Consider the following 57,671-nt stretch of genomic DNA (forward strand, 5'->3'; position numbering starts at 1 on the left):
ACCCGCACCACCGCACCCTCCTCGTGCAACGTGCTGGCCACATCCAACGCCGGCGCATCCCGGATATCGTCCGAGTTCGGCTTGAACGCCGCCCCCAACGCCGCCACCCGCACCCCCACCAGGTCACCACCGACCAGCTCACGGACCAGGTCGACGGTGCGGGCCCGGCGCCGCTTGTTGATCCCGTCCACCTCACGCAGAAACGACACCGCCTGCCCCACACCGAGCTCCTCGGCCCGGTGCATGAACGCCCGGATGTCCTTGGGCAGGCAACCACCACCGAAGCCCAGACCCGGCTTCAGAAACCGGCCACCGATCCGATCGTCATAGGCGAGCGCCGCCGCCAGATCGTGCACATCCGCGCCGGTCCCCTCACACACCTCCGCCATCGCGTTGATGTACGAAATCTTCGTCGCCAGGAACGAGTTCGCCGCGACCTTCACCAGCTCCGCCGTCGCCAGGTCGGTGACCACCACCGGGGTCCCCTGCGCCAGCACCGGCGCGAAGGCGGCCCGCAGCCGCTCCTCGGCCCACGGCGACGCCACGCCGAAGACCAGCCGGTCCGGCCTGAGGGTGTCGTCGACCGCGAAGCCCTCCCGCAGAAACTCCGGATTCCAGGCCAGCTCCACTTCCTCGCCGGCGGGCGCGAGCCGCCGCACCATGCCGGTCAGCCGGGCGGCGGTACCGATCGGCACGGTCGACTTGCCGACCACCAGGCTCTTGCTCCGCAGGTGCTGGGCGAGCTCGCTGACGGCCGCGTCGACGTACTGGATGTCGGCGGCGTACGAGCCGGGGCGCTGCGGCGTGCCGACGCAGACGAAGTGCACCTCGCCGAACTCACCCGCCTCGGCATACGACGTGGTGAACCGCAGCCGGCCCGACTCCAGGGCCTTGCTCAGCAGCTCGGGCAGGCCAGGCTCGAAGAACGGCACCTCGCCGGAGTTGAGGCGTTCGACCTTGACCGGATCGACGTCCACGCCCAGGACCTCGTAGCCGAGTACGGCCATGCAGATCGCGTGGGTGGCGCCGAGATAGCCGGTGCCGATGACGGTGAGCCTCGGAAGGGTGTGGTCCATGCCAGTCTGCTCCTCGGAAATCTTCACGGAAACGCGCACTCACGCGCAGTCGATGTTGGCGAGGCCCTTTGCCGCGCCGGTGGCCTTGTTGTCGCAGCCGAGGGTGTTGCCGTTCACCGGGGTGAAGTTGAAGCCGAACCCCGGCCCGTTCACCTCGGCGACGTTGGCTTTGAAGATGTTGTTGGCGCCCCAGCCGTCGACGACCTCGTGCGTCTGAAAGCCGTCCTCGCGCGAGTTGCGGCCGGTGTTTCCCTGGATCAGCCAACCGTTGCCCTTGACGTCCACCCAGGAGTCGTTGTGCGAGCCGCTGAGCCGGGCTCCGTCGAAGGTGTTGTCCAGCAGCTTGCCGCCGGTGGTGCCTTCCTTGATGTCGACCGCCTCCGCGGTGGTGTCGCTGATGGTGTTGCCGCGCACCACGTTGCGGTCGCTGTTGTCCGGCTTGCAGTTGCTGATCTCGCACCAGTTCGACTCGGCGGTGCCGACGTAGATGCCCTCGCCGAAGGTGTCCCGGCGGTGCCCGGTGTCCCGTACGGTGTTCGCCTGGACGAGGTTGTCGGTGCTGAAGTTGCGCAGGTGGATGCCCTCGTCGCCGATCTGCTCGACGGTGAGCTGCTGGATCACCGCACCCTGGACCTGGTCGGCCATCACGCCCTTCTGGGCGTTGCGCACCGTGAAGCCGACGAGCCGCCAGTGGCTGGCGCCCTTGAGGTGGAAGCCGTAGCCGCCCTTGACCCCGCCGGCGTCGATGACGGCGCCGCTGCCGCCACAGAGGAAGATCGGCTGGTCCGCCGTGCCCGGGGTGCTGGCGACGAACTTCTCCTCGTAGACGCCGTCGGCCAGGTGGATGCTGTCGCCCGGCTTGGCCTGCCCGAGCGCGGCGCCGAGCGACTGCGCGTCGGTCACCGTGACGGTCGCCGGCGGGCAGGTGACGAGCCCGTCGACCGGCGGCGCGACCGCCTGGGTGGGTGCGCTGGTCGCCGGTGCGCCGGTGGTCGGCGGTGCGGGCTCCACGGACGTCCACTCGCCGGCGGTGGGCTCGTCGGACCCGCCGGTGGCGGCGAGCGTCACGGTGACGGCCAGCGCCGCGCCGGCGACCGCGCCGGCCCCGACCAGGAGCGCGCGGCTGAGGGCGCTCATCGCGCCACCGCCGGTACGCGGGCCCGGCCCCGGGCGCCGGCGGCCGCGGCGCCGGGAGCCTCGTACATCACCACGGGCAGCGGGGCCTTGTCCGCGTACGGGTGCCGGATGCCCCGCGCGCGGCGACCGGCGCCCTTGACCGCCGAGAACACGATCAGCAGCAGGATGCCGGCCCACAGCATCGTCATCGGGCTGGCGTAGTGCCGGAACCTGATCCAGAAGCTGCTCGTGTCGTGCCAGGCGAACGTCTGGTTCTCCTTGATTTCCACCTTCCCATGAGAGCGCGGAGTGTCCAGTGCGCTCGGCCCGACCCCGGCGATCACGTTGTACGAGACCTGCGACTTGGCGACGTCGCCGACCAGCGAGATGCCGTGGTTGGTGGCGTCCTGGACCGTGTTGCCCCGCACCTCGGCGACGGAGTCGCGCAGGTAGATGCCGGTGTCCGCGCCGGTGATCACGTTGCCGGTGACCGTGGCCCCGCTGACGCTGTCCCGGATCGCGATGCCCTGCCGGCGCTGCCCGCTGAGCTGGTTGCCGGTGATCGCCACCTTGTCGGAGTCGAGCCGGGCCACGATGCCCATGTCGCTGCCTTCGACCCGGTTGTTCTGCACGCCGACGTCGAAGCCGCCGACGACCTCGATGCCGTACCGGCCGTTGTCGACGGCGACGCTGCTGGAGACCGAGTTGGAGCCGTAGTTGGCGGTGGACTGGCCGGAGGCGGACGGGCCGTCGGCGAGCGGCGCCCCGCTGAGCGTGAAACCGTTGCCGGCGTTGCCTTCCGCGGTCGAGCCGGTCACCCGTACCTGCTGGGTGGCGCGGGACATGATGAAGCCGTCGCCGCCGTTGCCCTTGGCGGTCACCCGTTCGACCGCGGCCGCGGTGACGAACCGGTGCAGGACGATGCCGTCCTCCAGGCTCCGTTCCACAGTGGTGTCGGCGATCGTGATGCCGTTGCCGCTGGAGATGAAGATGCCGAACGCGTTCCCGCGCACCACCGACTTTGTGATCTTTCCGGACGTGTACGAGGGATCCAGCCCGTCGAACCGACTGTCCGGTGTGGTCAGTGGGCCGCTCGGCTGCGCCGTGACGCCGCCGCTGCCGGGCGCCGGCGGCTTGGTCCCCTCGGGCACCTCGTCCGGCCCCTCGATCTGGCCGGTGTTGGGCCGGTCGGTGCCGGTGAGGCTGAGCCCGCCGGTCCGTCCACTCCAGAATCCCAGGTCCGACACCTCGGTGTTGGCCATCGCGAACTGCCCGCCGATCGCCCGCAGGTAGGCCCGGCCGTCGGTCACGTCGGTGTCCGCCTTGCCGGCCCGCTGGTCCCAGCTGGTGATCTTCACCGGGGCCTGCGCGGTCCCCTCCAGCATGAGCTGCCCGCCGAAGCTGACGATCGCCACGAACCCGTTGGTGCCGCTGGCCAGCCGTACAGTCAGGCCGCCCGGGTTGGCGAGCTTGAGCTTGGCGCCGAGGTTGACGTAGATGTTCTCGGTCAGCAGGTACGACCCGTCGCCCTGCCGCACGAACGTCTGCGGCGCGAGCTTGAGCAGGTCCGTGACCGTGTACGGCTCGCTGCGCTGGGTCAGCACGAGCGTGTAGCCGCTGCCGGTGTTCAGCCGGTACGGCGTGGTCCACTTCCCGGCCTCCAGGCGGGCCACGGCGGTGACCGCGCGTACCTGGTTGAGCCGGGAGTCCTCGGCCGCGACGAGGGCGGTCTGCCGCTCGGCCTGCTCCACGGTGAACTCCGGCTTGGGCTCGGGCTCGGCGGCGGCGGGGGTGAGCGGGACGAGGGCGGCGACCGCGCCCACGGCGATTCCCGCGCCGACCCGCAGCGGTCGGAAGGCGCGCTTCACTGGTGCCGCACCTCCCGTGGCAGCGTCAGCGTGGCGTCGCTGTCGTCGCTCCAGCCGTGCCCGGTGTACGGGCGGTCGCCGTACCGCGGGTTGTGCTGCTGCGGCGGCGCCGGGGGCCCGTGTGGCGGCTGCTGCGGGTGCGCGCCGCGGCCGTCGTCGTCGCGCCACCCCTGGTGCGGTGCGTGGTGCTGGTTCCCCGGCGGTGGCCCGTGGTGGTTCGCCTGACGCGGCACGTGGTGGGTCGCCTGGTGCACCGCCGGTGGGGGCGCTACCACGGCGCGGGCGGCGGCGACGGCGACCGGAGCCGGAGCCGGCTGGACCGGCCGCGCGGCGGGCGCGGCCACGGGAGTACGCCGCCGCTGGCGCCCGCCCGCGAGGGAGGCCGCGTTCTGCCCCTCACCGCCGATGCTGTCGCTGGTCCGGGTGATCCAGCCCTGCTTGTTCATCGTGATGAAGGCGTAGAGCTTGATCGGCAGCGAGATCATCACCACGACGAGGGCGAGCAGTGGCAGCAGCAGGATCTCCTGCGGGTGGCGGCGCAGGTGCGAGTAGCCGCGGATGCCGCGACCGGCGAGCAGCCAGATCGCCACGAGGATGGCCCCGCGCCCGGTGAGCTCCAGGCGGCTCAACAGCAGGTAGCCGAGCGCCATACCCATGGTGACCGGGGTCAGCAGGATCTGCAGGACTGTGATCTTGGTGACCAGCGGCACCTTCCACAGCCAGCCCTTCCAGAGGGCGGTCAGGTAGCAGCGGTACGAGTTGCGGCTCCACCGGACGCGCTGCTTCACGAACGCCGAGAACGAGGTCGGAAACATCGACAGCGCGCGGGCCGAGGACTGGTGCACGGTCTTGTATCCGGAGGCGAGCACGAGCCAGGTCAGCCGGCCGTCGTCACCGGCAACGCAGCGGCGGCCGAGGAAGAACTCGTTCTCCAGGTTTTCCAGCACCGGCAGGACGGCCGCCCGGCGGTAGGCGGCGGTGCGGCCGGACAGGCAGGCCACCGCGCCCTTGCGGCTCATGGCCGGCACGTAGTCGTAGTAACGGAGGTTGACCAGCCAGTCCGCGATCCGCCGCCAGACGCTGGTGCGGCGCAGGTAGACGTTCTGCTGGGTGCCGACGCCGCCCACGGTCGGGTCGACGAACGGCATCTGCACCGCGTCCAGCAGGCCGGGCTCCCACCGGGTGTCCGAGTCGACCAGGACGATCAGGTCGCTCGTGGCCGCCCGGATGCCGACGCCGAGCGCGGAGCGCTTGCCGCGGTGCTCGAAGACCAGCACCCGCACCCGCCGGTCCGTCACCCCCGCGAGCCGCTCCTGGACCTCGGTGTCCTCCACGTCCGGCACGATGATGACCTCGGTCGGGTTCTGCGCCAGCCAGGTCTCCAGACAGTCCATGAGGATGTCCGGGTCCTCGCGGTACGCCGGCACGACGACCGAGACGGTGGTGCGAAAGTCGTTGACGACCGGGCGAGCGAAGCGCGACAGAACCGCCCGGACTATCCACAGTAGCCAGACGAAGATGCCGGCGAGCCCGAGCGGCACGATCTCGCGCCACGACGTCTCCCCCGCGGCCTCGACGATCCATGACCACACGGCGTCGAAAATGTCCGACACGAACCCTTTCCCCCTGTTTCCACTGTCGGATGGGCAGGGTGCCTCCCCCGCACACTGCCCCTGAGTGGCATCTATGAAAAAGCCGACCCGATCGAGCGGCCACCCAAAAGACTTGCCTTTTTCGATGCGAAAGACTTGCCTTTATGAATGGCCATCGAACGGTCGGCCGCCCCCGCGACTTGCCCGCTCCCCCATCGCGAACGGCGTTGAATGTAGCAGTCGATCATGACCGCTTGCGAAGCGTGTGGTGTAAATCAACCGTAAAATTGCCATGTCGATATCGACTCGCTGTCCGATGCGCACCAAAGATCACCGAAAGCGGGCTTGACCTGGCCATCTGTTCGCCCGATGGCGCCACGACGACCGCGTCACACCGCCAGGCCGAGCGCCGATCCGCGCCGCCGAACGGACGATCTCGCAATCGCCGAATGGCGCCAGGAAAGTGACTTGACCAATTCCGCGAACGGAGCATCAGCGGGTTCCGCTAAAGCACCGATGATTTCCGGCGGATTGCCCACCGATGATAGCCGTCTCCCGGTTGTCTTTGGGAGCGCTTCCGTCGGGAATGAGCGTACCGGCGCGCCACCGGCGGCCCTGGGGCAGGCGTCCCCGGACGGCGGCGCCACAATGTACTCATGACGCGGCTCGACGTACCGTTCGGTCTCGGCTACGCCCTCCCTCAGGTCTTCCCGGACGGTCCGATCGACCCGGCGCTGGTCGGCCGGGTGGCCCGGGCCGCCGAGGAGGCGGGGTTCGAGAGCCTCTGGACCCAGCAGCAGCCGATCGGCACGGCGCAGTGCCTCGACGCGCTCACCCTCCTGGGCTACGTGGCCGCGTTGACCGAGCGCGCCCACCTCGGCGTCTCGGTCCTCCTGCTGCCCCTGCTCGATCCGCTGCAGCTGGCGAAAGCGACCGCCTCGCTCGACGCGCTCAGCGGCGGCCGGCTGCGGCTCGGGATCGGTCTCGGCGCGCCCCGCTACTACCCGCCGTCCGGGGCGGACGCCGGCACCCGGGTCGCCCGCCTGCTGGAGGCGCTGGCGGTGTTGAAGGCACTGTGGACAGACGACGTGGTGAGCCACAGCGGCAGGTTCTTCCGGTACGACGGGGTGTCCGTCCGCCCCCACCCGGTGCGGCGGCCGCACCCGCCGGTCTGGTTCGGCGGGCGGGTCCGGGCGGCGCTGCGGCGCGCGGCCGTGCACGGCGACGGCTGGATGGGCGCGGGCTCCTCGTCCGGCGCGGACTTCGTGACGCACGCCGCGGTGCTGCGCGAGGAGCTGGCGAGGGCCGGGCGCGACCCGTCGACGTTCCCGGTGTCGAAGCGGGTCTACCTGGCGGTGGACGACGACGCGGCGCGGGCCCGGGCGCGGCTGCGGGCCTGGTTCGCGCACGACTACGGCGACGCCGACCTGGCCGACCGGGTCGCCGTCTGGGGCCGCCGCGACGCGGTCGTCGAGCGGCTGGCCGAGCTGGTCGCCGCCGGCGCCAACCACCTGCTGCTCAACCCCGTCGTCGACATCGCCGAGCACGTCGAGATACTGCGCGACCTCGTCCCGCCGTCCACTGTGGACAGCGGCGGCGCGAGCGGGTGAGAAGGGAACCGACACCGATGGCAGTGAAGTGGATAGCGCCCGAGTACGGCGGCATCGAGGTCCTCACGCTGGTCGAGGCCGAGGTGCCGCCGCCGGCCGCCGGGCAGGTGACGATCGACGTGCGGGCCGCCGGCGTCAACCCGGCCGACTACAAGCACCTCGCCGCCGCCCGCGCCGCCGGCCGACCACTACCGCTGGGCATCGGGTACGAGGTGGCCGGTGTGGTCAGCGCGCTCGGACCGGACACCACGATCGCCTCCGGCGGCGGCGCGGTCGGCGACCCGGTCGTCGCGTTCCGGATCCAGGGCGGCTACGCCTCGCGGGTCACCGTGCCGGCCAAGGACGTCTTCGCCAAACCCGGTGCGCTCGACTTTCCCGCGGCCGCCAACCTGCTGCTCGCCGGGGCCACCGCCGCCGAGGCGCTGCACGTGACCAAGGTGACGCGGGACGACACGGTCCTCGTGCACGGCGCGTCCGGCGCGGTCGGGGTCAGCGTGCTGCAGCAGGCCCGGGTGATCGGGGCGACCGTGGTCGGCACCGCGAGCGAGCACAACTTCGACCTGCTGCGCCGCTTCGGCGCCAACCCGGTCGCGTACGGCCCGGGCCTCACCGGCCGGATCCGCGCGGCCGCATCGCGGGGCGTCACCGCCGTGGTCGACACCGCCGGCACCGACGACGCATTAGACTCCACAGTGGACCTGCTCGCCGACCGGAGCCGCGCCGTGACCATCGTCCCGTCGGACCGGTCGCGGCAGGCCGGCATCACCGCGATCGGCGGCACGCTCCCGGCGAGCGCGGCATTCCGCGACGCCGCCCGCGCCCGGCTCGTGACACTGGCCGCCGAGGGCCGGCTCCTGGTCCCGGTCGCCCGGACCTTCCCGCTCGACAAGGCGATCGAGGCCCTGGAACTGGTCCGCACCGGCCACCCCGGCGGAAAGGTCGCCCTGATCCCCTGACCGCCCCGTGGGTAGGGAAGCACCCCCGGGCGGACGTGTCGGCGGCGGGACCTACCCAAACCCATTCAATCTTGGGCTACCGCGACGCGCGCGGTGGTCCGGAGCGTTTTCTTGGGGTGCGTTCCCGCGGCCTCACCCCGCGCGTTCGGTCGCGCTGACCCCTTCGCCCCGCCGCGAGGCGGCAGCGGGCAGGACCCAATGGGCAATGTCCCCGACATCGCCCACTCAGCGCGCCGGCAGTGGGCAATGTCCCGGACATTGCCCACTGCCCCACCCGCCCGCGGGTCCGCGTGATGGACGGGTTACCGCAGAAAGCGCGGATCTTGAGACGCCCGGCGCCCCGCGCACCCGTGCCGGGCCCCTTGACCGCCGCTCGGCGCCGCGCGCGCTACGGTCGCGCCCGCCGGCCACCCGAGCGGCCGGCCGAGAGCGACCAGACATGCGGGCCCCGCAAGCGGCCGGGGGCGACCGGCGCGCCCCGCGAGCAGCCGGGGTTGCGGCGACCGGGCACCCGGGCCGCGCGAGCAGCCGGCCGAGGGCGACCAGGCACGCGGACCGCGCGAGCAGCCGGACGGGCCAGGCACGCGGGCCGCGCGAGCAGCCGGGGTTGCGGCGACCGGGCACCCGGGCCGCGCGAGCGGCCGGACGGGGGCGCGGGCCGACGGGCGCGCGCGGCGGCGCTTGCGCTCGGGCCCGCCAGCGTCAACTCCGTGATCGACGGCAGTGCCGCGGGCCAGCCTGGTGATCGTGGTTCGCCGGTGCCCCTGGAGGGGCACCAAAAGACCACGATCTACCAACCGCGGCGCCGATCTTGGGATCTGCGGGGCGGAGGGGCCATGATCGGTGGGTGGCGCGGCCGTGCGTGGTGAGTCGCTGCCCCCGGTGGGGCGGTTTTCGCCACGGACGCATCACGAATCCGCTTTCCCGCGTCGATCGAGGGAAGGGCGGCGGCCTTCGGGCCGAGGGGTGCGGGCGGGCGAGCGGGGACGGCCGCGGGTTGTGAAGCGCGGAGGGTGAGGCCGCGGGAGCAACGGTCCGGACCACCGCGGGCGTCGCGGTAGCTCGAAGTCTTTGGCTTCGAACGGGTCGGCGCGGTCAGGTGGGTGCCGGAGCGGTGGAGTCGCGGACCAGCAGGCGCGGGGTCAGGCGCACCGAGCGCTCCGTCGAGCCGCGGTCGTCCAGCGCCTCCACCAGGAGCGAGGCGGCCTGGCGGCCGAGGTCGAAGTAGGGGACGCGGACGGTGGTCAGCGGCGGGTCGACGCGGTGGGTCAGCGGCATGTCGTTGTAGCCGACGACGCTGACGTCGGCCGGGCAGCGCAGGCCGGCGGCGCGGATGGCGTCGTAGCAGCCGAGGGCCATCATGTCGTTGCCGGTCAGCACGGCGGTCGGCCGGTCGGGGCGGGCCAGCAGGGCGGCCAGGGCGGCCTCGCCGTCGCGCTCGGAGTAGCCGTCGCAGACCTGCGCGAACTCCGGCGGCAGGTCGAGTCCGCGGTCGCGGGTGATCTCGCGGAACGCGACCAGCCGCTCGTGGCCGGCGGAGGTCCACAGTGGCACGCCGAGGTACGCGATCCGGCGGTGACCGAGGCCGATCAGGTGGTCGAGCGCCTGGGCGATGCCGACCGACTCGTCGATCGTGGCCGACGGTACCGGTGTGGCGTCGAGCTTGCGGGACATGAGCACAACCGGTACGCCGGAGTTGACCAGTTCGGGGGCGAGCGGCTGGTCGCGGCGGGCGGTGGCCAGGATCAGGCCGGCGACCCGCCAGGACAGGAACATCGCCAGCCGCTGCGTCTCGGCCGCCTGGTCGTTGTCGGTGTCGGCGAAGAGCGTCGTGTATCCGTGCTGGGCGAGCACCTGCTCGGCCCCGCGCACCAGCGGCGGCATCACCGGGTTGGTCATGTCCGGGATCAGCACCCCGATCGCCGGCGTCCGGTGGGTGCGCAGGCTACGGGCCACCTGGTCGGGCACGTAGCCGAGCTTGGCCGCCGCCTGCCGGACCAGCGCGGCGGTGCGCGGGTTGACCGGCCGGGTCTTCGAGTCGCTCAGCGCGCGCGAGGCGGTGGCGAGGTGGACGCCGGCGGCGAGCGCCACGTCGCGGAGGGTGGGCTTGGCGCCCGCCGGGTCGGCCATCTCGGTGCTCATCACATCCCCCGATCCGCCGCGCCGAACCCGGGCCGGGCGACGAACCTGCCGCGGCCGGCGTCCAGGATCTCACGGCCGCGGGCCACCGGGCGGCCCCGCAGGTACGTGGCGACGAGCCGGCCGCGGAGCGTACGGCCGTGCAGCGGGCTCCAGCCGACCAGCGAGTGCATTGTGGACGCGTCCACCCGCCAGCTCCCGGCCGGGTCGAGCAGCACCAGGTCGGCGTAGCAGCCGGGCGCGAGCCGTCCCCGGTCGGGCAGGCCGAGGATCCGGGCCGGCGCGGTGGCGAGGGCGTCCGCGAAGCGGCGGGGCGGGAGGCGGCCGGCCAGCAGCGCGTCGTACGCCAGCGGCAGCGAGGTCTCCAGCGCCGGGTACCCGGCCGGGGCCGCCCAGGCGTCGTCGCGGCCGGCGTCCTTCTCGGCCCGGGTGTGCGGGGCGTGGTCGGTGGCGATCGCGTCGATTCCGCCGTCCGCGAGCGCGCCGAGGAACCGTTCGCGGGCGGCGGCGGAGAAGACGGTGGGTAGCACGTACGCGCCGAGGCGGGGCAGGTCCTCCTCCTCGCTGAGCGCGGGAAAGCAGGACTCCGCGGTCAGTCCGGGATGTCCGGCCCGCGCCTCGAGGAACGCGTCGAGCGCGGCGGTGCCGTACGCGCTGAGGTGCGCGAGGTGCACCCGCTGGCGCAGGTCGGTGGCGGCGGCGAGGACCGAGCGGAGGCCGGCGAGGTTGCCGGGACCCCGGGTCACCTCCAGCACCGCCGCCGGGTCGGTGCGGCCGGCGCGGACCAGCGAGTCCCGGTGCGCGTCGCTCGCCGCCTGGTCGCCGGCGTGCACGGAGACCGCCCAGCCCAGCTCGGCGGAGACCCGCAGCACCCGGCGCACGGCGTCGTCGTCCGGGGAGTACAGCTCCTCGAAGCCGGGCGAGGTGGCCATGTAGACCTTCACGCCAATCGCCCCGGCGGCGGCCATCGCGCGCAGCCGCTCCGGGTCGGTGCCGCCCGCCCAGAGCGCGAAGTCCACTGTGGAGCGGCCGGCCCAGGAGGCGCGCTTCTCCGCGTACCGCTCGGCGGTGGTCACCTGCGGCTGGGTGCTCGGCATGTCGCAGACCAGCGTGGTACCACCGGCCGCGGCGGCCGCGGTGCCGGTCTCCACCGTCTCCTTGTGGGTCTGGCCGGGGTCGCGCAGGTGCACGTGGAGGTCGATGGCGCCGGGCGCGACGTCCAGCCCGTCCGCGTCCAGCACCGGCCCGGCGTCGGCGGTACCGGCCGGCTCGACGGCGACCACCCGCTCCCCGCGCAGCACCAGGTCGACGACGGCGGGATCGGCGTCGGCGCGCAGCAGCCGGCCGCCCCGGACGACCCACGTCTCGTCCGGGTCCGGGTGCCGCTCCGGCCGCGCCCGGCCAGAGCCGCGGGCGCCGGGCGTGAACCGGTCCCCACCTGCGCTGATAGCCTCGTCAAATGATCTCATCGGGTGCTCCCTCCGCCCCCTCGGCGGTGCTGGTGACCGGCGCGGCGTCCGGCATCGGCCTGGCCTGCGCACTGCGCCTCGCGGCGGCGGGACACGGGGTGGCGATGGTGGACCGGGACGCCGACGGGCTCGCCGGGGCGGCCCGCCGCTGCGCCGAACGCGCGTCCACGGCCATGCGGATCAGCACGCACGCCGCCGACCTGACCGACCCGGCGGCGACCGCGGCCGCGGTGAACGCGGCGCTCACCGTCCACACCGGACTGTACGGCGTGGTGAACGCGGCCGGGGCGGTGCGCGGCGGTACCGCCGTCGACACCACCGACGCCGACTGGCGCTGGAACCTCGACACCAACGCCTCCAGCGCGTTCTACGTCTGCCGGGCCGCCCTCCCGCACCTGGTGGCTGCGGGCCGCGGCGCGATCGTGAACATCGCCTCGCTCACCGCGCTGCGGCCGATCCCGGACCGGGCCGGGTACGCCGCGGCGAAGGGCGCGGTCATCGCGTTCACCCGCCAGCTCGCGTACGAGTACGGGCCGCACGGCATCACCGCGAACACGGTCTGCCCCGGCGCGATCCGTACCCCGCTGCTGGCCGCCCGCTTCGACCGCGAGCCGGCGGCCGAGCGGGACCTGTCGGCCCGGATCCCGTTGCGCCGCATGGGCGAGCCGGACGAGCTGGCCGCCCTGGTCGTGCTGCTGGTGACCGGCGGCTGCGGCTACCTGACCGGTCAGACGATCACAGTGGACGGCGGCCTGAGCCTGGTCTGAGCGGGTCCGCCGCGCCGGCGGGAGACGGGCGGTCACCGGCCCGCCCAGGCGCGGTCGAGCAGGCCGGTGACGTCTTCGGCGGTCACCGGCGCGGGCAGCCAGGGGATGCCGGAGCTGCGCAGCGCGCGGGGCACCGCCCGCTCCAGCAGGCCCCGGTCGAAGCCGGCCTCGCGCAGGGTCTGCGGTACGCCCGCCCGGTCGCGCAGCTCCCGCAGCCGGTCGGCGACCGCGCCGGCCCGGGGCGGGACGCCGAGCCCGGCGGCCGGGGCGGCCCAGTCCACCCGGTCTCCCCAGAAGTCCACTGTGTACGGGGCGAGCAGCGCGTTGACCGTGTCGTGGGTACGGCCGGCGAGCGCGCCGAGCGGGGAGGCGACCGCGTGGGCCAGCCCCAGCCCGGCGGAGGCGAACGCCTCGGTGGCGAGGCCAGCGGCCGCCACGTCGCCGGCCGGGTCGTCCGCGGCCAGGGCGGCGAGGGCGGCGGCGGCCAGCGCCCGGCCCCACGGCCCGGCCCGGCGGCCGATCAGCACCTCGACGGCGTGCACCGCCGAGTCGGCCCGCTGCAGGTGCCGCACGGTCGCGGCCCGGCCGGCCAGCGCCCGCCCGTCGATCACGACCAGGCCGCCGCCGAGCGCGTCGTCGCGCCGGGAGACCCGCTCGCCGTCCGGCTCGTAGAGGCTGGTGAACGGCGCGAACGCCCGCCACGGCTCGGCGCCGAGCGGAGCCAGCACCAGTTCCGGCCGGGCCGGCCCGGGCAGCAGCGTCCAGGCGTGCTTGGCCACGTCGAGGGTGGCGCCGTCGCCGGCCGCGACCAGCCGCTCCGGCCGGGTACGGGCGACCCGCTCGGCGAGCGCCTCGGCGTCCCGGGTCCGGGGCGGATACCGCGCCTCGACGGTGCCGGTCGGGGCCGCCGCGTCCGCGAGGATCAGGTCGCTCGCCGTGTACGCCAGCGGCCCGGTGACGACGGTCCCGCGGAACGAGACCCGGTGCGGTCCGCTCACAGCTCGCGGATCCCGGTGTCCGATGTGGTCAGTGGCGTGCAGCCGGTCTCGGTGACGAGCACCGCGTCCTCGATCCGGGTGCCGCCGACGCCGGGCACGTACACGCCCGGCTCGATCATCACGACCATGCCGGCCCGGAGCACGGTATCGTCGTACGGCGACAGCAGCGGCGGCTCGTGCTGGTCGAGCCCGATGCCGTGGCCGAGCGAGTGGTTGAAGAAGCCGTCCAGCTCGTACCGGGCGAGCACCCCGCGGGCGACCGCGTCGACGGCGCTGGCCCGCACCCCGGCCCGGACCGCCGCCATCGCCTCGCCGTGCGCCTCGGTCACCGCTTGGTGCAGGCGGCGGTACTCCGGCGGAGCGGTGCCGAGGTAGAAGCTGCGGGTGATGTCGGCCCGGTACCCGCGGACCACCGGCGAGAGGTCGACCAGCACGGGTTCCCCCTCGCGCAGCGGCTTGTCGGAGGCGGCGCCGTGCGGCATGGTGGAGCGCTCGCCGGAGGAGACGAGGATCGTGGCGGCGCTGCGCTCGGCGCCAAGGTGCCGCTGGGCGTACTCGATCTCGCCGGCGATCTCGTTCTCCGCCCGCCCCGGGCGCAGCCAGCCGGGCAGCCGCCGGACCAGCTCCTCGGCGAGGTCGGCGGCGTCGGTGAGCGCGGCGATCTCGTCGGCGTCCTTGACCGCGCGCAGCCCTTCGACCAGGCCGGCGCAGTCGACCAGCCGCTCCGGGCCGAGCGCGACGGCGAGCGCCAGGTACTGCTCGGCGGTGAGGTTGCGCGGGTCCACGCCGACCCGGGTGCCCGGACGTGCGGCGAGCCGGTCGGTGGCGGTGGCCCAGAGCCGGGGCGGAGCGCAGTCGCCGTCCACCGGGATGTCCGGGACCTGCTGGCGGGCCTGCGCGCCGTACCGGAAGTCGACCACCAGCAGCGGTTCGGGGGCGAGCAGCAGCACGCCGGCCGTACCGGTGAAGCCGGTCAGGTACCGGATGTGGGTGAGCTTGGTGACCAGGAGGATGTCCGCGCCCGCGGCGGCGGCCAGCTCCAGTGCGGCCTCGCGCCGCTTCACGTGTTCCACGATGGACCTCCCGCGGTGTACCCGCCGTCGACGACGATCGTCGCGCCGGTGATGGTGGCCGCCCTGGGCGAGCAGACGAAGGCGATGGTCTCGGCGATCTCCGCCGGCTCGGAGAGGCGGCCGATGGGTTGCAGCGCGGCGTGCGCGCGTTCGGCGGCGGCCGGGTCGGCGGCCCGCCGGTAGCCCTGCTGGACCAGGTCGGTGCGGGTGGCGCCGGGGCAGACCGGGACCACCCGGATGCCGTCGGCGGCGCACTCCACGGCGAGCGTGCGGGCCAGCCCGAGCACGCCGGCCTTGCTCGCCGCGTACGCGGTGCGGCCGGGGAGCCCGACCAGCGCGGTCGTGGACGAGACCGGGACGATCGTGCCGCCGCCCCGGGCCCGCATCCGGGGTACCGCCTCGCGGCACCACCAGAACGTGCCGGTGAGGTTGGTGGCGAGCGTCTCCGCCCACACCTCGTCGCCGGTCTGCTCGATCGGGTCGATCTGGCCGATGCCGGCGCAGGTGACGAGCGTGTCGAAGCCGCCGAACCCACCGTCCACCTCGGACGCGGCGGCGGCCACAGTGGACGGTTCGCGTACGTCGGAGCCGACCGCGAGCACGGTGTGGCCGGCGGCGGCCAGCTCGGCGGCGAGCGCGTCCAGCGCCGGGCCGGGCCGGTCGACCAGCGCCAGCCGGTGGCCGTCGCGGGCGAGGCAGCGGCTGACCGCGGCGCCGATGCCGCCGGCCGCGCCGGTCACCACCGCCACGGGTGGACCGGTGTCCGTCATCGGGTGCGTCCTTTCCCGCCCTGCAGCCCCGCCGTCGCCGACGCGCCGGCCGTGGCCAGCACGACCGCGACGAGCGCGAACGTCGCTCCGATGAGGACGGTGGAGAGGGCGGCGAGCGTGGGGTCCTGGTACTTCTGGAGGTACTGGTACATGGAGACCGGCAGCGTCACCTGGTCCGGCGCGACGACGAAGACGGTGGCGTCCACCTCGTCAAAGCTGATCATGAAACAGAGCAGGTACGCGGCGAGCAGCGAGCGGCGCAGCTGGGGCAGGGTGGCGCTGGCGAACGCCCGTACCGGTCCGGCGCCCAGGTCGCGGGCGGCCTGCTCGTAGACCGGCGGGATGCGCACGAGGGCGCCGCCGACGATGTTCACCGCGAACGGCAGCAGCAGCACCAGGTGGAGCGCGACCAGGGCCCCGTCCCGGCCGTAGAAGCCGGCCTGCAGGAAGAGGATGAACGCGCCGAGCCCGATCGCCACCTTCGGCACGATCAGCGGGGCGAGCAGCAGCGACTCGATCAGCCGCCGCCCGGGGTACCGGAAGCGGGTGATCGAGACGGCGGCGGCGGTGCCGGCGAGCACCGCCCCGAGCGCGGCGAGCGCGGCGACGACCAGGCTCACCAGCGCCGCGGAGAGGAAGCCGTCCTGGTCGGCGAGGCGCTCGTACCAGCGCAGCGAGAAGCCCGGTGGGGGCCAGCCGCCGTAGCTGGAGTCGTTGAACGAGTTGACCACCACGAAGACCAGGGGCGCGACGAGGTACGCCAGCCCGAGCCCGAGCACCGCGATCGTCAACGGCCGGTTACGATCGCTCATGCCCGTCCTCGCTTCGCTGCGGGCGGCCATGAGGCTCCAGTCGCACTGAGCCTGATGATTCGCTCGCTCCGCTCGCTCATCGGCTGTGCCTCCCGGTGATCCGGAACGCGAGGTTGACCGCGCCGACGAGCAGGAGCGTGAGGACCAGCAGGGCGTACGACTGGACGGCCGCCATCGGCCAGTCGACCGCGCCGACGTTGGTGTAGACGAGGCCGCTGAGCACCTGCACCCGGCCGCCGCCGAGCAGGGCCGGCGTGGCGAACGCGCTGATCGTCAGCGCGAAGCAGAGCTGCCAGGTGAGCACCACGCCGTGCCGGGTGAGCGGAAACGTCACCCGCCAGAAGACCTGCCGCCGGCCGGCGCCGAGGTCGTACGCGGCCTCCAGGGCGGAGCGGGGCACCTGGGCGATGACGCCGAGCAGCGGGAAGATCGCGAACGGCAGCAGCACGTGCACCATCGCGATGACCACGGCCGGGAACTCGTACATGATCCGCAGCGGGGAGTCGATCAGCCCGATCTCGCGGAGCGTCTGGTTGATCACGCCGCCGTCGCCGAGCAGCACGTTCCAGCCGTACGCCCGCACCACCACGCTGGTCAGCAGCGGCGAGAAGATGAGGAAGAGGGCCAGCGCGCGCAGGGCGCCGCTGCGCAGCCGGTGCAGCGCCAGCGCCATCGGGTACGCGATCACCACCGTGACCAGCGCGCAGACCACGCCGAGCAGCACGGTGTCGCCGAGGACCCGCCAGGTGTACGGGTCCTCGGCGAACCGGCGCAGGTTGTCGGTGGTGACGCCGGTCCCGATCCGCCCGTCCCGGAACGGCCGCAGCCCCAGGTCGGCGAGCCGGACCAGGCTGCCGACGAAGACCAGGGCGAGCGGCACCAGCGCGGGCAGGACGAGCAGGTACCGGGGTGTGCCGGCGCGCAGCCGGGCGGTGGCGTCGGTCATGACGGTCAGATGTTGGCCTTGACGTCGGAGTCCCAGCGGGCCCGCCAGGCGGTGTTCTGCTTGGCCACCGTCGCCCAGTCGACCGAGATCAGCTTGGCCACGTTCTCCGCCCGGAAGCCGGGCAGCCCGGCCAGGTCGCCGGGGAGGCTGACGCTGGAGTTGGCCGGGGTCTGCACCGCGGTCTCCGCCCACATCTGGCACCACTTGGGGCTGAGCATCTCGTTGACGATGTCGACGCAGATCTCCTGCTGGTTGGGGGTGTTGCCCTGCACGGTCTGCAGGTAGACCGGTACGGCGATGGCGCCCTCGGCGGGTACCACGTAGTCGACCGGCGCGCCGTCCGCCTTGAATTGCAGGCCGGTGCCGTTCCAGCAGCTGGTGATGTCGGCGGTGCCGTTGCTGAGCACCTGCTGCCACTCCGGGTTGGCGGTGACGAGCGTACGGATGTTGCCCGCCTTCGCCTTCCAGATCTGCCAGCCGGGCTCCATGTTCTCCAGCGAGCCGCCGTTGAGCTTGGCGGCCATGAAGACCACCTGCCACCAGTAGTCGAAGAGGGTGACCTTGCCCTTGTGCGCGTCGCTCCAGAGGTCGGCCCAGGTGGTCGGCGCGGTGGTGATGTTCTTGGTGTTGTAGACGATGCCGATCTGGTCGGCGCCGATGCCGATGCCGTTGGAGTTCGGCCGGCGGAACGTGTCGCTCACGCTGGCCGCGTTGCTCAGCGCCGCGTAGTCCAGCGTGTTCCAGGTGCCGTCGAGGTCGCCCTGTGCGGAGATCTGCGAGTTGAAGAAGCCCATGTTGACCAGGGGCTTGTCGGGGGTGGTCTGCTTCGCGGCGAGGATCTTCGGGTACCCGACCGCGTTGCTGTCCTCGTAGATGTCGATCTGTACGTTCGGGTGGCGGGACATGTAGTCCTGGGCGAACGCCTTCGGCATGTCGGCGAGCCGGTTGCCGAGGAAGGCGAAGATGGTGATCTTCTCCTTGCCGCCCGAACCGCCGGACGGCGCGCCGGTCTCGGGCTGGGGGTCGATGTCCCCGCCGCAGGCGTTGAGCGCCGGGAGCGCCGCCGCCGCGGCCGCCGCGCCGAGCAACCGGCGGCGGCTTATCTGGTTTCTTCCCATCGGTGTCTCCTCTCACGGGCCGGGGTTGCCCGTCGGGTGCCGGCCGCGGGCTCGCGGCCGGGCGGATCGGGAGCGTTCAGCTCGGCAGGACCACGGCGTCGTCGGGGCGCCACCGCGCCGCGACCTCGGTGCCGACCGGCATCCGGGCGGCGCTGGCCGGCTGGACCGCGCGCACCGTGACGCCCGCGCCGGTCAGCTCGTACCGGATGGTGGCGCCGAGGTAGGTGGCGGCGGTGACCCGCGCGGCAAAGGCGTTGCCGTCCGCCTCCGCCACCGGGCCGAGCCGGACGTCTTCGGGGCGGATGGAGACGGCGACGCCGTCGCCGCCGGCGGCGACCTGGAGCTCGGCGTCGCCGATCCGGGCCCGCCCGCCGCGCACCTCGACGTCGAGCACGTTGGCGTCGCCGATGAACCGGGCGACGAACCGCGACGCGGGGCGCCGGTAGAGCGTCTCGGCGTCGCCGACCTGGCAGAGTTCGCCGTCGCGCATGACGCCGATCCGGTCGGAGAGCGTCATCGCCTCGGTCTGGTCGTGGGTGACGAACAGGAACGTGGTGCCCGAGGTGCGCTGCACCTCGCGGAGCACGTCCTGCATCTGCTGGCGCAGGTTGAGGTCGAGCGCGGCCAGGGGCTCGTCGAGCAGGAGCACGGCCGGGCGGTTGACCAGGGCGCGGGCGATCGCCACCCGCTGCTGCTGGCCGCCGGAGAGCTGGTCCGGGTACCGGCGCTGGAACCCCTGGAGGTGGACCAGGTCGAGGACCCGGTCGACCTCGGCCGCCCGGCGGTCCTTGGCGACCCGGCGCAGCCGCAGCCCGAAGTCGATGTTGCGGGCCACGTCGAGGTGCGGGAAGAGGCCGAGGTGCTGGAAGACCATGTTGGTCGGGCGGCGGTTGGCCGGCCGGTGCCCCATGTCCTCCCCCTTGATCCGTACCGTCCCGGCGGTCTGCTGCTCGAGGCCGGCCACGATGCGCAACGTTGTGCTCTTGCCGCACCCGCTCGGCCCCAGCAGCGAGAAGAACTCCCCCTCGCGGAGCTCCAGGTGGACGCCGCGGACGGCGGAGCGGTCCGTGCCGGGGTAGCTCTTGGAGATGTCGACAAGCTCGGCGACCGGAACCGGCGGGGTGTCCATCAGCCCTCCACGGCGCAACGTTTTGCCCTAGCGCCCTCACCCTGATCTAGGACGAGCGCCACCGTCAAGAGGTGGAATCGTCATTTCTTCCTGGTAAAGGCGGGGTTTCGGGGTTGAGGTGGGCTCGGCCAAACGTATTGCTCGCCGAGTTCCTGCCCGAGCCGCGGGCACAGGGGCGAGCCGCGGCTCGCCCGAGTCGCGGGCGCGGCGGCGGTCAGTCGGGGCGGGTGCCGGCGGCCAGGATCGCGTCGGTGAGCGCGGCCAGCAGGTCGCTCGGGGCGGCCTCGCGGTGCAACAGGATGAACTCCACCTCGCCGAGCGGGGGCAGCCGGTGCCCGGCCGGTGCGGGCACGAGGCCGGGCGGGATCAGCGCGGCCGAGTGGGCGAGCACGCCGATCCCGGCCTGCGCCGCCGCCACCAGGCCGCCGAGGCTGGTGCTGGTGCAGGTGATCTGCCAGGCCCGGCCGGCGGCGGCGAGGGTGCCCAGGGCCTGGCCGCGGGAGATGCTCGGCGGCGGGTACGTGACCAGCGGCACCGGCTCGTCCGGGGCGAGGCGGTGCCCGGGCGCGGCGAGCCAGACCAGCCGGTCGCGCCAGAGCGGCTCGCCCCGGGACTCGCCCGGCGGCCGCTTGGCGAAGACCATGTCGAGGTCGCGCGCGTCGAACCGGTCGTGCAGCGTGCCGCTCAGGTCGACCGTCACGGCCAGCTCGACCAGGGGATGCCGGTGCCGCAGGTCGCGCAGCACCGGGGGCAGGTGGGTGGCGACCAGGTCGTCGGAGACGCCGAGGCGCACCCGGCCGCGCACCGGGGCGGCGGCGAAGTGCCGGCGGGCCCGGTCGCCGGCGGCGAGGATGTCGCGGGCGAAGGTCACCATCGCCTCCCCGTCGACGGTGAGCGCGACGCTGTGCGTGTCCCGCGCGAACAGCGGCCGCCCGACCGCCGCCTCCAGCCGCCGCACGTGCTGGCTGACCGTCGACTGGCGCAGGTCGAGCCGGTCGGCGGCGCGGGTGAAGCTCAGCGCCTGGGCCACCGCCAGGAAGCTGCGCAGCTGCACGGGGTCGTACACCCGACCAGGTTATCGCGAAACATGATCGCAGTCAGCGCACTGATCGCCTTTCCCACTGATCGCCCGCCGCCCGAGAATGGGCTGGCCGCGTCGGCGGCGTACCCCTGGGAGCGGCGGTGCGCCGCCGGCCGGGAGAGGAGTGCGTGTGCGCTGGCCGCGCTGGCTGCCGGTCGATCCGTTCATCGCGGCCCTGCTCGGGACCGTCGTGCTGGCGACGCTGCTGCCGGCCCGGGGGTCGGCGGCGGACGTGGGGCGGGTCGCCGCGACGCTCGCGGTCGCGCTGCTCTTCTTCCTGCACGGCGCCCGGATCACGCCGCGGGCCGCCTTCGCCGGCGCCCGGCACTGGCGGCTGCACCTCGTGGTGCTGTTCGCCACGTACGCGCTCTTCCCGCTGATCGGGCTCGCCGCCGCGCCCTTGCGTCCGGACGTGCTCACCCCCGAGCTGTACCAGGGGCTGCTCTTCCTCTGCGCGGTGCCGTCGACGGTGCAGACCTCCATCGCGTTCACGGCGATCGCCGGCGGCAACGTACCGGCGGCGGTGTTCAGCGCCTCCTTCTCCAACCTCGCCGGCGTCGTGCTCACCCCCCTGCTGGCCACGGCGCTGCTGCACGACACCGGCGCGGCCCGGATGAGCGCCGGCGCGGTCGGCACGGTGGTGCTGCAGATCCTCGTGCCGTTCGCCCTCGGGCAGCTCTCCCGCCCGCTGACCGCCCGGTGGATCGAACGGCACCGCACGCTGACCAGCCGGGTGGACCGCGGCTCGATCCTGCTCGTGGTGTACACGGCGTTCAGCGCGGGTGTGGTCGCCGGGGTCTGGGACGAGGTCTCGCCGGCCCGGCTCGGCGTGCTGGTCGCGGTGGTCTGCGTCCTGCTGGCGCTGGTGCTCGGGCTGACCTACGCCGCCGGGCGCCTGCTCCGCTTCGACCGGGCCGACCGGGCCACGATCCTCTTCTGCGGGTCGAAGAAGAGCCTCGCCACCGGGCTGCCGATGGCCGCGGTGATGGTCAGCCCGCAACTGCTCGGCCTGCTCGTGCTGCCGCTCATGCTGTACCACCAGATCCAGCTCGTGGTCTGCGCCTGGCTGGCCCGCCGCTGGGGCGCCCGCCAGGCCTGACCCGCGCGCGAGGCGGTCAGGCCGCAGGCGGCTCGGACGGGGGCAGGCGGCGCGCAGGCTGACCCGCGCGCGAACCCGTCAGGCCCAGATGCCGCGGGTGTGGCCGATGTGCTGGCGCATCAGCGCCTCCGCCGCCGCGGCGTCGCCCGCCTCGACCAGGTCCAGCAGGTCGAGGTGCTCGGCGGCGGAGGCGGTCAGCCGCCCGCTCTCCGCGAGCCGGGTCAGCCCGTACAGCCGGGTCTGCGCCCGCAGGTCGCGCACGATCCCCACCAGCCGGCGGTTGCCCAGGAGGCCCAGCAGTCCAATGTGGAAGTCGAGGTCGGCCTGGAGGTACCCGATCAGGTCGCCGGCGCCGGCCGCGGCGACGATCGCCTCGGCGGCGGGGCGCAGCGTGCGCACCCGCTCCCGGTCGCCGGCCCGGGCCACCTCGGCGACGGCCGGCGGCTCCAGCAGCCCGCGCAGCGCGGCTATCTCGTCCATGTCCCGCTCGGAGACCTCGACGATCCGGAAACCCTTGTTGGGTACCGTCTCCAGCAGCCCGTCCTTGACCAGCTCCAGCATCGCCTCGCGGACCGGGGTGGCGGAGACGCCGAACCGGACGGCGAGCTTCGGCGCGCTGTACACCTGGCCCGGGCGCAGCTGCCCGGTGACGATCGCGGTGCGCAGCGCCTGCGACACGTCGGCGCGCAGGCTGGGGCGGCGGGTGAGCTCGACGGCGGGCGGCCCGCCGCCGTCCACTGTGGTCACAGCTGGAACCCCTCCGGGAACGGGTCTTCGGGGTCGAGCAGGTACTGGGCCAGCCCGGTGACCCAGGCCCGGCCGGTGATCGTCGGGACCACCGCCGGCCGCTCCCCCACCGTCGTGAGCCCGACCAGCCGCCCGGTGAACGCGGTGCCGATGAACGACTCGTTGACGAACTCGTCCCCCTCGGCCAGCTCGCCGCGGGCGTGCAGTTGGGCCATCCTGGCGCTGGTGCCGGTGCCGCACGGCGACCGGTCGAACCAGCCCGGCCAGATCGCCATCGCGTGCCGCGAGTGCCGCGCGTCCGCGCCCGGGGCGAGGAACTGCACGTGGTGGCAGCCGGCGATGTCGGGCCGCTCGGGGTGCACCGGCTTGGCCTGCTCGTCGATCGCCGCCATCACCGCCAGCCCGGCGTCGAGGATCCGCGGCCCGGCCGCCCGCTCGAACGGCAGCCCGACCGCGGCCAGCGGCAGGATCGCGTAGAAGTTGCCGCCGTACGCGAGGTCGTAGCGGAGCCGCCCGAAGCCGGGCACGTCGACCTCGGCGTCGAGCGCGTGGCTGTACGCCGGCACGTTGCGGATCGTCACCGAGCGGGCGGCGCCGCCGGAGACGGCCACCTCCGCCTCGACCAGGCCGGCCGGGGTGTCCAGCCGGACCGTCGTGACCGGCTCGGTGACCGCGACCATGCCCGTCTCGACCAGCGCCGTGGCGACCCCGATCGTGCCGTGGCCGCACATCGGCAGGCAGCCGGAGACCTCGATGAAGAGCACGCCCATGTCGGCGTCCGGGCGGGTGGGCGGCTGGAGGATCGCCCCGCTCATCGCGGCGTGCCCGCGCGGCTCGTACATCAGCAGCCGGCGCAGGTGGTCCATGTTGGCCATGAAGTACTCGCGCCGCCGCGCCATGGACTCGCCGGGAACGACCCCGACGCCGCCGGTGATCACCCGGGTCGGCATGCCCTCGGTGTGCGTGTCGACGGCGTGCAGGACGAGCCGGCTGCGCACGTTACGCCCCCGCCGGTACGGGTGGGGCGGGGTAGGCCAGCGCGGTCGCCAGGTCGGCGCGGACCGCGGCGGCGTCGGCGTCGGCCAGCGGCAGGCGGGGCAGGCGCACCGGCCCGCCGTACCGCCCGACCTCGTCCATCGCGATCTTGATGGCCTGGATGAACGTGTGCCGCGAGTCCCACCGGAAGATCGGGTGCAGCGCCTGGTACAGCGGCAGCGCCTCGTCGAGCCGGCCGGCCCGGCCCAGCTCGTAGAGGGCGACCGAGATCTCCGGCAGCGCGTTGGGAAACCCGGCGATCCAGCCGACCGCGCCGCCGACCAGCAGCTCCAGCAGCACGTCGTCGGCGCCGGCCAGCACGTCGAGCCGGGGCGCCAGCTCGCGCAGCCGGTAGATCCGGCGTACGTCGCCGCTGAACTCCTTGACCGCCACCACCTCGGGCACCTCGTCGGCGATCCGGGCGAGCAGCTCCGGGGTCAGGTCGACCCGGGTGTCGTACGGGTTGTTGTACGCCACGATCGGCAGCCCGACCTTGGCCACCTCGGCGTAGTGGGCGACCACCTCGTCCGGCCCGGCGCGGTACGCGTTCGGCGGGAGCAGGAGCAGCGCCCCGGCCCCGGCGGAGGCGGCGTGCTCGGCCCAGCCGCGCGCCTCGACCGCGCCGTACGCGCTGACGCCGGGCACCACCGAGCAGCCGGGCGGTGCCGCCTCGACCGCCGCCCGGACCAGGTCGGCCCGCTCGGCGTCGGTGAGCACCTGGTACTCCCCGAGGGAGCCGGCCGGGGTGACGCCGTGGCAGCCGGCGCCGGCCAGCCAGGCGACGTGCGCCGCGTAGCGGTCGAGGTCGAGGGAGAGGTCCGGGCGGAACGGCGTGGCCGTGGCCACCACGACTCCGTGCCAGGGCTGCATGACGTACCTCCGGGTCTGGGCAGCTCAGCGTCTTGATCGCGACGCCGCGATCAGTAATATGTCACATGGTATGGCTCTCCTCAAGCGCCCGCGGTCCGGGCCGAGCGGCACCACCACGACCCCGCCCCGCGGCGCGGACGTGGTGGTCGTCGGCGCGGGGATCGTCGGTGCCGCCTGCGCCGACGAGCTCTCCGCCGCCGGCCTGTCCACGGTGGTCGTCGAGCGGGCCGGGGTCGGCACCGGCACCACCGGCGCGGGCGAGGGCAACATCCTGGTCTCCGACAAGGAGCCCGGCCCGGAGCTGGCGCTCGCCCTGCTCTCCAACGCGCTCTGGCGGCGGATCGGCGAGGAGGTGGCCGGCTCCCCGGGCGCCGGGATCGCGCTGGAGGCGAAGGGCGGGATCGTGGTGGCGACCGGGGACGCGGAGCTCGCCGCGCTGCACCGGTTCGCGGACCGGCAGCGGGCGGCCGGGGTCGTGGCCGAACCGCTCGACCCGGCGCGGGCCCGGGAGCTTGAGCCGTACCTGACGCCCGACCTCGCCGGCGCGGTGCACTACCCGCAGGACATGCAGGTACAGCCGGTGCTCGCCGCCGCCACGCTGCTGCACCGGGCCCGCGCCCGGGGTGCCCGGCTGGTCACCGGCGCCGAGGTGGTCGGGCTGGCCCGGGACCGGGACGGGCGGATCGCCGCGGTGCGCACCACGGCCGGCGACGTCGCCACCCGGTACGTGGTCAACGCCGCCGGCCTCGGCGCGCCGGCGGTCGCCGCGCTCGCCGGCGCCCACCTGCCGGTACAGCCCCGGCGCGGCTTCATCCTGGTCACCGAGCCGCTCCCGCCGATGGTCCACGCCAAGGTGTACGACGCCGACTACGTGTCCAATGTGGCCAGTGACGACAGCGGGCTGCGGACGTCGACCGTGGTCGAGGCGACCGACGGCGGCACGATCCTCATCGGCGCCTCCCGGGAACGGGTCGGGCTCGACCCGGGCTTCCGCGTCGACGTGCTCGCAAGGCTGGCCCAGCAGGCGATCCGGCTCTTCCCCGCGCTGGCCGGGGTCCGCGCCATCCGGGCGTACCGCGGCTTCCGCCCCTACCTGCCGGACCACCTGCCGGTGATCGGCGCCGAGCCGGCGGTACCCGGCCTGCTGCACGCCGCCGGCCACGAGGGCGCGGGGATCGGCCTCGCCCCGGCCACCGGCCGGCTGATCCGGCAGCTGGTCACCGGCGAGGAACCGGCGCTCGACCCGGCCCCGTTCCGCCCGGACCGCCCCGCCCTGCGCCCGAGCGGGGTGCCGGCGTGACCGGCCGACCGGAGCTCCCCGGCGAGCTGCGCAGCGCCGCCGCGCACGAGCGGGCCGGCACCGCGCCCGGCGAACCGTTCGAGATCGGCTACGGGCAGGCGCGGATCCCGGCGCTGCCCGGCGAGACGTTCGGAGCCGCGCTCACCGCGGCCGGCGTCCGCTCGTGGCGGCGGACCCGGTTCGGCGGCCGGCCGCGCGGGCTCTTCTGCGGCATCGGCGCCTGCTTCGACTGCCTGCTCCCGGTCAACGGCGGCCCGCCGGTCCGCGCCTGCCTCACCGAGGCGGCCCCCGGCGACACCGCCGCCCCGCCGGAGGCGCCCCTGCCCCGGCCGGCCGCGCCACCGCCGGCGGACGACCCGGGACCGCCGCGCGGGTACGACGTCGCGGTCGTCGGCGCCGGACCGGCCGGGCTGGCGGCCGCCCTCGCCGCGGCGGACCGCGGCCAGCGCGTGGTCCTCGTCGACGCCGGCGCCCGACCCGGCGGGCAGTACCACCGGCAACCCCCGCGGCCGTTCGGCGCCCGCCGCCCGGAGGCGCTGCAACCCGACGGTACGGCCCGGGCCGCCGAAGCCGCCCTGACCGCGCACCCGCTCGTCACCCTCCACAGTGGGGAGTCGGTCTGGGCCGCCGAGCCCGCCGCGGACGGCTTCACGCTCCACCTCACCGGCGGCGGCGCGGTGCGGGTCCGGGCCGTGGTGGTCGCGACCGGCGCGCACGACCTGGCGCTGCCGTTCCCCGGCTGGGACCTGCCCGGCGTCTTCACCGCGGGCGGGGCGCAGGCCCTGGTCAAGGGGCAGCTCACGCTCCCCGGGCGGCGGGTCGTGGTGGCCGGTACCGGGCCGCTGCTGCTGCCGGTCGCCGCCACGCTCGCCGAGGCGGGGGCCACCGTGCTCGGGGTCTTCGACGCCAACCATCCGGCCCGCTGGCTGCGCCGGCTCCCGGCCGCCCTCGGGCACGCGGGGCGGCTCCGCGAGGCCGCGCACTACCTGCGGATCCTGCGCCGCCACCGGATCCCGGTGCGGTACCGGCGGGCCGTGGTGGCCGCGCACGGCGGCAGCGGGGTCGAGGCGGTGACCCTCGCCCGGCTCGCCCCGGACTGGACCCCGCTACCCGGTGCCCGGCACCGCCGCCGGCTGGCCGCCGACGCGGTCGCGGTCGGGTTCGGCTTCGTCGCGGGCGTGGAGCTTCCGCTCGCGCTCGGCTGCGCCACCGTGCCCGACCCGGCCGGGCTGCCGGTCGTCGTCACCGACCACAGTGGACGTACCTCGGTCGCCGGCGTCTACGCGGCGGGCGAGGTGACCGGCGTCGGCGGGGCCCGGCTCGCCGCCGTCGAGGGCGAGCTCGCCGGCCGGGCGGTCGCGGCCGACCTCGCCGCCACGGGACCCGCGCCGGCCACCGGGGCCGACGCCCGCCTGCGCCGCCGGCGCGCCCGGCTCCGGCGGTTCGCCGCCGCGCTCGCCGAGGTCTACCCGGTCCGGCCGGGCTGGCGCGGCTGGCTCGACGGCGACACGCTGGTCTGCCGGTGCGAGGAGGTGCCGCTCTCCCGGATCCGGCACGCGGTGGAGGACCTCGCCGCCACCGAACCGCGGGCGGTGAAGCTCACCACCCGCGCCGGCATGGGCATGTGCCAGGGGCGGATCTGCGGGCCGGCGCTCGCCACGCTGCTGGCGGCCGGGTCAGGCGCCGGCCCGGGCGTCGACGCCACGCCGCTGGCCGGCCGGCCGATCGTGGCACCGGTCCCGCTCGGCACCGTCGCCGCTGCGGCCCGCCCGCCCGATCCCGGACGGGGCGATCACGGTCTCGACAGCCCGGCACGGTGACGGCCGGCCGGGGCCCGGCGAGCCCGCCTACCCTCGCGGTGAGCGGGGCGCCGGACGGGCACGGCCGCGCTGTACGCGGACCGCGCGCCGGCCGGCGCCGCTCGTCTACCGGGCGCTAGCTCACTGCCAGCCCTTCGCTTCGCGCTTTGCGGTCATCGGCTCGGCGCCCTTGTCGACCTTGCGCAACGCCGCTTGCAGTTCCTTGTCGTTCATCCTGGAACTGCCCGGAATACCGGCCTCGTGCGCGCGCTGGCGCATGTCGTGGAGCTGTTCGCGACCACCCATGTCGGATCCTCCGTTCTGGCGGGATGTGCGGAGCAGGGCTCTCCTGCGCCACCGGTTGGTTACCCTCGGCCACGGAGTGAAAACGGCCGGTCGGCGCCCCGTCAGGGCAGGGAGACCTGGATGCGGCCGCCGACCACGCGGGCGCGCAGCAGCGGCTGGTCGCTGGCGGCGGGGCCGTGCACGACCGCGCCGTCGGCGAGCCGGAACGTGCTGCCGTGCCAGGGACAGACCAGGCAGTCTTCGCCGTCGACGCTGACCAGCTCGCCGTCGGCCAGCGGGCCGGTCTGGTGGCCGCAGTTTCCGATCATCGCGGTCACCCCGTCGCCGGTGCGCGTGACGAGCACCGGCACCTCGCCGATCCGGGCCCGCAGCGGCTTGCCGTCGGTGAGGGCCTCCTGCGCGCCCAGGTCCTGCCACCCTTCGGGGATCTGGCGCAGGAACGCCTCGGCCTGGTTTACCGCCGCCGCCTGCCGGTAGCTCAGGTGGCCGCCGAGGTAGGCGCCGATGCTGGCGCCGGCCATCCCGGCGTAGGCCAACCGCCGTCCCAGGCGGTGGTCGCCGGTGAGCCGGGCGACCAGGGAACCGGCGTAGAGGCCGACCGCGACGAGGTTGGCGCAGGCGTGGACGAGCCCCGTCCGGCGCTGCTCGCGGGAGAGCGACGCCCAGTCGTTGAGGCCCGCGAGCGCCGCCGGGACCGCGCCGGCGGTACCGACGCCGGTGAGCACCATCGCGGCGCGCTGGGTGCCGGGGAGGGCGTCGAGCACGGCGGCGCTCAGCCACGCGCCCACGGGTACCTGCACGAGCGCGGGATGCAGCGGATGGCCCAGCCACACGCCGTGCAGGGCGTCGCGTACCCGCCCGCGCAGCAACGCCTGCACACCGCGCCCCAACGGCTCGCCCACCCGGTCCAGCCAGCCGGCCATCTCCAGCCGTTCCACCATCGTCCGCAGCGCCATGTGCCGGTACGTTCCCCAGCGCGGGCCCGGCAAACCGCGCCGCGCGGACCGTTTCCGGCCCGGGAGCGGGTCGCGGCGGAGGGCCGCTGGACGGTCCGGTTTGGACGATCGCATGAGACGGCGGGCCATGGCGCCGCCACCTTCGGTAGGTTGCGCCAATACAGCCAGCCACCGGTCGTTTGCTCTACTACTACGAATCGCCCGCGGAACCACTACGAATCCCGCAGAGCGGTATCGATGTCGTGATGACGATGTGGAGCCTCAATCATGATCGGATTACAGGGGTTGGGCCGGCGTGCCGCGACGCTCGTCGTAGCGACGACCACGGCGCTGGTGTCGGTCACCGCGCTGGCCGGTTCGCCGGCGGTGAGCGCCCACGGCGACCGGCCGGACTTCACGCTGACCGTGCTGCACAACAACGACGGCGAGTCGCATCTGGTCAGTGCCCCCGGCAACCCCGACTTCGGCGGCGTGGCCCGGTTCAAGACGCTCGTCGACAAGCTGCGGCGCCAGGCGACAAGCGGGCGGCCGGCGCCGGGGCAGGCGGCGCACCGCGGTGCCCTGATGCTCTCCTCCGGAGACAACTTCCTGGCCGGCCCGGACTTCAGCGCCAGCCTGGAGAAGGGCGTGCCGTTCTACGACGCGCTGGCGTTGAAGTCGGTCGGCTACGACGCGATGGCGATCGGAAACCACGAGTTCGACTTCGGCCCGGACGTGCTGGCCGACTTCATCGCCGGGTTCGGCAAGGACGGCCCGCCGTTCGTCTCGGCCAACCTGGACATGAGCGACGAGCCCGCGCTGGCCGCGCTGGTCCGCCGGCACACGATCGTCAAGAGCGCGGTCACCCGTACCGGTGGCGAGCGGGTCGGGATCGTCGGGGCCACCACGCCGGCGCTCCGGACGATCTCCAGCCCGCGCGACGTCGGCGTGCTGCAGGACGTCGCCGGGATCGTCCAGGCCGAGGTCGACCGGCTGACCCGGCACGGCATCGACAAGGTCGTCCTGATCAGCCACCTGCAGGGCCTCTCCGAGGACCGGGCGCTGATCCCGCTGCTGCGCGGCGTGGACGTGGCGATCGCCGGCGGCGGCGACGAGCTGCTCGCGGCCGACAGCACGCCGCTGGTGCCCGGTGACGCGATCTCCACCGACCCGGCCACCGGCGACAAGCTGCGCTACCCGCTGTACATCCGGGATGCCGGCGGGCGGGACGTGCCGGTGGTCACCACGGCCGGGGACTACAAGTACGTCGGGCGCCTGGTCGTCACGTTCGACAAGCGGGGCCGGGTGCTGCGGGTCGACCGGGGCAGCGGGCCGGTGCGCGTCTCCGGCGTGGCCCCGGACGCCGTCGCCGCGAACCCGTACGTGCGGCGGGCGGTCGTCGAGCCGGTCGTCGCGTACACCGAAGGGCTGGCCGCCACCGTCGTGGCCCAGTCACAGGTCGCCCTGGAGGGCCGCCGGGAGCCGGGCGTGCGGACCGGCGAGACGAACCTCGGCAGCCTGCTCGCCGACGCGCTGCTGGCGGCGGGGCGGGCCAACGCCGCCACGTACGGGGTCACACCGCCGCGGGTCGCCCTGCAGAACGGCGGTGGCATCCGCAACAACTCGCTGCTGCCCGCCGGGCCGGTCACCGCGCTGGACACGTTCGCCGTCGCGCCGTTCGGCAACTTCGTCGCGGTCGTGCCCGACGTGTCCCGGGCCCAGTTCAAGGAAATCCTGGAGAACGCGGTGTCCCGCATACCGGTCGCGGACGGGCGGTTCGCGCAGGTCGCCGGGTTCCGGTTCGGCTACGACCCCACCGGTACCGCGCAGGTCGTCGACGACGCCGGCACCGTGCTGACGCCCGGCACCCGGGTCCGCTCGGTCGTCCTCGACGACGGCACCGTGCTGGTCGACGGCGGCGCGGTGGTCGACGGCCCGGCGATCTCGCTGGCCACCAACGACTTCTCCGCCCGCGGCGGCGACCAGTACCCGTTCCGGGGCGCGCCGTTCACCACCGTCGGGGTCACCTACCAGCAGGCGCTCGCCGGCTACCTCGCCACCGACCTGGCCGGCGTGGTCAGCGCCGCCCGCTACCCGGAGGGAGGCACCGGCCGCATCACCCGGCTGTAGCCGCGCTCAGCGAAACGCCTTCTCGCCGGTGAGGGCCTGGCCGATGGTCAGCTGGTGGATCTCGGAGGTGCCCTCGTAGGTCAGCACGGACTCCAGGTTGGCGGCGTGCCGCATCAACGGGTACTCGTGGGTGATCCCGGCGGCACCGAGGATGGCCCGGCACTCGCGGGCGATCGCGATCGCCTCCCGGACCGAGTTGAGCTTGCCGAGGCTCACCTGCTCGGGGCGGAGCTGGCCGGCGTCCTTGAGGCGGCCCAGGTGGAGGGCGAGCAGCATGCCCTTGCCCAGCTCCAGGGTCATGTCGGCGAGCTTGAGCTGGGTGGCTTGGAACGCGGAGAGCGGGCGGTCGAAGACCTCCCGCTCTCCGGCGTAGGCCAGCGCCGTCTCCAGGCAGTCCCGGGCCGCGCCGAGCGCGCCGAAGGCGATGCCGAACCGCGCCTCGTTGAGGCAGGACAGCGGCCCGGACAGGCCGCGCGCCGCGGGCAGCGCGGCGGAGTCCGGCAGCCGCACGTCGTCGAAGACGAGCTCGCTGGTGACGGAGGCGCGCAGGGACATCTTGCGGGTGATCTCCGGCGCGGAGAAGCCGGGCGTGCCCGCGGGTACGACGAACCCGCGGATCGCGTCGTCGGTGCGGGCCCAGACCACCGCCACGTCGGCGACCGACCCGTTGGTGATCCACATCTTGGTGCCGGAGAGGATCCAGTCGGAGCCGTCCCGGCGGGCGCGGGTGCGCATGCCGGCCGGGTTGGAGCCGTGGTCCGGCTCGGTCAGGCCGAAGCAGCCGATCGCCTCCCCGGCCGCCATCCGGGGCAGCCACTCCTGCTTCTGCTCGGGCGAGCCGTGCCGATGGATCGCGTACATGGCCAGCGACCCCTGCACCGAGACGAGCGAGCGCAGCCCCGAGTCGCCCGCCTCCAGCTCCAGGCAGGCCAGGCCGTACGCGGTGGCGCTGGTGCCGGCGCAGCCGTAGCCGTCCAGGTGCATGCCGAGCAGCCCGAGCGCGCCCAGCTCCCGGGCCAGCTCGCGGACGGGTGCGCTGCCGCGCTCGTACCAGTCGCCGACGTGCGGCCGGACCCGGTCGGCGACGAACCGGCGTACGACGTCCGCGATGGCCTTCTCCTCCTCGCTGAGCAGCGAGTCGACGGCGAAGAGGGCGAGGGGTGGCTGTGTCGACATTGGACGATCCTTCCGGGGTGCGGCGGCGGGCTCACGCCGCGAGGAGTGTGCGGGCGCGGTCGACGATCTGGCTCTCGGCGAGCAGGACAGCCCCGGCCGCCGGCCCGAGCGGCACGTACGAGTCGTCGCTGGTGACCCGCGCGACCCGGCCCGGGTAGCCGTGGTCGGCCAGCAGCGTGACCACGGCCTCGGAGACGCCGCCGCTGCGCCGGGTCTCGTCGACCACGAGTACCCGGGGGAACGCCGCCGCCGCGCGCAGGATGTCCGCCTCCGGGAGCGGGGCGAGCCAGCGCAGGTCGAGCACAGCGCAGTCGATGCCGTCGCCGGCCAGGCGGTCCGCGGCGCGCAGGGACATCGGCAGGCCGTTGCCGAACGTGACGATCAGCAGGTCGGTGCCGTCGCGGTGCGAGCGGGCCCGGCCGAAGCAGTCCACCGCCGGGGCGGGCGCGCCGGTCCAGCCGTTGTCGCCGGGCTCGTACAGGTCGCGGGTGTGGTAGAGCGCGATCGGCTCCACCACGACGCAGACCCGGCCGTGCTCGCGGGCCAGCCGGACGCAGGAGCCGAGCAGGGCGGCGGCGTCCGACGGGTGGCTGGGTACGCAGAGCACCAGCCCGGGGATGTCGCGGAGCACCGCCAGCGAGTTGTCGTTGTGGAAGTGGCCGCCGAAGCCGCGCTGGTAGGCGAGGCCGGCGATCCGTACGACCATGCCGTTGCGGTACTGGCCGTCGGAGAAGAACGCGAGCGAGGCGGCCTCGCCGCGCAGCTGGTCCTCGGCGTTGTGCAGGTACGCCAGGTACTGGATCTCGGGGATCGGCAGCAGCCCGGCGAGGGCGGCGCCGAGCGCGGTACCGAGGATGGACTGCTCGTCCAGCAGGGTGTCGAAGACGCGGGTGGCGCCAAAGCGCTTGCGCAGCCCGCGGGTCACGCCGTAGACGCCGCCCTTGGCCGCCACGTCCTCGCCGAAGACGACCGCTTCGCGGTGCTCGGCGAGCACGCCGGTGAGCGCGTCGTTGAGGGCCTGGGCGAGGGTACGGCCGGCGGCCGGCAGACCGTCCACTGTGGCGGGTGCCGGGGCGGCGGCGACCGGCGGGTACGCGATCGGCCGGCGGACGGCGGCCGAGGAGTCCAGCCGCGCGGCGCCGACGAGCGCGCGGGCGCGGGACATCACCTCCTCGCGCGCGGCCTCGTAGCGGTGCAGGATCCCGGCCGGGGAGGCCAGGCCCCGGGCGACCATCCGGCGGGCGGTGGCGAGGAGCGGGTCGCGGGCGTAGTCGGCGACGATCTCGGCCCGGGAGCGGTAGGCGAGCTCGGCGTCGGAGCCGGCGTGCCCCATGAACCGGACCGTGCGCAGGTGCAGGATCACCGGCCGGCGCTCGGCGCGGACGGTCTCGGCGGCGGACCGGGCCGCGGTGAGTACCGCCTCGGGGTCGGCGCCGTCGGCCGCCAGGTACTCGATCGCGGGAAAGCGGGAGAGCGCGAGCCGGATCCAGCCGGCCGGCGAGCGGGTGCTGATGCCGATGCCGTTGTCTTCGCAGACCACCAGCAGCGGCAGCGGTACCCCTTGGTGGGCGCACCACGCGGCGGTGTTGAGCGCGCCGGCGGCGGTCGAGTGGTTGACCGACGCGTCGCCGAGGCTGGTGACCACGACCGCGTCGGCCGGCCACGGCGCGGTCACGCCGGCGGCGGCCGCGCGGGGCAGCGCGAAGGCGAGCCCGACCGCGCGGGGCAGGTGCGACGCGATCGTGGAGGTCTGCGGGATGACGTGGTACGCGGGATGCCCGTACACCTTGTGCCGCCCGCCGGAGATCGGGTCGTCGGCGGCAGCCGTCATGCCGCGCAGCACGTCGGCGACGGGTGTCGCGCCGGGCACCTGGCTTGCGCGGGCGGCGAAGAACCCGCCGGAGCGGTAGTGGAGCAGGGCCGGGTCGGTCGGTCGTAGGGCGAGCGCGACGGCGGCGTTGCTCTCGTGGCCGGCGGAGCCGATCGTGTAGAAGCCCTCCCCCTTCTCCTGCAGCCAGCGGGCGGCGAAGTCGAGGTGCCGGCTCTGCAGCTGGGCGGTGAGGTACGCCGCCAGCAGGTCGGCGTCGACACCGCCCGGCGCGGCTTGCGGAGGCGTCTCGGTCCAGGAGCCGACCTGCCGCAGGAAGTGGTCGTCGATCGACTCGATCATCAAGCGGCCGGGTCGGCGAGAGCAGCCGGCTCGGCGAGAGCGGCGTCATCGGTGAGGCGGAAGCCGGGGTCGGCGACGAGCTCGGCGACGTCCATCTGGGCCTTCTGCAGGCGGCCGGAGTAGTCCCAGTTCATCGACTGCCACCGGGTGAACTGGTCGAGCACCCAGGTGCCGGACTGGCGGCTGCCGTTCCCGGACTTGCCGTTGCCGCCGAAGGGCAGGTGTGCCTCGGCGCCGGACGTGGAGTTGTTGACGCTGACCATGCCGGCGCCGATCCCGCGCCGGAAGGTGAACGCGTCGTGCGGGTCGGTGGTGTAGATGGCCGAGGAGAGCCCGTAGCCGGGGGCGTTGGCGAGCCGGATCGCCTCGTCGAGGTCGCGGTAGGCGAGCACGCCGACGATCGGGCCGAACGTCTCGTTCTGGAAGATGTCGTCGTCCTCGCGGAGCCCGGCCACGATGGTCGGGTGGTAGTAGAGCCCGCCGGCCGGGTCGCCGACGAACCCGGGGCGCGGCCGCCCGGCGTCGATGCGCCCGAGGTGGGGTGAGCCGCTGACCGTGTGGTGCGGGCGGATCCAGCCGAGGTACTCCTCGAACCGGTCGGCGAAGCGCTGGTCGAGCATCGGGCCGTAGAGCACGTCCTGGAACGGGTCGCCGATCGCGGCGGCGCGGACGGCGGTGGCGAGGCGCTCCAGGAACTCGTCGTGGCGGGACTCGTGCACCAGTACCGTCCCGAGCGAGGTGCAGCGCTGCCCGGCGGTGCCGAAGCCGGAGAAGAGCGCTCCCTCGACGGCCAGGGCGAGGTCGGCGCTGGGCGTGACCACCATCGGGTTCTTGCCGCCGAGCTCCAGGCAGGGCGACTGGAGGTGGCGGCCGCAGAGCTCCCCGATCCGCGCGCCGACCGCGCTGGAGCCGGTGAAGCCGACCTTGTCGACCAGTCCGGCGTCGAGGGCGCCGGCGAGCCCCTGGTAGGTGGCGTCGCCGCCGGCGAGGACGAGGTTGAGCACGCCGTCCGGGAGCCCGCCCTTCTGGAACAGGGCGTAGAGGGCGGCGGCGGTGGCGGCGGAGTACTCGGCGGGTTTCCAGACGACCGTGTTTCCGGCCAGCAACGCCGGGACGAGGTACCAGGACGGGACGGCGGCCGGGAAGTTGCCGGCGGTGACGACCGCGACCACGCCGACCGGGTTGCGGAAGGTGAACAGCTGCTTGTCCGGCATCTCGGACGGGACGGTCTGTCCGTAGAGGCGGCGCCCCTCGCCGAGGAAGAAGTCGCAGGTGTCGACGATCTCGCGGACCTCGCCGAGCGCCTCGCGGTAGGGCTTGCCGATCTCCCGGGTCATGATCCGGGCGAGCGTCTCGGCGTTCTCCTCGACCAACCGTCCGATGTGGCCGATCGCCCGGCCGCGCACCGGTGCGGGCACGTCGGCCCAGGCCGGCTGGGCGCGGCGGGCGGACGCGCAGGCCGCGACGAAGAGGTCGGCGTCGCCGAGGGAGACCTCCGCGACCACCTCCCGGGTACGGGCCGGGTTGACCGAGGTGAGCCGGGGGCCCTCGCCCGCTCCGGCCGGCGCTCCGTCGATCTGGGATGTCACGAGGAGGGTCATGCTGCTCCGTTCGCTGCGGTGGAGTCGGCTGCGGCCCGCTCCAGGATGGCCAGCGCCGCGGCGGCGTCCTGTACGCCGAGGCCGACGCTGTTGTAGAAGACGATGTCACCGCCGGCCGCCCGGGCTGGGGTGCCGTGCGCCACGACCGCGCCGAGCTCCAGGATCGCGGAGGGGTCGAGCCCGTGGTCGGCGACGGCGGCGACGACCGGGCCGGCCTGGCGCAGGGCGGTCGGGAGGTGGTCGACGACGACGCGTCCGGCGCGGGCGGCGAACTCCCCGCTCACTTCGAGCCGGTCGGGGGCGAACGAGCCGATGCTCACCACCGTGGCGCCCGGCTTGACCCAGTCCGGCTCCAGCAGCGGGGTCGGGCTGGTGGTGCAGCAGACCACCACGTCGGCCCCGCGTACGGCGCCGGCGAGCCCGGCGACCGGGGTCACCGGTACGCCGGCCGGGGAGCCGGTGGCGAGCGCGGCCGCCCGGGCCGGGTCGCGGTCCCAGAGCATGATCTCGGCGACTCCACAGTGGTGGGTCAGCGCGCGCAGGTGGGCGGCGCCCTGTACGCCGCAGCCGGCGACGGCCACCCGCAGCGGCGTCGCCGGGGCGAGGTGCCGTACGGCCACCGCGGTCGCGGCGGCGGTGCGCAGCTCGGTGATGGCGTTGCCGTCGAGGATCGCGGCCACGGCACCGGTCCTCGCGTCGAGCACCACGACCGTCGCCTGTACCGTCGCCAGCCCGCGGGCGGCGTTCTCGTCGTTGACCCCGCCGAGCTTGCAGACCGTACCGGTGCCGGGGCGCAGCCGCGCGGTATAGCTGAACGTGACCGCGTCGCCGCCGGCCCCGTCGAACACGATCCGCGGCCCGAGGTCGGCGAGCCCCTCGCCGAGGCAGCGGAACGCCTCCCGTTGCGAGGCGTACGCGGTGTCCGGGTCGAACAGGCGCCGGACCGCGGCGTCGTCGTAGCGCGGCGGTGCCGCCGTTGCCGTCATGTCGCTCCTCACGGTGTGGCTATATGACGTTGGCTTCGGGGCGGGTACGCGCGCCGGCGAAGCGGTCCGCCGACAGTACGCCGAGGTCGAGCGCGGGCGGCCGGCCGGCGACCAGGTCGGCGAGGTACTCCCCCACCACCGGCGCCTGCTGAAACCCGTGGCCGGAGAAGCCGGTGGCGTAGTAGAAGCCGGCCGGCTCGGTGGCCGCGCCGACCATCGCGTTGTGGTCGGGGCTCATCTCGTAGTTGCCCGACCATCCACTTCGGATCGGCAGGTCGGCGAGGGCGGGCAGGCGCGCGACCGCGTACGGCGCCAGGTCGGCCGCGGTCGGCCAGGGACCGCCGACGATGAGCCCCGGACCCTCGGGGTGCAGGTAGAGGCCGGTGGCGAAGTCGACGGTCAGCGGCAGCGAGGCGGGCAGCGCGCCGCGCTGGTCGACGAAGTAGATGTACCGCCGCTCGGCGCGCACCGGCAGGTCGACGCCGGCGGTGGCGGCGATCGCCGGCGAGTCGACGCCGGCCGCGCAGATCACCCGGGAGGTGGGCAGCAGACCCCGGTCGGTCTCCACGCCGGTGACCCGGCCGCCCTCGGTGCGTACCGCCCGGGCGGCGTGGCCGACCAGCGTGCGGGCGCCGAGGCGGCGGGCCGCGGCGGCGTACCCCTGCACCACCGCCTCGGGCGTGGCGACGCCGTCGATCGGGCAGAACGACGCGCCGGCGAGGCCGTCGAGGCAGAGGCCGGGCACCCGTTCGGCGGCCTCGGAAAGGCTCATCATCCGGGTCGGCGCGCCGAGCGAGCGCTGCAGGGCGGTCGCCGCCTCGAACGCCGGCATCATCCGCTCCTCCAGCAGGAACAGGTATCCGTTCTGCCGGAAGCCGATGTCGATGTCGAAGTCGTCGCGGAAGCGGGCGAAGCGCTCGATCCCCAGCAGCGAGATCTGGACGTTGAGCGCGTCCGAGTACTGCACGCGGATCCCGCCGGCCGCGGCCGAGGTCGAGCCGGCACCCAGCGTGTCGCGTTCCAGCAGGACGGCGTCGGTGAGGCCGGCGGCGGCCAGGTGATAGAGCGTGCTCACCCCGATGACGCCGCCACCGATCACGACGGCGCTGGCGGCGCGCAGTTCGGACTCCACCCGTTCCCCCCTCGTCAACGTTCCTGCATCTATACCGATCGCCAGCCAGCTTGGTCAAGGCTCTTGTCCGTTGCAATCCCCTTGTTTCGTACGTGTTTCGCCTCTAGGGGCCAGCTCAGCGACCCGTTCGGTCATCCGTCGTACCAATCTCGGTAATGGGTCTTGACCAAGCCTCGGCGCCGCTGGTTGAATGGCCGCTCATATGCGGGCCGTGCCTCCGTCCACGCGGCCTGACCAGCAAGAACACGCAGCCTGACCCGCAACAACAAGCCGTCCACAGCGACCGCTCCCGGCCGCCGTACTCATCGACATCGTCGCGACGTTCGCGGCTAGGCCGGCCCGCCCAGGCGGGGCGGCCCGCGCAGCAGGTGACCGATATTCCCGGCGCGGAGACGCGCCGCAGTGCTTTGGACAGGAGACCGTCATGGCGTTGAGATCCGGATCGGCGGTACCGCCCACCGGCGCCCGGCGGGCGGCAGATCGGCGGCGCTCGGCCGGCGCCGGCCTCGCCGCCCTGCTCGCCGTCGGGCTGGCCGCGAGCGGCTGCACGAGCAGCGGGACGGCCAGCGGCGGGGACGAAGGCACCCGCACGCTGATCGTCACCTCGTTCGGCGGCTCGTTCGAGACCGCGCAGAAGCAGGTGCTCATCCCCGAGTTCGAGAAGCGCTACAACGCCAAGGTCGAGCTCACCACGCTGCTGTCCGGGCCGGCGCTGGCCAAGCTCAAGGCCCAGGGCGCCAACAGCGGCTTCGACGTGGTCCAGTTCTCCGGCGGGCAGGAGGTCGAGGCCGGCACCCTCAACCTCATCGCCCCGGTCGACGCCGCCGCCGTCCCGAACGCGGCCAGCGTGGTCGAGCAGGCCAAGCGCGGCCAGTACGCGCCGGCGTTCGCGCTCAACTCGACCGGCATCATCTACAACACCGAGAAGGTCACGCCCGCCCCGACGTCGTGGAACGACCTCTACGACACCAGGTACAAGGGGCGGGTCGGGCTGCCGGACATCTCCAACACCAGCGGCCTGAACACGCTGTACATGCTCAACCAGATCAACGGCGGCTCCGGCACGAACATGAAGCCCGGGTACGACGCGGTGCGCCGGCTGATGCCCAACCTGCACTCGGTGTACCGCGACGGCGCCACGATGACCCAGCTGCTCGGCGACGGCACCATCGACATGGCGGTCTTCGACAGCGGGTACGCGTACCTGCTGCGCCAGCAGGGGCAGAAGGTCGGCTTCGTGCTGCCCAAGGACGGCTCGCTCGTGTACGGCCTGACGATGAACGTCGTGGCCGGCAGCAAGAACGCCGACCTCGCGCAGAAGCTCATCGACCTCGCGCTCGAGCCGCAGATCCAGGTGGAGTTCGCCAAGGCGGCCGGCTACGTGCCGACCAACACCGGCGCGACCCTCCCCGACGACCTGGCGCAGACGCTGCCGGTGCGCTCCGAGATCGAGCGGCTCTCGGTCGCCGACGGCGCCGTGGTCAGCGCCAACCGGGCCGCCTGGACCGAAGAGTGGAACAAGATTGTCGCCAAGTGACCGCGCCGGCGTGACCGCCGGCCGGACCCGGGGTGGAGCCAGGCGCGCCGCCTGGCTCCCCCTGGCACCCGTCCTGACGCTCTACGCGATCCAGTTCGTGGTGCCGATGGCGCTGGTCGCGGTCACCAGCTTCCGGCGCCACGAGAGCGCCGGCCAGATGGGCGGCTTCACCACCGACAACTTCACGAAGATCCTCCAGGATCCCTACTACCTCGGCATGCTCGGCCGTTCACTGCTGCTGGCCGGCGAGACGGCGGTGCTCACCGCGGTCCTGGGCTACCCGATCGCGTACGCGCTCGCCCGCGGGCCGCGCTGGCTCAAGGTCGTACTGCTCGTGGTCGTGATGGTGCCGCTGATGACCAGCTCGGTCGTCCGGTCGTTCGGCTGGATGGTGCTGTTCGCCCGGGACGGCCTCTTCTCCACCCTCGCCGGGCCGCTCGGCGACGGGCCGGCCGGCCTGATGTACACCAGCACCGGCGTGCTCGTCGCGACCGCGCACGTGCTGCTGCCGTTCATGGTCCTGACCCTGTACGGCGTGCTCGACCGGCTCAACCCGACGCTCGTGCACGCCTCGATGAACCTCGGCGCGTCGCGGACCGGGACGTTCTTCCGGATCACCCTGCCGCTGTCGATGAACGGCGTGGTCGCCGGCATGCTGCTGGTCTTCGCGACCGCGACGAGCGCCTTCGTGACCCCGCAGCTGATCGGCGGCACCCGCTACCGGGTCGCCGCGACCGAGATCTACGAGCAGTCGATCAACCTGCTCAACTGGCCGCTGGCCAGCGCCATGGCGGTACTGCTGGTGGCGATCGCGCTGCTCACCATGGCCGTCTACACGCGACTGTCCCGGGACACGGGCGGCTCCGGCGCGACCGGGATCATCGGATGACCCGCCGCCTGCTCACCTGGGCCGAGTCGGCCGTCCTGCCGGTCGTGGTGACGGTGCTCGTCCTGTTCCTGGCCGCGCCGCTGGTGGTGCTCGTCGCGACCGCCTTCACCGAGACCCGCTACCTGGCCTTCCCGCCGCACGGCTTCACGCTCACCTGGTTCGAAGGGGTGCTGACCGACCCCACCTGGCGGGCCGCGGCCTGGAACAGCCTCATCATCGCGGCGATGAGCGTCGGCGTCGCGGCGGTCGTGGGCGCGCCGGCGGCGATCGTCCTGGCCCGCCGCGGGGTCCGGGCCGCGTCGTCGCTCACCCTGCTGATCATGGTACCGATCATGGTGCCGTCGATCATGTACGTGCTCGGGCTCATGCTCGGCTACAACGAGCTCGACGTCACCGTGCCGACCTGGGGGATCGTGCTCGCACTCGCCGTGCTGACCACCCCGTACCTGGTGCGCACGCTGATGGCCGCGCTGGAGCAGCTCGACCCGGCGCTGGAGGAGGCCGCGCTGAGCCTGGGCGCGAGCCGGCTGCGGATCTGGGTGGAGATCCTGCTGCCCAACGTCGCCAAGTCGTTCTTCTCCGGCCTCTCGCTCGCGTTCATCCTCGCCTTCGACGAGCTGGTCGTGCCGCTCTTCCTGGCCGGGCCGGACGTGCCCACGCTCCCGGTCCGCATCTACAGCTCGGTCGCCTACAACGTCGACCCGTCGGTGGCCGCGGTCTCCTCGCTCCTCGTGCTCGTCAGCGCGCTCGTCGCGGTCCTCTCCGCCCGCGACAACCTGCGCAAGCCCGTGACCCGAAAGGACGGTACGCCCGATGGCGGAGCTTGAACTGGTGGGCCTGTCCAAGCGGTACGGGCGGGACCTGGTCCTCGACGACGTGTCGCTCTCGGTACAGGAGGGCGAGCTGGTGACCGTGCTCGGGCAGAGCGGCTCGGGCAAGACCACGATGCTGCGCAGCATCGCCGGCTTCGTCACGCCGTCCGGCGGCGACATCCTCGTACACGGGCGCAGCGTGCTGAACGCCCCGATCAACCAGCGCGGCATCGGCATCGTCTTCCAGAACTACGCGCTGTTTCCGCACCTGACCGTCCGGCAGAACGTCGGGTACGGGCTGCGGGTCCGGCGGCTGCCCCGGCACGAGATCCGCGAACGGGTGGACCGGGAGCTGGAGCGGGTGCTGCTCAGCGCGTACGCCGACCGCAAGCCCGCCCAGCTCTCCGGCGGCCAGCAGCAGCGGGTCGCGGTGGCCCGGGCGCTGGTGCTGCGGCCGCGGATCGTGCTGTTCGACGAGCCGTTCAGCAACCTCGACGCGATGCTCCGGGAGAGCCTGCGGCGGGAGCTGCGCGACCTGCAAAAGCGCCTGCGGTTCACGGCGATGTTCGTGACCCACGACCAGCGCGAGGCGATGGCGCTGGCCGACCGGGTCGCCGTCATGCGCGGCGGCCGGCTGGTGCAGATGGGCGCCCCCACCGACGTGTACGAGCGGCCGGCGCACCGGGCGATCGCCGAGCTGCTGGGGCGGGCCAACCTGCTGGACTGCCAGACCGCGGCCGGCGAGGACGGGCGGGCGCTGCTGCGCTGGCACGGGCACACGCTGCGGACCGACGACGACCTCGGTGCCGCCGGTGACGGCGCCTGCGTGCTGCTGCGCCCCGAGCACGTCGCGGTGCGCCCGGGAGCGCCCGACGCGCCGGCGCCGAACCAGCTCGGCGGCGTGCTGTCCAGTGTGGAGTACCACGGCCCGTCGCGCCTCGCGGTCATCAGCGAGCCCGGTGGCGGCACGCTCCTGGCCGACCTGCGCTCCGGCCCGGCCGACCCGTACCTCGCACCCGGCGACCCGGTGACCGCCTCGTGGCCCTCGGCCGCGGTGCGCGTCATCGACGCCTGACCCCCCGACCGTCCAACCAGGACCCGTCCGTCCAACTAGGAGGAAACCATGTCCAGGCAGCTCGACCTGCTGATCACCAACGGGCTCGTGTTCGACGGCAGCGGAAGGCCGGGATACCGCGCCGACGTGGGCGTACGCGGCGACGAGATCGTCCTGGTGGGTCGGGCCGGGGACGTGCCCGCCGCGCGTACCGTCGACGCGGCCGGCAAGGTGGTCTGCCCCGGCTTCGTCGACATCCACGGCCACTCCGACTATCTGCTGCTCATGGACCCATCCTGCGACTCGAAGATCACCCAGGGGATCACCACCGACGTGGGCGGCAACTGCGGCCTCTCGCCGGGGCCGTTCTCCGACGTCTGGTACGTCGACTGGTGGGTGGACAACCCCCGCAACTTCCACTCCGTGCCGATCACGCAGGGGCGGGAGATCCTGCGCGAGCACGGGCTGGAGCTGGACTGGCAGGACCTCGGCGGCTTCTTCGACCGGCTGGACGGCGCCGGGCTCGGCCCCAACTACGCCGGCCTGGTCGGGCACTACGTGCTGCGCTCCACCGCGTACGGCGAGCCGGGCACCCAGCCGGCCCGCCCGGCGACCCGGGACGAGATCGGCAGGATGAAGGACCTCGTCCGGCAGGCGATGGAGCAGGGCGCCCGGGGCGTCTCCTGCGCGTTCCACCACACCGACCCGGAGCTGGACGTGTCGCCGGAGGAGTTTCGCGAGCTGGGCCGGGTGGTCGCCGAGTACGACGGGATCTTCGCGTTCCACCTGCGCTCGTACACCGACCTGCTGCTCTCCAGCGTGCGCGAGGCGATCGAGCTGGCCGACACCGTCGGCGTGCGGACCACCGTCTCGCACCTGATGGCCGACGGCAAGGAGTACTGGGGCAAGCTCTCCTACGCGCTGGACAAGATCGCCAAGGCGCGGGCCGAGGGCGTGCCGATCTGGACCGACGTCATGCTCACGCTCCAGGCCCGCAACTACATGTCCGGCGGGCTGCTGACGATGATGCCCGACGCCACCGTCGCGGCGGCCGGGGAGGACTGGGCCGGCTACTTCGCCGACGCGAGCCGGGTGGCCGACACCGCCGAGGCGATCCGCAAGGGCGGTGCCAACCGCTGGTACAAGGCGCGCTTCAACCCCTCCTCGTACTGGCCGCTCTGGGACGAGATGCTCCGGGTGATCCGCAGCCCGCGCCAGCCGGAGTTCGAGGGGCTGATGCTCTACGACGTCGGCCGCCTGCTCGGCTGCGACTCGTACGAGGCGATGTGCCACCTGCTCCGGATCAACGACGGCGACGCCGACACCATCCTGGAGCGCTCGGACGAGGGCGACATCGTCGACGTGCTCCAGCACCCGATGAGCATGGTCGGCACCGACGGCAGCCCGGTCCTGCCGATCCGCAGCCCGCGCCCGCCGAACCCGCGCCTCTACGCCTCCTACCCCATGCTCTTCGGGCACTACGTGCGGGAGCTGGACGCGCTGCGGTTCGAGGAGGCGGTCATGAAGTCGACCTCGATCCCGGCCCAGTTCCTGGGGCTGCGCGACCGGGGCGAGCTGCGCCCGGGCTACAAGGCCGACATCGTCGTCATGGACGCCGCCCAGGTGCGCGGCCACCAGCACCTGACGGCCCGGCCGAACGACTACCACGAGTACTCCGAAGGCGTCACCCACGTCGCCGTCAACGGCCAGCTCGTGGTCGACGGCGGCGAGCTGACCGCCAACCGCCCCGGACAGGTGCTGCGCCTGCGCTGACGCGGGGCGAACGGGAAGGGTAAGGATCGGTCTTCGACGTATGCTGCACAGCGTGTTTCGCCCGGTACGCACTCGGCGCCCGTTCGAGGAGGCCGTCGCCCAGATCGCCGATGCCATCCGCGCCGGCGACCTGGGCCTCGGCGACCGGCTCCCACCGGAGCGGACCCTCGCCACCCAGCTCGACATCAGCCGCCCCACCCTCCGGGAGGCGGTCAAGGTGCTGGTCAACGCCGGCGTGCTCGACGTCAAGCCGGGGCCGGCCGGTGGCATCTTCGTCCGCTCCGACGTCATCCCGCGCGAGGTCAACGCCGAAGACTGGCAGGTGCGCATCGGCGAGGTGACCGACCTGCTCGAAGCGCGCCGGCTCATCCAGCCGCGGGTGGCGCAGCTCGCCGGGCTGCGGGCGACCGAGGCCGACTTCGAGACGATGTCGACGACCCTCGACCTGCTGGGCGGCAGCATCAAGGACCGCAGTCGCTTCCTCCAGCTCGACGAGCGCTTCCAGCTCGCCATCGCCCGCGCGGCGCACAACCGCGTGCTGCTGGAGCAGATGCGCAACCTGCTCTACCAGCTGCGCAGCGCCAAGGACTACGCCCTGCGCGACGGCATCGCCGACTCGCAGTGGGCGCTGGACTCGCTCAACCGGCTGCTGCGGGCCATCATGCGGCGCGACCCGCGCCTGATCGAGCAGGAGATGGACGAGCATCTGTCCTATCTGGAGAAACTCTGGGCCGAGGAGACCAGCCGGGCGCAGGTCCGCGAGATCCCCGAGTTCATGATGCCGTTTCGCGATCGGCGGTCGGCGCCCGGCGGTTGATCCGGCGGCCGAGGCTGCCGGCGGCCCGCCGCAGCGCGTCGACCGTGGCGGGCACCAGCGGTGTCGCGCGGTCCGGGCGGTGCAGCACGAAGACCTCCCGCCGGGCCGGCGCGCCGCGCGGGCCGGCCGCCGGGCGCTGGTGGACCCCGCTGGCGGTGCCGAGGGCGTCCGCCAGCGCCGGTACGAGCGCGACGCCGAGGCCGGCGCGGACCAGCTCGCGGACGACCGTGTAGTCGTCGCTGCGGAACGCGACCCGGGGCGTGAACCCGGCGTCGGCGCAGAGCCGGGCGAGGTTTCGCGCGCCGGCGCTGGTCTCCCGGCTGGCGATCCAGGTCTCGCCGGCGAGGTCGGCCAGGCCCCAGGACGGCCGGGTCACCACCGGGTGGTCCGCGCCGACCGTCAGCCGCAGCGGGTCGTCCAGCAGCGGCGTGGCGACCACGTCCGGCGGCCACCGGCGCGGGCTCAGCGGGTAGCGGTACACCACCGCCACGTCGACCGCGCCGCTCGCCAGGGCGGCGACCAGGTCGTCCGGCTCCCCCTCGTCGAGCAGCACCGCCAGGTCCGGAGCGCGGCGCAGCAGCCGGGCGATGGCGCCGGGAACGATCGCCGCGCTCGCGGTCGGGAAGCTGCCGACCCGGACCACCCCGCTCGCCCCGGCGGCCAGCGCCCGCGCGTCCCGCTCGACGGCGGTGAGCTGGTCGACCAGGCCGGTGCTGCGGCCGGCCAGGTGGCGCGCGGCGGTCGTCGGGCGGGCGCTGCGGGCCCCGCGCTCGAACAGGACCAGGCCGGTCGCCCGCTCCAGCGCGGTCATCTGCTGCGAGACCGCCGAGGCCGTGTAGCCCAGCGAGGCCGCCGCGGCGGCGAACGAGCCCGTCGCGACCACCTCGGCGAGCGTCCGCAGGTGGTGCACGTTGAGCATTAGCACATCTTATGCTCACCGGGTCAGGTTTGCGCCCATCGCGGGTTCCCCCACCGGTCCACCGGCTGGCAGCGTGATCACGTCAGCGGTACGACGGAGGTGGGCGGTGCCGGCGGAGGGCGAGCGGGGCGACATCCTGGCCGCGATGGACGAGTGGGGTCCGGAGAAGGTCGTCTGCGTGCACGACCGGCGCCTCGGCATGCGCGGCGTACTGGTCGTCGACAACACCGCGCGGGGCATGGGCAAGGGCGGCACCCGGATGAGCCCGACCCTGACCGTCGCCGAGGTGGCCCGCCTGGCCCGGGCGATGACCTGGAAGTGGGCCGCGGCCGACCTGCTCTTCGGCGGGGCGAAGGCGGGCATCCGGGCCGACCCCGGGTCCCCGGCCAAGGAGGAGATCCTGCGCTCGTTCGCCCGCCGGCTCGCCAACGAGGTCCCCCGCGAGTACGTCTTCGGCCTCGACATGGGGCTGACCGAACGCGACGCCGCGATCGTCGCGGACGAGCTGGGACCGGGCAGCGCGGTGGGTACGCCGGCCGACCTCGGCGGCCTCCCCTACGACGAGCTCGGCATCACCGGGTACGGCGTGGCCGAGGCCGCCGACTCCGCGGCCACCCGGCTCGGCCGGCCGCTCGCCGGTTCGCGGATCGCGGTCCAGGGGTTCGGCGCGGTCGGCCGGGCCGCCGCCCGCCGGGTCACCGAGCTGGGCGGGACCGTCGTCGCGATCTCGACCGTCCACGGTGGACTGCACCGCCCCGGCGGGCTCGACGTCGCGGCGCTCACCGCGGCCGCCGGGGCGCACGGCGACCGCTTCGTCGAGGACCCGTCGGCCTTCGACGCCACCGCCGTGAGCGCCCGCGAGGTGCTCTTCGTCGACGCGGACGTGCTGATCCCCGCCGCCACCCAGGACGTGCTCGACGCCGCCGACGCCGACCGGGTACCGGCCCGCCTCGTCGTGGAGGGCGCCAACCTCCCCACCACGGCCGCCGCCCAAGCATCACTCGCCGGGCGCGGCGTCACCGTCGTACCCGACATCGTGGCCAACGCCGGCGGTGCGATCGCCGCGGGCTATGCCATGGACGCGCGGGCGTCCGCGTTCCCGCCGGATCCGGCGGTCGCGTTCGACGCGGTGGCCCGCAAGATCCGGTCGAACACCGACCGGGTCCTGGCCGCCGCGGCCCGCGACGGAGTGACGCCGCACGCCGCGGCGCTCGGCCTGGCCCGGGACCGCGTGCGGCGCGCGATGCTCCACAAGGGACAGATCAGGGCCGGTGCCGGTGAGCGCTGAGGAGCCCGCCGCGCGGCGCCTCGCCGGCTTCGCCGCGGGACTGCGCGCCGCCGGCGTACCGGCACCGGTGCTGGCGCACGCCCGCGACCTCGTGCTCACCACGATCGGCGTCGGCCTGGCCGGCGCCACGCATCCGATGGTGGCCGCGGTCCGGCGCGCGGTGCTCGCCCGACCGGCGGCCGGCGGGGCGGCGCTCTGGGATGCGCAGGAGACCGCCGACGCCCCGGACGCGGCGCTGGTCAACGCGACGGCGGCGCACGTCCACGACTACGACGACACCCACGCCGAGGGCGGCGTGCACGTCGGCGCCGTCGTCGTGCCCGCCGCGCTGGCCGCGGCGGCGCAGCGGGAGGTCGACGGGGCGCGGTTCCTCGCCGCGGTCGTGGCCGGGGTCGAGGTGACGGTACGGCTGGGCGCCGCCGCCTCCCACCGCTTCACCGAGCGCGGGCTGCACGCCAGCTCCTGCTGCGGCACGGTCGGCGCGGCCGTCGCCGCCTCGGTCGTCGCCGGCCTGCCCGCCCCGCGGATCGCCGACGCGATCGGGATCGCCTGCAGCCAGTCCAGCGGCGTGATCCAGACCGTCGTGGAGGGCGGCGACCTCAAGTCGCTGCACCTGGGCTGGGCGGCGCACGCCGGGATCTGGGCGGCCCGCCTCGCCGAGCAGGGGGTCACCGGCCCGGCCGGGGCGATCGACGGCACGCACGGCCTCTTCGCCGCGCTGATCGGCGAAGGCTGGAGCCGGCACCGCCTCACCCGGGAGCTGGGGAGCACCTGGGACGGCGCGGACGTGATCCTCAAGCCGTACCCGTGCTGCCAGTTCCTGCACGCGCTGGTCGACGCGGCGTGCGCGTTCCGCCGGGAACGGCCGGGCGCGGTGCCGGAGCGGATCCTCCTGCGGCTCCCCACCCCGGCCCGGTACGTCGTCTGCGAACCGTGGGCTGACAAGCTCCAGCCGCGCACGCCGTACGCGGCGAAGTTCAGCGCGCCGTACTGCGTCGCCGCGGCCCTGCTCGACGGCCCGCTCGGCCTGCGGCACTTCACCGGGGCGGCGCTGGCCCGCCCTGACGTACGCGGGCTGATGTCCCGGGTCGGCTACGAGCTGGCCGACGACCCCGAGCTGACCCGCGCGTACGGCGCGGAGCTGCGGATCGTCGACGCGGCCGGCGAGCGGTGGTCCCGGCGCGTCGCGCACCCCACCGGTTCACCCGGCGCGGACCCGACCGACCCGGTCCGCAAGTTCGACGACGCGGCCTCGACCGTCCTCGATGGACGGCGCCGGGCCGACCTGGTGGCCCGGGTCGCCGCGCTGCCCGGCGGCGCTCCCCCATCCTGGTGATCGAAGCTCCCGTCACGTCGTTCTAGCGACGTGGGGGGAGCTTCGATCACCGACCGTGGGGCGACCACTGTCCGAAGTGAGACAAGTCTCGACCGTGCCTGCGCGTGGTATGTGCTTTCGCCGAGCCGCGTGCGATCATGCCCACACCCCCACGCGCCGAATTCGCGCTGACCCGGTCGACCGCGCCGGGCGCGAGGATGGGCGCGTAACGCCTTCCTTGGAGGGATCGGATGCGCCAAAAGAAGTGGCTGCGAGCCGGTTTCGCGGCCGCGCTCACTCTCCCGATGGCGTTGGTGACCTGGGCCAATCCCAGTGTCGCCGCGCCCAATAACGGTTACAGCGTCGAGCAGAGCCTCCAGCCGGCCGACCGGGTGTCCGCCGCGAAGGCGCCCACCAGCCGCTTGGCGCAAACCGACCCGACACTGCTGAACCGTACCGAATCCACCCGGATCCCGGTCCTGGTCAAGCTGGACTACGACCCGGTGGCGACATACAGCGGCGGCGTCGCGGGTCTGGCCGCGACCAGCCCCACCGAGACCGGGCGCAAGCTCGGCCGGGACACCGCCGTGCGGGCGTACGAGCAGCACGTCGCGCGCCGCGAGCAGGAGATCGTCACCGGCCTCACCAAGGCGGTGCCCAGCGCCGACGTGCGGCAGCGGCTGCGCACCGTGTACGGCGGCGTGTCGGCCACCGTGCCGGCCAACAAGGTCGGCGACCTGCTGAAGGTCGACGGCGTCGTGGCGGTGCAGAAGGACCAGCTGCGCCAGCCGCTGACCGACGCCAGCGCCGCGTTCATCGGGGCCACCAGCACGTACGGCGCGCTGGGCGGCAAGAAGAACGCCGGCGCCGGCATCATCTTCGGCGTCATCGACACCGGCGCCTGGCCGGAGCACCCGTCGTTCGCCGACAACGGCAACCTGAACCCGCCCCCGGCCAAGGCCGACGGTACGCCCCGCGAGTGCGACTTCGGCGACAACCCGCTGACGCCGCAGACCGACGTGTTCGCCTGCAACAAGAAGCTCATCGGCGGCGCGGCGTTCCTCGACACGTACCTGGCCCTCAACGACGGCGAGGACTACGAGTCGGCGCGGGACAGCGGCGGCCACGGTACGCACACCGCGTCCACCGCCGCCGGCAACGTGCTCGGCTCGGCCCCGGTCTTCGGCGTGGAGCGCGGCCCGATCCAGGGCATGGCGCCGGGTGCCTGGATCTCGGTCTACAAGGGGCTGGGCGAGCAGGGCGGGTACGACTCCGACCTGGCCGCCGCGATCGGGCAGGCGGTGCTCGACGGGGTCGACGTCATCAACTACTCGATCTCCGGTGGCGCCAGCCCGTTCACCGACCCGGCCGAGCTGGCGTTCCTCGACGCGTACGCGGCCGGCGTCTTCGTCGCCGCCTCCGCGGGCAACTCCGGCCCCGGCTCGGCGACCACCGACCACGTCTCGCCGTGGGTCACGACCGTCGCGGCCTCGACCCAGACCCGCGAGTTCAACTCCTCGCTGACGCTCACCAGCGGCGGCGACACGCTGACCCTCAAGGGCGCCTCGATCACCGCCGGCGTCACCGCGCAGACCCCGGTCGTGCTGGCCGAGTCGGTCTCCGGCTACCCGGCGCTCTGTAGCGAGCCGGCGCCGGCGGGCGGGTTCACCGGGAAGATCGTCGCGTGCCAGCGCGGCGTGAACGCCCGCGTCGACAAGGGCTACAACGTCCTGCAGGGCGGCGCGGTCGGCATGGTGCTCTACAACCCGACGCTGGCCGACATCGAGACCGACAACCACTGGCTGCCCTCGGTGCACCTGGCCGACGGCACGCAGTTCACGGCGTTCATGACCGGACACACCGGCGTGACCGGCACGTTCACCGCCGGGCAGAAGGAGAACGGCCAGGCGGACGTGATGGCCGCGTTCTCCTCGCGCGGACCCGGCGGCTTCGGCATCAAGCCGGACATCACCGCGCCCGGCGTGCAGATCCTGGCCGGCAACTCGCCGACGCCGGACGCGGTCGAGCTCGGCCCGCCCGGCGAGTACTTCCAGGCGATCGCCGGCACGTCGATGTCCGCGCCGCACATCGCCGGGGCGGCGGTCCTGCTCAAGGCGCTGCACCCGGGCTGGAGCCCGGGCCAGATCAAGTCCGCGATGATGACCACGGCCTACCAGGACGTGGTCAAGGAGGACCTGACCACGCCGGCCGACCCGTTCGACTACGGCAGCGGCCGGGTCGACCTGAAGAAGGCCCAGAAGCCGGGCCTGACCTTCGACGAGACGGCCGAGCGGATGCTCGCCATCGGCAACGACCCGGTCAACGCGGTGCACCTCAACCTGCCGTCGGTGAACGCGCCGGTCATGCCCGGCCGGCTCACCACGGTCCGGACCGCGAAGAACGTGACCAGCGGCAGCCAGACCTACCGGGCGCACGTCAAGGCGCCGGCCGGCAGCAAGATCACGGTCACGCCGAGCGTCTTCACGCTGGGCGCCGGGAAGTCGAAGGACCTGACGATCACCATCACCTCGAAAGCGAGCGGCCAGCAGTTCGGCCAGGTGATCCTCGATCCGGTCCAGTCCGACCTGCCGACGCTGCACCTGCCGGTGGCCTTCGTGCCGCAGCAGGGTGACGTCACCCTGGCCAGCGAGTGCGCGCCGGCCGACCGGCTGGTCTTCCAGAGCACGGCGGAGTGCACGATCACGGCGACCAACGAGTCGTTCGGCGACGCCGTGGTCGACTTCCAGACCACGCTGAACGAAAACCTCAAGTTCTCCGGGGTCGACGGCGCGACCATCGTGGCCCCGCGCCGCGTGGTGAAGAACGACGTGCCGCTCGCCGGCGCCGAGCCGAGCGTGCCGTCGCTGGACCCGGGCACCATCGCCGGGTACCTCCCGCTGGCCGACTTCGGCGTGGCGCCGACCCCGATCGGTGACGAGGAGGTCCTCAACTTCAACGTGCCGCCGTTCGTCTACGGTGGACAGACGTACACCCGGATCGGGATCGACTCCAACGGGTACGCGGTCGTCGGCGGCGGTACGTCCGAAGACAACAACTGCTGCGAGCTGACCCAGATCCCGGACCCGGCCCGGCCCAACAACGTGTTGGCGCCGTTCTGGACCGACCTGGACGGCTCCAGCGACGAGGGCATCCGGGCCACCGTCCTCACCGACGGCGTCAACCGCTGGCTCGTCGCCGAGTGGCAGGTGGACGTCTGGGGTACCAACTCCAACCGGCACTTCCAGATCTGGATCGGGCTCAACGGCGAGCAGGACATCGTCTTCGCCTACGACCCGGCCGCCCTGCCCGGCGCACCGACCGGTCAGGACCTGATCGTCGGCGCCGAAAACAGCAACGGCAGCGGCGGTGAGCAGCTTCCGGCCGGCACCCTGCCGACCGAGGACCTGCGGATCACCAGCAGCCCGCCCACGCCGGGCGCCTCGGTCTCGTACACCGTCCAGGTGACCGGGGTCGGTCTCGGCAAGGGCGTGGTCACCACCGAGATGACCGCGACCACGGTCCCGGGCGTCACGGTGGTCAGCTCCGAGCTGGCGGTCCGGCTCCGCCCCGGAGGCATCGTCCAGTAGCGACCGAACGAACCACGGCGTGCGCCGTGACCGGGTCACCGGTCACGGCGCACGCTTTTTTGCCCGGCGAGCTCTCTCACCGGCGACGTCCCGGTCCGCCCGGCGTCCCGGTCCGCCCGGCCTCGCGGTCGGCGGCGGCCCGGCTCGGCCGCGTCCCGGTCGGCCGCGGCCGGCTCGGCGGCGTCGCGCGGGGCCATCGGATCGCGAAACGGATTCTGTCGTTACGACACCGTAACGGACCGGATTTCTTCACAGTATTGACTGCGGATGACTGATCCTGGCACGGTCTGGCTAGTTGTGAATCATGAAGGGAGCCCGGCGTGCTGGAACCCGCCACCCGATACACCGGCTACCGGTCCTACGGCTACCTCGAGGCCGGCGCCGACTACCGTGAGTTCAAGCTCGCGCCCGAGTTGGGGCGCGTGCCCGCGTACGAGGGGACGGCGCTCACCGGCGACCAGCGCGAGCGGGTGCGGCGGCTGCTCACCGACAACGTCGTCATCTCGCTGCACGACCACCCCTCGGTCTTCCCGGACGACATCCGGGAGACGGTGGAGTACAACCGGACCGGGCGCCACCACACCGGCTACGACGGGCTGGCCCGCTCCGGCATGACCGCCGTCTTCGACAACTTCATGGACGGCACCTGCTGCGTCACCAGCCAGATGGGCTGGAAGTGGAGCGACGTCATCGCCGACGTCGGCACCCGCCTGTCCGACATCGCGCACCAGGACTACCTGGTCAAGGTCGAGCGGCTGGCCGACATCACCGAGGCCCACGCCACCGGCCGGATGGGGCTCGTCGTCGCCACCGAGGCCGCCACCATGATCGAAAACGAGGTGGACCGGCTGGACATCCTGTACGGCTTCGGCGTACGGCAGATGGGCATCGCCTACAGCGAGGCGAACGCGCTCGGCAGCGGCCTGAAGGAGCGGGGCGACGGCGGCCTGACCTACTTCGGCGAGCGGGCCGTGCGCCGGATGAACAAGCTGGGCATCGCGATCGACGTCTCGCACTCCGGCGACCGCACCTCGCTGGACACCATCCGGCACTCCACCAAGCCGATCTTCATCACCCACGCCGGCGCCCGCACGGTCTGGCCGACCAACCGGATGAAGCCGGACGAGGTGATCCGGGCCTGCGCCGAGCGCGGCGGGGTCATCGGCATCGAGGCGGCGCCGCACACCACGCTCTCCCCCGCCCACCCGCGACACAGCATCGAGTCGGTGATGGACCACTTCACGTACTGCGTGGACCTGGTCGGCATCGACCACGTGGCCTTCGGGCCGGACACCCTCTTCGGCGACCACGTCGGCCTGCACGACACGTTCGCCGGTCACCTCTCCATCGCCGAGGCGCACGGGCACGTCGAGCACCCCCGGGTGCCGTACGTGGACGGGCTGGAAAACCCGGCCGAGTGCTACTGGAACATCACGTCCTGGCTGGTCGCCCGGGGCTACTCGGACGACGAGGTCGTCAAGGTCCTGGGGGGCAACATCATGCGCGTCCTCGAGGAGGTCTGGCACCAATGAGACGCACCCTGCTCGCCCTCGCGGGTATCGCCTCGGTAACGCTGGCGGCCTGCTCACCCGGCAACCCCGACAGCGGCTCCTCCGCCAGCGGTGGCGGGGCCGGCCGGCTCACCATCGGCACCACCGCCGACGTGGTCAACTACAACCCGCTGCTCGGCAACAGCCGCACCGACACCTGGGTCACCAACCTGATGTACCCGCGCCTGATGAGCATGGACCTGGAAGGCAAGCGGACGCCGTACCTGGCGACCAGATGGGAGTACGCCGACGGCGGGCGGACGGCCAAGGTGACCCTGCGGGACGACTTCACCTGGAGCGACGGCACGAAGGTGACCGCCGACGACGTGATCTTCACGATCGACGCGGTGGCCAAGGAGAAGATCGGCATCGTGGCCGGCCTGATCCCGTCGTACACCGGGGCGACCGCGGTGTCGCCGACCGAGATCGAGTTCCACCTGTCCCAGCCGGACGGCACATTCCTGGAGAACGTGGGCTTCTGGATGCCGGTGGTGCCCAAGCACGTGTTCGAGAAGGCGCCGAGCGTGCAGAAGTTCGCCAACGACGCCAACTGGGTCTCCGCCGGGCCGTACAAGCTGGAGAGCGCCGAGCGCGGCCAGCGGTACGTGCTCAAGCGGGTCGACTCGTACCCGCTGGTCGAGGGCGGCAAGCCGGCCGTCGAGGAGGTCGTGTTCCGGGTCTTCCCGGACGTCAACACCGAGGCCCTCGCGCTGCGCAACGGCGAGATCGACCTGATCGCCAACGTGGTGCCGCCCGCGCTGGCCAAGACCCTCGACGGCAACGACAAGATCAAGACGGTGAAGGTGCCGTCGCTCGGCTGGGCGCACATGCAGTACAACACCCAGCGCAAGCCGCTGGACCGGCTCGAGGTACGCCAGGCGCTGGCGGCCGCGGTCGACTACGAGGCGATCCGGCGGGTGGCGTTGCAGGGCTCGGCGGTCACCTCGAACTCCTCGGTGCTCACGCCGACGCTCAAGCAGTGGCAGGACACCAGCGCCAAGGAGTACACGTACGACACGGCCCGGGCCAAGCAGCTGCTGACCGGCGCCGGCTACCGGGACGGCGACGGCGACGGGCTCTTCGACGGCCTCAGCTTCCGGATGATCTTCGACCAGGCCGACCCCAACATCGCCAAGTGGGCCCAGCTCGTGCGCGACTCCGCCAAGCAGGCCGGCGTCGACATCAAGCTGGAAGGGCTGGAGCGCAACACGTACGTCGCCAAGTACCAGGAGCGGGACTACGACATCTACGCCGGCTCGTGGGCCATCATGGACAACCCGCCGGCCAACCTGGCGCTCGCGTTCAAGTGCAAGGGTTTCATCAACTACGCCAACGCCTGCGACCCGGAGCTGGACAAGCTGATCGACCAGGCCCGGGCCCAGCTCGACCAGGCCGACCAGAAGCCGCTGATCCAGCAGGCCGCCAAGATGATCAGCGACAAGGTGTACGACAACGTGCTCTACGTCGAGGAGTTCACCATCGCGCACTCCGCGCAGTGGTCGAACTTCCTGGTCCAGCCGAGCGAGCTGCTCTCCATCGTCAACCCGCAGTCGCTCGCCCAGGCCAAGAAGGGCTGAGCGGTGGGCGGCAGCGCTCGGTTCCTGGTCCGCCGCCTGCTGCGCGGGCTGCTGACCCTGTGGTTCGCGGCGACGGTGACGTTCCTGCTGCTGCGGTTGCTGCCCGGCGACCCGGCACTGGCGGTCGCCGACCCGGCGATGACCGAGGAGCTCTACGCCGACCTGCTGCGCGACTACGGCCTGGACAAGTCGCTGCCGGTGCAGTACTGGCACTTCCTGGCCCAGCTCGCCCAGGGCAACCTCGGGGTCTCGTTCCGGCAGAACCAGCCGGTGCTGGACATCCTGCTCGAACGGCTGCCCTGGACGCTGCTGCTGGCCGGGTCGGCGCTGCTGGTCACGGTGGCGGTGGGCATCCCGCTCGGGGTGCTCGCCGCCACCCGGGCCAAGGGCTGGCTGGACCGGCTCGTCCAGGTCGGCGGGGTCACCGGCCAGTCGCTGTTCGTGCCGAGCGTCGGTGTGCTGCTGCTGTACCTGTTCGGGGTCCGGTTCGGGCTGCTGCCGATCGGCGGCGCGATGGACGACGACGTCACCGGCCTGACCGCCTGGGCCAGTATCGGCCGGCACCTCGTGCTGCCCTGCCTGTCGCTGGTGCTGGTGCAGCTCGGCTCGTACGTGCTGACCCTGCGCAGCACGCTGATCGAGGCGCTCGGCGAGGACTACTGCCGGCTGGCCCGCGCCAAGGGCCTGCCCAACCGGCGGGTGGTGTGGCGGCACGCGCTGCGCAACGCCCTGCTGCCCACCACCACGCTCGTCGGGCTGCAGCTCGGGTTCCTGGTCGGCGGCGCGGTGCTCACCGAGTCGATCTACGCGTACCCGGGCGTCGGCCGGGCCGTCTACGACGCGGTGGCGCAGCTCGACTTCCCGGTGCTGCAGGGGGCGTTCATCATGCTCGCGTTCACGGTGATCGTGGCCAACCTGGTCACCGACATCGCGTACGGCGTGCTCGACCCGCGGGTGCGCGCGTCGTGACGGTGACCCGCGCGCACGAGTCGCCGGGGCGGCTGACCTGGCAGGCGTTCCGGCGCAACCCGCTCGGCCCGTCCGCGGTGGCGGTGCTGCTGCTGATGGGCGTGGTCGCGCTCTGCGCGCCGCTGATCGCCGACTACCCGAGCGGGTACGGCGAGCAGGTGCTCGCCCCGCCCGGCGGCGGGCACTGGTTCGGCACCGACGACCTGGGGCGGGACGTCTTCGCCCAGGTGGTCTGGGGCACCCGGGTCAGCATCGTCGTCGGGCTGGCGGCCAGCGCGCTGGCCATCGTCGCCGGCGTGGTGGTCGGCGTCGCGGCCGCCTACTTCCGGCGGGCCGACGCCGCGCTCGGCGTGGTCGTGGACCTGTCCCTGTCGCTGCCGGTGCTGCCGCTGATGATCCTCGTCGCCGCGCTGGCCGGGCCGAGCGTACCCACGCTGGTCGTGGTCATCGCCGCGTTCAGCTGGCCGGAGGTGGCCCGGGTGGTGCGCTCGCAGGGGCTCGCGGTCGTGCCGATGCCGTACGTCTCCGCCTCGCACGCGCTCGGCGGCTCGCACCTGTGGATCATCCGCCGGCACGTGCTGCCGGGCGTCGCGCCGGTGGTCGCCGTCTCGGTCGTGCTGACCACCTCGCGCGCGGTGCTCGCCGAGGCGGGGCTGTCGTTCCTCGGCCTCGGCGACCCGGACAGCTGGTCGTGGGGGACGATCCTGCACAACGCCCAGCGCTCCGGGTCGCTGGCGACGGCGTGGTGGACCACGCTCTTTCCGTCCCTGGCCATCCTGCTGCTGGTCGTCTCCGCCACGCTCGTCGCGGTGGCCTACAACGACGCCAGCGACCCGCGCACGAGGTGACCGATGCGACTGGCCCCCGCCTTCCACACCGAGCTCCACAGTAGACTCCGCGCCGACCTCGACGCGGCCGGCCTGGACGCGCTCGTGCTCGACGACCCGCTCGACGTGGCGTACGTGACCGGTTTCGCGCACTTCCCGAACGAGCGCCCGGTCGTCGCCTACGTGCCCCGGGAGGGCGAGGTGCTGCTGCTCGTCCCCGACCTGGAGCGCGAGTACGCCGCCGACCAGCGGGCCAGCGCCACCCTGGTCGTCTACCCCGAGTTTCCCGGCGAACGGTCACCCTTCGCGGTGCTCCGCGACGCCGTCGGGACCCGGCCGCACCGCGCGGCGCACGCGCCGTCGACGTCCTTTTCCCGGGTACGGGAGCTCGCCGTCACCTTCGAGGGTGCGGAGTGGACGGTCAGCGACCTGGTCGCCGGGCACCGGATGCGCAAGACGCCGGAGGAGATCGCGCTGCACGTCGAGGCGGCCCGGATCGCCGACGCGATGGTGGCCGAGGGTGCCCGCCTGGTCGCCACCGCCACCGGCGAGCTGCCCACCGAGGCGGAGCTGGCCGCGCACGTGACCCGGTTCGGCGCCGACCTGATGCACGCCGAGCACGAGGACGTGGTCGTCGTGCCGATGCTCACCGGCGGCCTGGTCTACAGTGGAGCGAACTCGGCCCAGCCGCACCGGCTCCCCGGCGGCGACCGGCTGCGCCGCGGCGAGCCGTTCATGCTGTCGCTGGGCTGCGCGGTCGGCGGGCGGTTCGTGGAGAGCGAGCGGACGTTCCTGCTCGGCGAGCCCACCCGTGCGCAGCGCCACTACTACACGGTCGTGCGCGAGGCGCAGGAGGTCGGCACCGAGGCGCTGCGCCCCGGCGTCCGCTGCGTCGACGCCAACCGCGCCTGCCTCGACGTGATCCGCCGGGCCGGGCTCGCCCGGTACCTG

General features: G+C 73.6%; 46 protein-coding genes (1 of these 46 running past the window's edge). 21 read left to right on the forward strand and 25 right to left on the reverse strand.

Features of this window, described 5'->3' with window-relative positions:
- The 4 genes from RB614_RS28465 to RB614_RS28480 all read right to left on the reverse strand — a co-directional run.
- A partial coding sequence (locus tag RB614_RS28465; protein ID WP_308715740.1) for a UDP-glucose dehydrogenase family protein occupies positions 1–1,076 on the reverse strand: 1,076 nt, incomplete at its 3' end.
- A 39-nt stretch (positions 1,077–1,115) separates the two neighbouring features.
- Complete coding sequence (locus tag RB614_RS28470) at positions 1,116–2,213, reverse strand: right-handed parallel beta-helix repeat-containing protein (protein WP_308715741.1); 1,098 nt, start codon at positions 2,211–2,213, stop codon at positions 1,116–1,118.
- Positions 2,210–4,060 (reverse strand): right-handed parallel beta-helix repeat-containing protein, encoded by a 1,851-nt coding sequence (locus tag RB614_RS28475; RefSeq protein ID WP_308715742.1) that lies wholly within the window; start codon positions 4,058–4,060, stop codon positions 2,210–2,212. Before RB614_RS28475 ends, RB614_RS28470 begins: the two co-directional genes overlap by 4 nt.
- The gene (locus RB614_RS28480; RefSeq protein ID WP_308715743.1) at positions 4,057–5,673 is read right to left on the reverse strand and encodes a glycosyltransferase family 2 protein; all 1,617 of its coding nucleotides are present in this window, start codon (positions 5,671–5,673) and stop codon (positions 4,057–4,059) included. Before RB614_RS28480 ends, RB614_RS28475 begins: the two co-directional genes overlap by 4 nt.
- Positions 5,674–6,308: 635 nt before the next feature.
- On the opposite strand from RB614_RS28480, the gene RB614_RS28485 reads away from it, so the two are divergent.
- Complete coding sequence (locus RB614_RS28485) at positions 6,309–7,262, forward strand: TIGR03619 family F420-dependent LLM class oxidoreductase (RefSeq protein WP_308715744.1); 954 nt, start codon at positions 6,309–6,311, stop codon at positions 7,260–7,262.
- 17 nt (positions 7,263–7,279) lie between these two features.
- Complete coding sequence (locus RB614_RS28490) at positions 7,280–8,218, forward strand: NADP-dependent oxidoreductase (protein ID WP_308715745.1); 939 nt, start codon at positions 7,280–7,282, stop codon at positions 8,216–8,218.
- 1,095 nt (positions 8,219–9,313) lie between these two features.
- Here the strand turns inward: RB614_RS28490 and RB614_RS28495 are convergent.
- Together RB614_RS28495 and RB614_RS28500 are read right to left on the reverse strand one after the other, a co-directional pair.
- A complete protein-coding gene (locus RB614_RS28495) occupies positions 9,314–10,360 on the reverse strand; it encodes a LacI family DNA-binding transcriptional regulator (RefSeq protein WP_308715746.1) in 1,047 nt (348 codons plus the stop codon).
- Positions 10,360–11,826 carry a dihydroorotase gene (locus tag RB614_RS28500; RefSeq protein ID WP_308715747.1) on the reverse strand — a complete coding sequence of 489 codons (1,467 nt, stop codon included), beginning with the start codon at positions 11,824–11,826 and terminating at the stop codon, positions 10,360–10,362. The genes RB614_RS28495 and RB614_RS28500 overlap by 1 nt, the downstream gene beginning before the upstream one ends.
- Here RB614_RS28500 and RB614_RS28505 point away from each other — a divergent pair.
- The gene (locus RB614_RS28505; protein ID WP_308715748.1) at positions 11,817–12,593 is read left to right on the forward strand and encodes an SDR family NAD(P)-dependent oxidoreductase; all 777 of its coding nucleotides are present in this window, start codon (positions 11,817–11,819) and stop codon (positions 12,591–12,593) included. The genes RB614_RS28500 and RB614_RS28505 overlap by 10 nt on opposite strands.
- 32 nt (positions 12,594–12,625) lie before the next feature.
- Here the strand turns inward: RB614_RS28505 and RB614_RS28510 are convergent, their stop codons facing one another.
- From RB614_RS28510 to RB614_RS28545, 8 genes are all read right to left on the reverse strand, one after another.
- Complete coding sequence (locus RB614_RS28510) at positions 12,626–13,591, reverse strand: iron-containing alcohol dehydrogenase (protein WP_308715749.1); 966 nt, start codon at positions 13,589–13,591, stop codon at positions 12,626–12,628.
- Entirely contained in the window at positions 13,588–14,664 is a 1,077-nt protein-coding gene (locus RB614_RS28515) for a M24 family metallopeptidase (RefSeq protein ID WP_308715750.1), read from the reverse strand. The genes RB614_RS28510 and RB614_RS28515 overlap by 4 nt, the downstream gene beginning before the upstream one ends.
- On the reverse strand, positions 14,652–15,434 hold the full coding sequence (locus RB614_RS28520) for an SDR family NAD(P)-dependent oxidoreductase (protein ID WP_308715751.1): 783 nt from the start codon (positions 15,432–15,434) through the stop codon (positions 14,652–14,654). Before RB614_RS28520 ends, RB614_RS28515 begins: the two co-directional genes overlap by 13 nt.
- Positions 15,431–16,246, reverse strand: a complete 816-nt coding sequence (locus RB614_RS28525) for an ABC transporter permease (protein WP_308715752.1) — start codon at positions 16,244–16,246, stop codon at positions 15,431–15,433. Before RB614_RS28525 ends, RB614_RS28520 begins: the two co-directional genes overlap by 4 nt.
- Positions 16,247–16,322: 76 nt before the next feature.
- Positions 16,323–17,192 (reverse strand): ABC transporter permease, encoded by an 870-nt coding sequence (locus RB614_RS28530; protein WP_308715753.1) that lies wholly within the window; start codon positions 17,190–17,192, stop codon positions 16,323–16,325.
- Between the two features lie 5 nt (positions 17,193–17,197).
- The gene (locus RB614_RS28535) at positions 17,198–18,310 is read right to left on the reverse strand and encodes an ABC transporter substrate-binding protein (RefSeq protein ID WP_308715754.1); all 1,113 of its coding nucleotides are present in this window, start codon (positions 18,308–18,310) and stop codon (positions 17,198–17,200) included.
- Positions 18,311–18,386: 76 nt separating this feature from the next.
- The gene (locus RB614_RS28540; protein WP_308715755.1) at positions 18,387–19,439 is read right to left on the reverse strand and encodes an ABC transporter ATP-binding protein; all 1,053 of its coding nucleotides are present in this window, start codon (positions 19,437–19,439) and stop codon (positions 18,387–18,389) included.
- A 214-nt stretch (positions 19,440–19,653) separates the two neighbouring features.
- On the reverse strand, positions 19,654–20,505 hold the full coding sequence (locus RB614_RS28545) for a LysR family transcriptional regulator (RefSeq protein ID WP_308715756.1): 852 nt from the start codon (positions 20,503–20,505) through the stop codon (positions 19,654–19,656).
- A gap of 145 nt (positions 20,506–20,650) precedes the next feature.
- On the opposite strand from RB614_RS28545, the gene RB614_RS28550 reads away from it, so the two are divergent.
- A complete protein-coding gene (locus RB614_RS28550; RefSeq protein WP_308715757.1) occupies positions 20,651–21,619 on the forward strand; it encodes a bile acid:sodium symporter family protein in 969 nt (322 codons plus the stop codon).
- Positions 21,620–21,697: 78 nt separating this feature from the next.
- On the opposite strand, the gene RB614_RS28555 is transcribed toward RB614_RS28550, so the two are convergent.
- The 3 genes from RB614_RS28555 to RB614_RS28565 are packed head-to-tail and all read right to left on the reverse strand — an operon-like array spanning position 21,698 to position 24,271.
- Positions 21,698–22,366, reverse strand: coding sequence for a GntR family transcriptional regulator (locus RB614_RS28555; protein WP_308715758.1), 669 nt, complete (start codon positions 22,364–22,366; stop codon positions 21,698–21,700).
- On the reverse strand, positions 22,363–23,364 hold the full coding sequence (locus RB614_RS28560) for a proline racemase family protein (protein WP_308715759.1): 1,002 nt from the start codon (positions 23,362–23,364) through the stop codon (positions 22,363–22,365). Before RB614_RS28560 ends, RB614_RS28555 begins: the two co-directional genes overlap by 4 nt.
- Before the next feature lies 1 nt (position 23,365).
- A complete protein-coding gene (locus RB614_RS28565; RefSeq protein WP_308715760.1) occupies positions 23,366–24,271 on the reverse strand; it encodes a dihydrodipicolinate synthase family protein in 906 nt (301 codons plus the stop codon).
- A 70-nt stretch (positions 24,272–24,341) separates the two neighbouring features.
- Between RB614_RS28565 and RB614_RS28570 the strand changes: the two genes are divergently transcribed.
- Positions 24,342–25,571 carry an NAD(P)/FAD-dependent oxidoreductase gene (locus tag RB614_RS28570; protein ID WP_308715761.1) on the forward strand — a complete coding sequence of 410 codons (1,230 nt, stop codon included), beginning with the start codon at positions 24,342–24,344 and terminating at the stop codon, positions 25,569–25,571.
- A complete protein-coding gene (locus RB614_RS28575; RefSeq protein ID WP_308715762.1) occupies positions 25,568–27,391 on the forward strand; it encodes an FAD-dependent oxidoreductase in 1,824 nt (607 codons plus the stop codon). Before RB614_RS28570 ends, RB614_RS28575 begins: the two co-directional genes overlap by 4 nt.
- A gap of 120 nt (positions 27,392–27,511) precedes the next feature.
- On the opposite strand, the gene RB614_RS28580 is transcribed toward RB614_RS28575, so the two are convergent.
- Both RB614_RS28580 and RB614_RS28585 read right to left on the reverse strand, forming a co-directional pair.
- Complete coding sequence (locus RB614_RS28580; protein ID WP_308715763.1) at positions 27,512–27,676, reverse strand: hypothetical protein; 165 nt, start codon at positions 27,674–27,676, stop codon at positions 27,512–27,514.
- Positions 27,677–27,777: 101 nt separating this feature from the next.
- Positions 27,778–28,632, reverse strand: coding sequence for a Rieske (2Fe-2S) protein (locus RB614_RS28585; RefSeq protein ID WP_308715764.1), 855 nt, complete (start codon positions 28,630–28,632; stop codon positions 27,778–27,780).
- A 267-nt stretch (positions 28,633–28,899) separates the two neighbouring features.
- Here RB614_RS28585 and RB614_RS28590 point away from each other — a divergent pair, with 267 nt between their 5' ends.
- Entirely contained in the window at positions 28,900–30,741 is a 1,842-nt protein-coding gene (locus RB614_RS28590) for a bifunctional metallophosphatase/5'-nucleotidase (RefSeq protein ID WP_308715765.1), read from the forward strand.
- Between the two features lie 6 nt (positions 30,742–30,747).
- Here the strand turns inward: RB614_RS28590 and RB614_RS28595 are convergent, their stop codons facing one another.
- Genes RB614_RS28595 through RB614_RS28615 form a run of 5 tightly spaced genes read right to left on the reverse strand, consistent with a single transcriptional unit; the run spans position 30,748 to position 37,806 of the window.
- Positions 30,748–31,917 (reverse strand): acyl-CoA dehydrogenase family protein, encoded by a 1,170-nt coding sequence (locus RB614_RS28595; RefSeq protein WP_308715766.1) that lies wholly within the window; start codon positions 31,915–31,917, stop codon positions 30,748–30,750.
- A 31-nt stretch (positions 31,918–31,948) separates the two neighbouring features.
- On the reverse strand, positions 31,949–34,087 hold the full coding sequence (locus RB614_RS28600; RefSeq protein ID WP_308715767.1) for a thiamine pyrophosphate-dependent enzyme: 2,139 nt from the start codon (positions 34,085–34,087) through the stop codon (positions 31,949–31,951).
- Positions 34,087–35,688, reverse strand: coding sequence for an aldehyde dehydrogenase family protein (locus RB614_RS28605; protein ID WP_308715768.1), 1,602 nt, complete (start codon positions 35,686–35,688; stop codon positions 34,087–34,089). Before RB614_RS28605 ends, RB614_RS28600 begins: the two co-directional genes overlap by 1 nt.
- Positions 35,685–36,674: an ornithine cyclodeaminase family protein gene (locus RB614_RS28610; RefSeq protein WP_308715769.1), complete on the reverse strand. Its 990-nt coding sequence runs from the start codon at positions 36,672–36,674 to the stop codon at positions 35,685–35,687. Before RB614_RS28610 ends, RB614_RS28605 begins: the two co-directional genes overlap by 4 nt.
- Before the next feature lie 19 nt (positions 36,675–36,693).
- Complete coding sequence (locus RB614_RS28615) at positions 36,694–37,806, reverse strand: NAD(P)/FAD-dependent oxidoreductase (RefSeq protein WP_308715770.1); 1,113 nt, start codon at positions 37,804–37,806, stop codon at positions 36,694–36,696.
- Positions 37,807–38,230: 424 nt separating this feature from the next.
- Here RB614_RS28615 and RB614_RS28620 point away from each other — a divergent pair, with 424 nt between their 5' ends.
- Genes RB614_RS28620 through RB614_RS28645 form a run of 6 tightly spaced genes read left to right on the forward strand, consistent with a single transcriptional unit; the run spans position 38,231 to position 44,688 of the window.
- Complete coding sequence (locus RB614_RS28620) at positions 38,231–39,343, forward strand: ABC transporter substrate-binding protein (protein ID WP_308715771.1); 1,113 nt, start codon at positions 38,231–38,233, stop codon at positions 39,341–39,343.
- Between the two features lie 10 nt (positions 39,344–39,353).
- On the forward strand, positions 39,354–40,232 hold the full coding sequence (locus RB614_RS28625) for an ABC transporter permease (protein WP_308715772.1): 879 nt from the start codon (positions 39,354–39,356) through the stop codon (positions 40,230–40,232).
- Positions 40,229–41,059 carry an ABC transporter permease gene (locus tag RB614_RS28630; protein WP_308715773.1) on the forward strand — a complete coding sequence of 277 codons (831 nt, stop codon included), beginning with the start codon at positions 40,229–40,231 and terminating at the stop codon, positions 41,057–41,059. The genes RB614_RS28625 and RB614_RS28630 overlap by 4 nt, the downstream gene beginning before the upstream one ends.
- Positions 41,046–42,119: an ABC transporter ATP-binding protein gene (locus RB614_RS28635; RefSeq protein WP_308715774.1), complete on the forward strand. Its 1,074-nt coding sequence runs from the start codon at positions 41,046–41,048 to the stop codon at positions 42,117–42,119. Before RB614_RS28630 ends, RB614_RS28635 begins: the two co-directional genes overlap by 14 nt.
- A gap of 48 nt (positions 42,120–42,167) precedes the next feature.
- Positions 42,168–43,871 carry an N-acyl-D-amino-acid deacylase family protein gene (locus tag RB614_RS28640; protein ID WP_308715775.1) on the forward strand — a complete coding sequence of 568 codons (1,704 nt, stop codon included), beginning with the start codon at positions 42,168–42,170 and terminating at the stop codon, positions 43,869–43,871.
- A 40-nt stretch (positions 43,872–43,911) separates the two neighbouring features.
- Positions 43,912–44,688 carry a FadR/GntR family transcriptional regulator gene (locus tag RB614_RS28645; protein WP_308715776.1) on the forward strand — a complete coding sequence of 259 codons (777 nt, stop codon included), beginning with the start codon at positions 43,912–43,914 and terminating at the stop codon, positions 44,686–44,688.
- Here RB614_RS28645 and RB614_RS28650 read toward each other — a convergent pair.
- Positions 44,645–45,607 carry a LysR family transcriptional regulator gene (locus RB614_RS28650; RefSeq protein ID WP_308715777.1) on the reverse strand — a complete coding sequence of 321 codons (963 nt, stop codon included), beginning with the start codon at positions 45,605–45,607 and terminating at the stop codon, positions 44,645–44,647. The two genes, RB614_RS28645 and RB614_RS28650, sit on opposite strands and share 44 nt — an antisense overlap.
- A 106-nt stretch (positions 45,608–45,713) precedes the next feature.
- On the opposite strand from RB614_RS28650, the gene RB614_RS28655 reads away from it, so the two are divergent.
- The 8 genes from RB614_RS28655 to RB614_RS28690 all read left to right on the forward strand — a co-directional run.
- Positions 45,714–46,895, forward strand: coding sequence for a Glu/Leu/Phe/Val family dehydrogenase (locus tag RB614_RS28655; RefSeq protein WP_308715778.1), 1,182 nt, complete (start codon positions 45,714–45,716; stop codon positions 46,893–46,895).
- Complete coding sequence (locus tag RB614_RS28660) at positions 46,885–48,231, forward strand: MmgE/PrpD family protein (protein ID WP_308715779.1); 1,347 nt, start codon at positions 46,885–46,887, stop codon at positions 48,229–48,231. The genes RB614_RS28655 and RB614_RS28660 overlap by 11 nt, the downstream gene beginning before the upstream one ends.
- 230 nt (positions 48,232–48,461) lie before the next feature.
- Positions 48,462–51,797, forward strand: a complete 3,336-nt coding sequence (locus RB614_RS28665; RefSeq protein ID WP_308715780.1) for a S8 family serine peptidase — start codon at positions 48,462–48,464, stop codon at positions 51,795–51,797.
- 320 nt (positions 51,798–52,117) lie between these two features.
- A complete protein-coding gene (locus RB614_RS28670) occupies positions 52,118–53,329 on the forward strand; it encodes a dipeptidase (protein WP_308715781.1) in 1,212 nt (403 codons plus the stop codon).
- Complete coding sequence (locus RB614_RS28675; RefSeq protein WP_308715782.1) at positions 53,326–54,924, forward strand: ABC transporter substrate-binding protein; 1,599 nt, start codon at positions 53,326–53,328, stop codon at positions 54,922–54,924. Before RB614_RS28670 ends, RB614_RS28675 begins: the two co-directional genes overlap by 4 nt.
- Positions 54,925–54,927: 3 nt before the next feature.
- Positions 54,928–55,893, forward strand: a complete 966-nt coding sequence (locus RB614_RS28680) for an ABC transporter permease (RefSeq protein ID WP_308715783.1) — start codon at positions 54,928–54,930, stop codon at positions 55,891–55,893.
- Positions 55,890–56,741 carry an ABC transporter permease gene (locus RB614_RS28685; RefSeq protein WP_308715784.1) on the forward strand — a complete coding sequence of 284 codons (852 nt, stop codon included), beginning with the start codon at positions 55,890–55,892 and terminating at the stop codon, positions 56,739–56,741. Before RB614_RS28680 ends, RB614_RS28685 begins: the two co-directional genes overlap by 4 nt.
- 3 nt (positions 56,742–56,744) lie before the next feature.
- Positions 56,745–57,671, forward strand: the 5' portion of a protein-coding gene (locus RB614_RS28690) for a M24 family metallopeptidase (protein ID WP_308715785.1). Its footprint extends 231 nt past the window's final position; the window shows 927 of its 1,158 coding nt (coding positions 1–927); the start codon lies at positions 56,745–56,747; its stop codon lies off the right edge, out of view.

Origin of the sequence: Phytohabitans maris, from assembly GCF_031085175.1 — a bacterium.
Classification (GTDB): Bacteria; Actinomycetota; Actinomycetes; order Mycobacteriales; family Micromonosporaceae; genus Phytohabitans; species Phytohabitans maris.

Coding starts and splice junctions, on each gene's coding strand:
- RB614_RS28470 (WP_308715741.1), bottom strand. CDS start 2,213: ATGAGCGCCCTCAGCCGCGCGCTCCTGGTCGGGGCCGGCGCGGTCGCC.
- RB614_RS28485 (WP_308715744.1), top strand. CDS start 6,309: ATGACGCGGCTCGACGTACCGTTCGGTCTCGGCTACGCCCTCCCTCAG.
- RB614_RS28490 (WP_308715745.1), top strand. CDS start 7,280: ATGGCAGTGAAGTGGATAGCGCCCGAGTACGGCGGCATCGAGGTCCTC.
- RB614_RS28495 (WP_308715746.1), bottom strand. CDS start 10,360: ATGAGCACCGAGATGGCCGACCCGGCGGGCGCCAAGCCCACCCTCCGC.
- RB614_RS28505 (WP_308715748.1), top strand. CDS start 11,817: ATGATCTCATCGGGTGCTCCCTCCGCCCCCTCGGCGGTGCTGGTGACC.
- RB614_RS28500 (WP_308715747.1), bottom strand. CDS start 11,826: ATGAGATCATTTGACGAGGCTATCAGCGCAGGTGGGGACCGGTTCACG.
- RB614_RS28520 (WP_308715751.1), bottom strand. CDS start 15,434: ATGACGGACACCGGTCCACCCGTGGCGGTGGTGACCGGCGCGGCCGGC.
- RB614_RS28525 (WP_308715752.1), bottom strand. CDS start 16,246: ATGAGCGATCGTAACCGGCCGTTGACGATCGCGGTGCTCGGGCTCGGG.
- RB614_RS28530 (WP_308715753.1), bottom strand. CDS start 17,192: ATGACCGACGCCACCGCCCGGCTGCGCGCCGGCACACCCCGGTACCTG.
- RB614_RS28535 (WP_308715754.1), bottom strand. CDS start 18,310: ATGGGAAGAAACCAGATAAGCCGCCGCCGGTTGCTCGGCGCGGCGGCC.
- RB614_RS28540 (WP_308715755.1), bottom strand. CDS start 19,439: ATGGACACCCCGCCGGTTCCGGTCGCCGAGCTTGTCGACATCTCCAAG.
- RB614_RS28565 (WP_308715760.1), bottom strand. CDS start 24,271: ATGCAGCCCTGGCACGGAGTCGTGGTGGCCACGGCCACGCCGTTCCGC.
- RB614_RS28570 (WP_308715761.1), top strand. CDS start 24,342: ATGGCTCTCCTCAAGCGCCCGCGGTCCGGGCCGAGCGGCACCACCACG.
- RB614_RS28580 (WP_308715763.1), bottom strand. CDS start 27,676: ATGGGTGGTCGCGAACAGCTCCACGACATGCGCCAGCGCGCGCACGAG.
- RB614_RS28585 (WP_308715764.1), bottom strand. CDS start 28,632: ATGGCGCTGCGGACGATGGTGGAACGGCTGGAGATGGCCGGCTGGCTG.
- RB614_RS28590 (WP_308715765.1), top strand. CDS start 28,900: ATGATCGGATTACAGGGGTTGGGCCGGCGTGCCGCGACGCTCGTCGTA.
- RB614_RS28595 (WP_308715766.1), bottom strand. CDS start 31,917: ATGTCGACACAGCCACCCCTCGCCCTCTTCGCCGTCGACTCGCTGCTC.
- RB614_RS28600 (WP_308715767.1), bottom strand. CDS start 34,087: ATGATCGAGTCGATCGACGACCACTTCCTGCGGCAGGTCGGCTCCTGG.
- RB614_RS28605 (WP_308715768.1), bottom strand. CDS start 35,688: ATGACCCTCCTCGTGACATCCCAGATCGACGGAGCGCCGGCCGGAGCG.
- RB614_RS28610 (WP_308715769.1), bottom strand. CDS start 36,674: ATGACGGCAACGGCGGCACCGCCGCGCTACGACGACGCCGCGGTCCGG.
- RB614_RS28620 (WP_308715771.1), top strand. CDS start 38,231: ATGGCGTTGAGATCCGGATCGGCGGTACCGCCCACCGGCGCCCGGCGG.
- RB614_RS28630 (WP_308715773.1), top strand. CDS start 40,229: ATGACCCGCCGCCTGCTCACCTGGGCCGAGTCGGCCGTCCTGCCGGTC.
- RB614_RS28635 (WP_308715774.1), top strand. CDS start 41,046: ATGGCGGAGCTTGAACTGGTGGGCCTGTCCAAGCGGTACGGGCGGGAC.
- RB614_RS28640 (WP_308715775.1), top strand. CDS start 42,168: ATGTCCAGGCAGCTCGACCTGCTGATCACCAACGGGCTCGTGTTCGAC.
- RB614_RS28645 (WP_308715776.1), top strand. CDS start 43,912: ATGCTGCACAGCGTGTTTCGCCCGGTACGCACTCGGCGCCCGTTCGAG.
- RB614_RS28650 (WP_308715777.1), bottom strand. CDS start 45,607: ATGCTCAACGTGCACCACCTGCGGACGCTCGCCGAGGTGGTCGCGACG.
- RB614_RS28665 (WP_308715780.1), top strand. CDS start 48,462: ATGCGCCAAAAGAAGTGGCTGCGAGCCGGTTTCGCGGCCGCGCTCACT.
- RB614_RS28675 (WP_308715782.1), top strand. CDS start 53,326: ATGAGACGCACCCTGCTCGCCCTCGCGGGTATCGCCTCGGTAACGCTG.